The organism is Thermalbibacter longus, assembly GCF_023806485.1.
In the GTDB taxonomy this organism is placed as follows: Bacteria; Chloroflexota; Chloroflexia; order Thermomicrobiales; family Thermomicrobiaceae; genus Thermalbibacter; species Thermalbibacter longus.
Window position 1 is genome coordinate 1 of sequence record NZ_JAMSLR010000006.1, and the last position, 57671, is coordinate 57671.

40 protein-coding genes (1 of these 40 running past the window's edge) are annotated in these 57671 nt (G+C 69.4%); 18 read left to right on the forward strand and 22 right to left on the reverse strand.

The window, feature by feature from the left end; all coding sequences use genetic code 11:
- Positions 1-477 precede the first annotated feature (477 nt).
- From serS to uvrA, 3 genes are all read right to left on the reverse strand, one after another.
- Entirely contained in the window at positions 478-1785 is a 1308-nt protein-coding gene (gene serS / locus NET02_RS09580) for a serine--tRNA ligase (protein WP_284057183.1), read from the reverse strand.
- 63 nt (positions 1786-1848) lie between these two features.
- Positions 1849-2481, reverse strand: a complete 633-nt coding sequence (locus NET02_RS09585; protein WP_284057184.1) for an HNH endonuclease — start codon at positions 2479-2481, stop codon at positions 1849-1851.
- Positions 2482-2740: 259 nt separating this feature from the next.
- Complete coding sequence (gene uvrA / locus NET02_RS09590; RefSeq protein ID WP_284057185.1) at positions 2741-5635, reverse strand: excinuclease ABC subunit UvrA; 2895 nt, start codon at positions 5633-5635, stop codon at positions 2741-2743.
- Between the two features lie 208 nt (positions 5636-5843).
- Between uvrA and NET02_RS09595 the strand changes: the two genes are divergently transcribed.
- Positions 5844-7157 carry a glycosyltransferase gene (locus NET02_RS09595; protein ID WP_284057186.1) on the forward strand — a complete coding sequence of 438 codons (1314 nt, stop codon included), beginning with the start codon at positions 5844-5846 and terminating at the stop codon, positions 7155-7157.
- Between the two features lie 232 nt (positions 7158-7389).
- Here the strand turns inward: NET02_RS09595 and NET02_RS09600 are convergent, their stop codons facing one another.
- Together NET02_RS09600 and NET02_RS09605 are read right to left on the reverse strand one after the other, a co-directional pair.
- Positions 7390-9981, reverse strand: coding sequence for a heavy metal translocating P-type ATPase (locus NET02_RS09600; protein ID WP_284057187.1), 2592 nt, complete (start codon positions 9979-9981; stop codon positions 7390-7392).
- A gap of 42 nt (positions 9982-10023) precedes the next feature.
- Positions 10024-10338 carry a metal-sensitive transcriptional regulator gene (locus NET02_RS09605; RefSeq protein ID WP_347711029.1) on the reverse strand — a complete coding sequence of 105 codons (315 nt, stop codon included), beginning with the start codon at positions 10336-10338 and terminating at the stop codon, positions 10024-10026.
- A 494-nt stretch (positions 10339-10832) separates the two neighbouring features.
- Between NET02_RS09605 and NET02_RS09610 the strand changes: the two genes are divergently transcribed.
- The 4 genes from NET02_RS09610 (at position 10833) to NET02_RS09625 (ending at position 19113) form a co-directional block, all read left to right on the forward strand.
- Complete coding sequence (locus tag NET02_RS09610) at positions 10833-12701, forward strand: Ig-like domain-containing protein (RefSeq protein WP_284057189.1); 1869 nt, start codon at positions 10833-10835, stop codon at positions 12699-12701.
- Between the two features lie 1544 nt (positions 12702-14245).
- Positions 14246-14383 carry a hypothetical protein gene (locus tag NET02_RS09615; protein WP_284057190.1) on the forward strand — a complete coding sequence of 46 codons (138 nt, stop codon included), beginning with the start codon at positions 14246-14248 and terminating at the stop codon, positions 14381-14383.
- A 15-nt stretch (positions 14384-14398) separates the two neighbouring features.
- Positions 14399-17104: an Ig-like domain-containing protein gene (locus NET02_RS09620; protein WP_284057191.1), complete on the forward strand. Its 2706-nt coding sequence runs from the start codon at positions 14399-14401 to the stop codon at positions 17102-17104.
- A gap of 782 nt (positions 17105-17886) precedes the next feature.
- Positions 17887-19113: an NAD(P)/FAD-dependent oxidoreductase gene (locus NET02_RS09625; RefSeq protein WP_284057192.1), complete on the forward strand. Its 1227-nt coding sequence runs from the start codon at positions 17887-17889 to the stop codon at positions 19111-19113.
- Positions 19114-19122: 9 nt separating this feature from the next.
- Here the strand turns inward: NET02_RS09625 and NET02_RS09630 are convergent, their stop codons facing one another.
- The gene (locus NET02_RS09630) at positions 19123-19977 is read right to left on the reverse strand and encodes an MBL fold metallo-hydrolase (RefSeq protein WP_284057193.1); all 855 of its coding nucleotides are present in this window, start codon (positions 19975-19977) and stop codon (positions 19123-19125) included.
- Positions 19978-20251: 274 nt separating this feature from the next.
- Positions 20252-22195, reverse strand: coding sequence for an ABC transporter ATP-binding protein (locus tag NET02_RS09635; RefSeq protein ID WP_284057194.1), 1944 nt, complete (start codon positions 22193-22195; stop codon positions 20252-20254).
- 452 nt (positions 22196-22647) lie between these two features.
- On the opposite strand from NET02_RS09635, the gene NET02_RS09640 reads away from it, so the two are divergent.
- Positions 22648-26532 carry a GAF domain-containing protein gene (locus NET02_RS09640; RefSeq protein ID WP_284057195.1) on the forward strand — a complete coding sequence of 1295 codons (3885 nt, stop codon included), beginning with the start codon at positions 22648-22650 and terminating at the stop codon, positions 26530-26532.
- Positions 26533-26682: 150 nt separating this feature from the next.
- Here NET02_RS09640 and NET02_RS09645 read toward each other — a convergent pair whose 3' ends face one another.
- The 4 genes from NET02_RS09645 to NET02_RS09660 all read right to left on the reverse strand — a co-directional run bounded on the left by NET02_RS09645 (position 26683) and on the right by NET02_RS09660 (position 30330).
- Complete coding sequence (locus tag NET02_RS09645) at positions 26683-27498, reverse strand: heparan-alpha-glucosaminide N-acetyltransferase (RefSeq protein WP_284057196.1); 816 nt, start codon at positions 27496-27498, stop codon at positions 26683-26685.
- A gap of 68 nt (positions 27499-27566) precedes the next feature.
- Entirely contained in the window at positions 27567-28481 is a 915-nt protein-coding gene (locus NET02_RS09650; protein WP_284057197.1) for an LLM class flavin-dependent oxidoreductase, read from the reverse strand.
- 70 nt (positions 28482-28551) lie between these two features.
- The gene (locus NET02_RS09655) at positions 28552-29817 is read right to left on the reverse strand and encodes an MFS transporter (RefSeq protein ID WP_284057198.1); all 1266 of its coding nucleotides are present in this window, start codon (positions 29815-29817) and stop codon (positions 28552-28554) included.
- Between the two features lie 225 nt (positions 29818-30042).
- Complete coding sequence (locus NET02_RS09660) at positions 30043-30330, reverse strand: eukaryotic translation initiation factor eIF-2-beta/eIF-5 family protein (RefSeq protein ID WP_284057199.1); 288 nt, start codon at positions 30328-30330, stop codon at positions 30043-30045.
- Between the two features lie 398 nt (positions 30331-30728).
- Here NET02_RS09660 and NET02_RS09665 point away from each other — a divergent pair, with 398 nt between their 5' ends.
- The gene (locus NET02_RS09665; protein WP_284057200.1) at positions 30729-32303 is read left to right on the forward strand and encodes an alpha,alpha-trehalose-phosphate synthase (UDP-forming); all 1575 of its coding nucleotides are present in this window, start codon (positions 30729-30731) and stop codon (positions 32301-32303) included.
- A 4-nt stretch (positions 32304-32307) separates the two neighbouring features.
- Here the strand turns inward: NET02_RS09665 and NET02_RS09670 are convergent, their stop codons facing one another.
- On the reverse strand, positions 32308-33426 hold the full coding sequence (locus NET02_RS09670; RefSeq protein WP_284057201.1) for a DmpA family aminopeptidase: 1119 nt from the start codon (positions 33424-33426) through the stop codon (positions 32308-32310).
- A gap of 117 nt (positions 33427-33543) precedes the next feature.
- Between NET02_RS09670 and NET02_RS09675 the strand changes: the two genes are divergently transcribed.
- Complete coding sequence (locus tag NET02_RS09675) at positions 33544-34737, forward strand: M48 family metallopeptidase (protein ID WP_284057202.1); 1194 nt, start codon at positions 33544-33546, stop codon at positions 34735-34737.
- An 88-nt stretch (positions 34738-34825) separates the two neighbouring features.
- Here the strand turns inward: NET02_RS09675 and NET02_RS09680 are convergent, their stop codons facing one another.
- The gene (locus NET02_RS09680) at positions 34826-36022 is read right to left on the reverse strand and encodes a dipeptidase (RefSeq protein WP_284057203.1); all 1197 of its coding nucleotides are present in this window, start codon (positions 36020-36022) and stop codon (positions 34826-34828) included.
- Between the two features lie 254 nt (positions 36023-36276).
- Here NET02_RS09680 and NET02_RS09685 point away from each other — a divergent pair, with 254 nt between their 5' ends.
- From NET02_RS09685 to NET02_RS09700, 4 genes are all read left to right on the forward strand, one after another.
- Complete coding sequence (locus tag NET02_RS09685; RefSeq protein WP_284057204.1) at positions 36277-37548, forward strand: MFS transporter; 1272 nt, start codon at positions 36277-36279, stop codon at positions 37546-37548.
- Between the two features lie 239 nt (positions 37549-37787).
- Complete coding sequence (locus NET02_RS09690) at positions 37788-39749, forward strand: sialidase family protein (protein ID WP_284057205.1); 1962 nt, start codon at positions 37788-37790, stop codon at positions 39747-39749.
- A 49-nt stretch (positions 39750-39798) separates the two neighbouring features.
- Positions 39799-40299 (forward strand): CinA family protein, encoded by a 501-nt coding sequence (locus NET02_RS09695; RefSeq protein WP_284057206.1) that lies wholly within the window; start codon positions 39799-39801, stop codon positions 40297-40299.
- Positions 40300-40371: 72 nt separating this feature from the next.
- Positions 40372-41640, forward strand: a complete 1269-nt coding sequence (locus NET02_RS09700) for a M16 family metallopeptidase (RefSeq protein ID WP_284057207.1) — start codon at positions 40372-40374, stop codon at positions 41638-41640.
- Between the two features lie 33 nt (positions 41641-41673).
- On the opposite strand, the gene NET02_RS09705 is transcribed toward NET02_RS09700, so the two are convergent.
- From NET02_RS09705 to NET02_RS09740, 8 genes are all read right to left on the reverse strand, one after another.
- Positions 41674-43611 carry an LGFP repeat-containing protein gene (locus NET02_RS09705; RefSeq protein ID WP_284057208.1) on the reverse strand — a complete coding sequence of 646 codons (1938 nt, stop codon included), beginning with the start codon at positions 43609-43611 and terminating at the stop codon, positions 41674-41676.
- A gap of 222 nt (positions 43612-43833) precedes the next feature.
- On the reverse strand, positions 43834-44478 hold the full coding sequence (locus NET02_RS09710; RefSeq protein ID WP_284057209.1) for an MBL fold metallo-hydrolase: 645 nt from the start codon (positions 44476-44478) through the stop codon (positions 43834-43836).
- Between the two features lie 21 nt (positions 44479-44499).
- Complete coding sequence (locus tag NET02_RS09715; RefSeq protein WP_284057210.1) at positions 44500-45357, reverse strand: ABC transporter permease subunit; 858 nt, start codon at positions 45355-45357, stop codon at positions 44500-44502.
- On the reverse strand, positions 45354-46328 hold the full coding sequence (locus NET02_RS09720) for an ABC transporter ATP-binding protein (protein ID WP_284057211.1): 975 nt from the start codon (positions 46326-46328) through the stop codon (positions 45354-45356). Before NET02_RS09720 ends, NET02_RS09715 begins: the two co-directional genes overlap by 4 nt.
- Before the next feature lie 196 nt (positions 46329-46524).
- Entirely contained in the window at positions 46525-47700 is a 1176-nt protein-coding gene (locus tag NET02_RS09725; protein WP_284057212.1) for an anti-sigma factor, read from the reverse strand.
- Positions 47701-47704: 4 nt separating this feature from the next.
- Positions 47705-48319, reverse strand: a complete 615-nt coding sequence (locus tag NET02_RS09730) for an RNA polymerase sigma factor (RefSeq protein WP_284057213.1) — start codon at positions 48317-48319, stop codon at positions 47705-47707.
- Between the two features lie 180 nt (positions 48320-48499).
- Positions 48500-49174 carry a hypothetical protein gene (locus NET02_RS09735; RefSeq protein ID WP_284057214.1) on the reverse strand — a complete coding sequence of 225 codons (675 nt, stop codon included), beginning with the start codon at positions 49172-49174 and terminating at the stop codon, positions 48500-48502.
- Between the two features lie 112 nt (positions 49175-49286).
- A complete protein-coding gene (locus NET02_RS09740) occupies positions 49287-51095 on the reverse strand; it encodes a hypothetical protein (protein WP_284057215.1) in 1809 nt (602 codons plus the stop codon).
- 275 nt (positions 51096-51370) lie between these two features.
- On the opposite strand from NET02_RS09740, the gene NET02_RS09745 reads away from it, so the two are divergent.
- The 4 genes from NET02_RS09745 (at position 51371) to NET02_RS09760 (ending at position 54456) form a co-directional block, all read left to right on the forward strand.
- Positions 51371-52090 (forward strand): TetR/AcrR family transcriptional regulator, encoded by a 720-nt coding sequence (locus NET02_RS09745; RefSeq protein ID WP_284057216.1) that lies wholly within the window; start codon positions 51371-51373, stop codon positions 52088-52090.
- Positions 52065-52988 (forward strand): ABC transporter ATP-binding protein, encoded by a 924-nt coding sequence (locus tag NET02_RS09750; RefSeq protein ID WP_284057217.1) that lies wholly within the window; start codon positions 52065-52067, stop codon positions 52986-52988. The genes NET02_RS09745 and NET02_RS09750 overlap by 26 nt, the downstream gene beginning before the upstream one ends.
- Positions 52985-53797, forward strand: a complete 813-nt coding sequence (locus NET02_RS09755) for a DUF2705 family protein (RefSeq protein ID WP_284057218.1) — start codon at positions 52985-52987, stop codon at positions 53795-53797. The genes NET02_RS09750 and NET02_RS09755 overlap by 4 nt, the downstream gene beginning before the upstream one ends.
- A gap of 119 nt (positions 53798-53916) precedes the next feature.
- Positions 53917-54456 (forward strand): type 1 glutamine amidotransferase domain-containing protein, encoded by a 540-nt coding sequence (locus NET02_RS09760; RefSeq protein ID WP_284057219.1) that lies wholly within the window; start codon positions 53917-53919, stop codon positions 54454-54456.
- A gap of 208 nt (positions 54457-54664) precedes the next feature.
- Here NET02_RS09760 and pyrF read toward each other — a convergent pair whose 3' ends face one another.
- Positions 54665-55495: an orotidine-5'-phosphate decarboxylase gene (gene pyrF / locus NET02_RS09765; RefSeq protein WP_284057220.1), complete on the reverse strand. Its 831-nt coding sequence runs from the start codon at positions 55493-55495 to the stop codon at positions 54665-54667.
- Between the two features lie 362 nt (positions 55496-55857).
- Here pyrF and NET02_RS09770 point away from each other — a divergent pair, with 362 nt between their 5' ends.
- Both NET02_RS09770 and NET02_RS09775 read left to right on the forward strand, forming a co-directional pair.
- Positions 55858-56859, forward strand: coding sequence for a threonine ammonia-lyase (locus NET02_RS09770; RefSeq protein ID WP_284057221.1), 1002 nt, complete (start codon positions 55858-55860; stop codon positions 56857-56859).
- Positions 56860-56878: 19 nt separating this feature from the next.
- A protein-coding gene (locus NET02_RS09775; protein ID WP_284057222.1) for a tetratricopeptide repeat protein crosses the window boundary here: on the forward strand, positions 56879-57671 show its 5' end (the start). 1316 nt of this gene lie beyond the right edge of the window; only the first 793 of its 2109 coding nucleotides appear in the window; the start codon lies at positions 56879-56881; the stop codon falls past the right edge of the window.

The window sequence follows — 57671 nt, forward strand, 5'->3', positions numbered from 1 at the left end:
CCCCCCGGGGTTTGTGCACGATTTGAGGTCGACGCAGCGCAGCGCGCCCGCCTCTCTGCCCGCCGTGGCCGCGACCTCTTGCCCAGCACGCCCGCGCGTCGACCTTCCCCATGCGCTCAGCGCCACGTCCGCGCGGCAGCCAGCCCGGCGACGAGGCGGCACGGGCCACGGACTCTGGCTCCGCGCGGGTTCGCGCTGGATAGGGTACGCCTGGCCGCGCGTCGAGCGCGCCGGGAGCTCCTCTAAGCGAGATCGATGGCCACGCTCCCGCCCGGCCAGGCTCGGGTACGGGGAAAGGCGGACTCGTCGCGCACAACGGGAGCCCGAACCCGACGCGTCCTCCCGCGGTGGAGCCGCGAGCCGAAGGACACCGCGCGGGCACCCGGACTGGCGGACGCGGGCGGCAGCCGGCCCGTATCGGGCCCGGCCACAGGGTAGCGTGCCTCGCGAGTCGAGCTGGGCGACGGGCGTGATCGCTCAGGACACCGCGCGCGGGACGAGCCCGTACGCCGGCTGCGGGCCGATCACTTCCTGGCCACCCATGTAGGGGCGCAAGACCTCGGGGACGACGAAGCTGCCGTCCGGCTGCTGGTAGTTCTCCATGATCGCGATCAGCGTGCGCGGCAGGGCGAGCCCCGAGCCGTTCAGCGTGTGCACGTACTGCGGCCGCGCGCCTTCAGCCGGGCGGTAGCGGATGTTGGCGCGGCGCGCCTGGAAGTCGCGGAAGTTGGAGCAGGAGGAGACCTCCAGCCACTCCTGGCTGCCCGGCGCCCAGACCTCGAGGTCGAACTTCTTGGCGGCGGTGAAGGAGAGGTCGCCGGTACAGATCTGGACGACCCGGTACGGCAGCTCGAGGCGTTGGAGCACGTCCTCGGCGTTGCCGAGCAGCGACGTCAGCTCGTCGTCCGAGGTCTCCGGCTCGACGAACTTCACCATCTCCACCTTCTCGAACTGGTGCACGCGCTTGATGCCGCGGACGTCCCGCCCAGCCGAGACGCGCTCCTTGCGGAAGCACGGCGTGTGGGCGACCAGGTAGATCGGCAGCACGCCCGGCGGCAGGATCTCGTCGCGGTAGAGGTTGGTCACCGGCACCTCGGCCGTCGGGATCAGCCAGAGGTCGGTCTCCTCGTCGTGGTAGAGGTTATCGCCGAACTTGGGCAGGTTGCCGGTGCCGACCATCGCCTCGCGCCGCACGAGGTCAGGCGGGTAGACCTCGAAATAGCCGTGCTCGCGGACGTGCAGGTCGATCATCCAGGTGATCAGCGCCCGCTGCAGCCGGGCCAGGTCGCCCCGCAGGACGTAGAAGCGCGAGCCGGAGACCTTGACCCCGCGCGCGAAGTCGATCAGCCGCAGCTCCTCGGCGATCTCCCAGTGGGGTCGCACCGGGAAGTCGAACGTCCGCGGCTCGCCCCAGTGGCGGACGACGACGTTGGCGCTGTCGTCGGGGCCGACCGGCACGTCGGGGTCGGGCAGGTTGGGCACCTCGAGCAAGAGCTCCTCGAGCCGGGCCTCCACCTGGGCCAGCTCGGCGTCGAGCTGCTCGATCCGGTCGCCGAGCGCCCGCATGGCCGCGATGGCCTGCTCGCGCTCCGGGCCAGCCGGCAGGCGACCGATGCGCTTCGACTCGGCGTTGCGCTCGGCCTTGAGCCGTTCCACTTCGGCGATGAGCTGGCGGCGCCGCTCGTCGAGCTCGAGGATAGCGTCAATGGGGGCCTCGGTGTTGAGCTTGACGAGCGCCTCGCGGACGAGGTCGGTCTGCTCGCGAATCAGCCGGAGATCAAGCATGCGCTCCCTCCAGGTTCAGCCACCGGCCGGGACAGCGAGCCGCGCGGCCCGGCCGTCCCTCGTTTATCGACTGCTCAGGTGATGGATGTCAAGCTCGGGCAGGAACTTGAGCCACGACTCGTGCACGCGCGCGTTCAGCGCCCGCTCGATGGTGTAGTAGCGCCCCGGCCGCGGCTCGAAGGGCTGGCGGAGGAGCCGCATGCGGGCCTCGGCCAGCGACTTGCCGCCCTTGCGGTGGTTGCAGGCGCGGCAGGCGCTGACGACGTTCTCCCAGGTGTGGGAACCGCCGCGGGAGCGCGGAACGACGTGGTCGATCGTCAAGTCGGTCGTGCGCGTGCCGCAGTACTGGCAGGTGTAGTGATCGCGCGCGAAGACCTCGCGCCGGCAGAGCTTGACCCGCGGCTGGGGGCGACGAATGAGGTAGATGAGGCGGATGACCGCGGGGGCCGGGAAGCGAGCCTGGGCCGAGGCGAGCTCGTGCTCGTACGCCTCCAAGAGCTCGGCCTTGCCGGTCAGGAGGAGCACGATAGCCCGGCGGACGCTGGAGACGTGGAGCGGCTCGTAGTTCTGGTTCAGCACGAGGACGGGGTAATGCCCGTTCAGGCGGTACCCGTTCTGGTGGCCGTTGTGCTGAGGTTGACCAGGTTCGGTCTCGTTCAACGCCATGCCCTGTCTGCGCGCCAGTCTCTCGTTCACGCGTCGTGCTCCAGAGCAATCATAGCAGCGGGCCGGCGCGCGCGGCTACCCGGCTGCGCCCGCGTGAGGAACCGCGCGCCGGCTGGCGAGCGGCGTCTCGTGGCCCGGCCAGCCTCTCGTACGGTAGGGCGCGCCCGGAGCACCAGCGATGGGAGATCCACTGGGCGGGCTCGCCCGAGGGACATCTGGTGAGTCGGTAGGGAAGCACCCGGCGCTGGCGGGGCAGTGACCTGATGGCGCGCGAGGCCGTGCTCCGGCGTCAGTCGGCGGCCAGGGCCGGCACGCCGAGCACCGCGCGCAGGGCCTGCCCCGTGTAGGAGCGCGGGTTCTCGGCTACCTCCTCCGGCGTGCCGACCGCCACCACCTCGCCGCCGGCGTCGCCCCCCTCGGGGCCGAGGTCGATGATCCAGTCGGCGCACTTGATCACGTCGAGGTTGTGCTCGATCACGATCACCGTGTTACCGGCGTCGGTGAGCCGCTGGAGGACGTTGAGCAGCCGCTCGATGTCGGCGAAGTGCAGGCCGGTGGTCGGCTCGTCGAGGATGTAGAGGGTACGGCCAGTGGCCCGGCGGCTCAGCTCGGTGCTGAGCTTGACCCGCTGGGCCTCGCCGCCGGAGAGGGTGGTCGCGGGCTGGCCCAGGCGGATGTAGCCGAGGCCGACGTCGTAGAGCGTCTGGAGCTTGTTGCGGATGGCCGGGAAGTTCTCGAAGAAGGCGAGCGCCTCCTCGACGGTCATGTCGAGCACGTCGGCGATGTTCTTGCCCTTGTACTCGATCTCCAGCGCCTCCTTGTTGTAGCGCTTGCCGTGACAGACCTCGCAGGGCACGTAGACGTCGGGCAGGAACTGCATCTCGATGGCGATGATCCCCTCGCCCTGGCAGGCCTCGCAGCGCCCGCCCTTGACGTTGAACGAGAAGCGGCCGGGCGTGTAGCCGCGCGCCCGCGCCTCGGGCAGCGAGGCGTACAGCTCGCGGATAGGTGTGAACGCGCCGGTGTAGGTGGCCGGGTTGGAGCGCGGCGTGCGGCCGATCGGGCTCTGGTCGATGTTGATCACCTTGTCTAGGTGCTCCAGCCCGACGATCGTGTCGTGCCGGCCGGGCCGCTCCTTGGCGCGGTGGAAGATCTGGGCCAGCCGCCGGTAGAGCGTGTCGGTCACCAGCGTGCTCTTGCCGGAGCCGGAGACGCCGGTGACGCAGACGAAGCAGCCCAGCGGGAAGCTGACGTCGATCCCCTTCAGGTTGTTCTCGCGCGCGCCCTTGATCGTCAGCCAGTTGCCGTTGCCTGGCCGGCGGCGGGCCGGCACCGCGATCTTCCGCTTGCCGCCGAGGAACTGCCCGGTGACCGACTCCGGCGCGGCGATAATGTCCTCGACCGTGCCCTGGGCGACGATCCGGCCGCCGTGCTCACCGGCGCCGGGGCCGATGTCGACGATCCAGTCGGCCGTGCGGATCGTCTCCTCGTCGTGCTCGACGACGATCAGCGTGTTGCCCAGGTCGCGCAGCCGCAGCAGCGTGCGGATCAGCCGCTGGTTGTCGCGCGGGTGGAGGCCGATGCTCGGCTCGTCGAGCACGTAGAGCACGCCCATCAGCCCGCTGCCGATCTGGGTAGCCAGCCGGATGCGCTGGGCCTCGCCGCCGGAGAGCGTCGCGGTGGGCCGCTCGAGCGTGAGGTAGTCGAGGCCGACGTCGACCAGGAAGCGCAGCCGCGCCCGGATCTCTTTGAGGATCTGGTGGGCGATCAGCCGCTCGCGCTCGCTCAGGAGCGGCTCTGGGCGCCCGGCGTCGGCCAGCTCCTCGAAGAAGCGCAGCGCCTCGCCGACCGACATCCGGGTCACCTCGACGATCGAGCGGCCAGCGACGGTGACGGCCCGGGCCTCGGGCTTGAGCCGGGTGCCCCCGCAGGCCGGGCAGGGCCGGGCCGCCATGTACTGCTCGATCTCGGCCCGGACGTAGTCGGACGACGTGCTGTCGTAGCGGCGGCGCAGGCTGGGGATCACGCCCTCGTAGGTGACGGTGTAGGCGCGCGTCCGGCCGCTGCGGGCCTGGTAGCGCACGGTAACCGGCCGGCCGCCATCGCCGTAGAGGATGAGCTGCACGACGCCCTCGGGGAGCTCGCGCACCGGCACGTCGGTACGGAAGCCGTGCCGCTCGGCCAGCGCGCGCAGGAGCGCCTGGTACCAGGTGGTGCTGTCGCGCCCGACCTTCGACCAGGGGGCGATGGCGCCCTCGTCCAGCGAGCGCTCCTTGTCGGGGATGACCAGGTCGGGGTCGAACTCGAGGCGCATGCCGAGGCCGTCGCACTCCGGGCAGGCACCGTGCGGGCTGTTGAAGGAGAAGCTGCGCGGCTCCAGCTCATTGAAGCTGAGGCCGCAGTGCACGCAGGCGAATGCCTCGGAGAAGCGCAGCTCCTCGCCGTCGACGATCTGGGCCACCGCCGTCCCGCCGCCGAGCTTGAGCGCGGTCTCCAGCGATTCGATCAGCCGGATATGGGTAGCGTGTCGCTCCTCGGGATCCTCGTGCCGGACGATAACGCGGTCGACCACCACCTCGATCGTGTGGCGGCGGTAGCGCTCGAGCGGGATCGGCTCGTCGAGGTCGCGCACCTCGCCGTCGACGCGGACGCGGGTGAAGCCGGCGCGGCGGATCTCGTCGAAGACGGCCTGGTGCTCGCCCTTACGGTCTTTGACCAGGGGGGCCAGGATCATCAGCCGGGTACCGTCAGGCAGCGCCTCGACCTGCTCGGCCATCTGCTGGACGGTCTGGGCGGCGATGGGCCGGCCGCACTTCGGGCAGTGGGGCTGGCCGATCCGCGCGTAGAGCAACCGAAGGTAGTCGTAGATCTCGGTCTGGGTGCCGACGGTGGAGCGCGGGTTGCGGCTGGCGCTCTTCTGGTCGATCGAGATGGCCGGGGAGAGCCCCTCGATCTGGTCGACGTCGGGCTTCTCCATCAGGCCGAGGAACTGGCGGGCGTAGGCGGAGAGCGACTCGACGTAGCGACGCTGGCCCTCGGCGTAGATGGTGTCGAAGGCCAGGCTGGACTTGCCGGAGCCGGAGAGGCCGGTGAAGACGACCAGCTTATCGCGGGGGATCTCCAGGTCGATGTTCTTGAGGTTGTGCTCGCGCGCGCCGCGGATGATGATCTTGTCGCTCGCCATGCGGGCTCCGTTCCCCTACCCTCGCGGTGTCCGGACAGACACACGGCAATTCTAGCAGCGCCGTCCAGCCTCTGCCGAACACCTGTACGAGTTTGACAGAATGGCACGCCCCTTACCTGCCATTGACAGACCGCGCGGCGCTCGGCTAGAGTGCGGTCAGGTGGGCTCGCAACGAAAAGACGGTGGGGTACGCGGCGAGGAGGGACGGATGGGAGCGGAGCGGCCTACGATTGTCTTCTTCCCGGAGGGCGCGCACGGCCCGACGAACAACTGCATCGGCATCGGCCGGATCCTCGCGCAGCGCGGCGCGCGCGTGGTCTTCGTGGTCGAGGAGTCCTTCGCCGGGACGCTAGAGGCGAAGGGCTTCGAGGAGCGGCTGATGCGCCTGCAGCCGCCGCCTGACAAGCCCGAAGAGCCCGGCCAGTTCTGGAAAGACTTCATCGCCAACACCGCACCGCACTTCCGGGAGAGCACCTTCCAGCAGATCCAGACGCTGATCCGCCCCATCTGGCAGTCGCTGATCGACGGGGCCGTCTACGTCGAGCCGCGGCTGCGCGAGATCTTCGCCGAGCTCCGCCCCGACGTCATCGTCGAGGACAACGTGGTCGCGTTCCCCGCCGTCGTGACCGCCGGCTGCCCCTGGGTGCGCATCGTCTCCTGCAACCCGCTGGAGATCCCCGACCCCGACCTACCGCCCGCGCTCTCCGGCCTGCCGACCGCCGACCGCTCGCAGTGGGAGGCCTGGCGCGAGGAGTACTGGCGGCACCACGCGGATCTCCACGCCGGCTTCGACGAGTTCGTGCGATCGAGCGGCGCGCCGCCCCTACCGGAGCGGCAGTTCATCTGGGAGTCGCCCTACCTGAACCTGTACCTGTACCCGGAGGAACTGGACTACCCGCGCAGCCGGCCGCTCGCCCCCACCTGGCACCGGATCGACTCCTCGGTGCGGGACACCGAGCCGCCCTTCGAGCTCCCCGAGCAGCTCCAGGGCGAGGGGAAGCTGGTCTACGTCAGCCTGGGCAGCCTGGGCTCGGCCGAGCCGGAGCTGATGAACCGCCTCGTCCGGCTCTTTGCCGCCACGCCGCATCGGGTCATCATCAGCCTCGGCCCGCAGAAAGGGCAGATGGCGCTGCCGGACAACGTCTGGGGCGACGAGTACTTGCCCCAGCCGTCGATCCTGCCGCTCGTCGACGCCGTGGTCACCCACGGCGGCAACAACACGACGACCGAGTGCATGCACTTCGGCAAGCCGATGCTCGCGCTGCCGCTGTTCTGGGATCAGCACGACAACGCCCAGCGGGTACAGGAGTGCGACTTCGGCTACCGGCTCGACTCGTACGCCTTCAGCGACGAGGAGTTCTACCAGGCCCTGGACGACCTCCTGGCGAACGAGGGGCGCCGGGAGCGCCTCCGCCGGGCCTCGGCCCGTATCCAGGCCGTCGACGGCCGGCGCAAGGCCGCCGAGCTGATCGAGCGGCTGGCCCGCGAGAAGCGGCCCATTACCCGCCCGGCGGCAAGCTGATCGCCTCCGATCGGCACGGCCCCCAGCGCATCTGGCGATGCCGCAGCCGCCCCTCACCCTGCCCTGCGGGCGTCTCTCACCACCCTCACCCCCTTCCCCCTCTCCCGCAGGTGCGGGAGAGGGGGCGTACCCCGCACCCCAGAGCCCCTCTCCCGCTCGGCGGGAGAGGGGTGGCGAAGCCGGGGTGAGGGCCACTAGCGGGAAAAGGGGTAGGGGGTGAGAGCAGCCATCCTCAGCGAGGCTCGGCCGCGCGCTCCGGCCGCCCCCCGGCCGTCGCCGGCTCCGGCGGGCCCAGCACCGGGGGAGCCGCGGGAGTGACAACCTCCACCGGCGGGCGGAAACGGCGCAGGCGCAGCGAGTTGGAGACGACGAAGACCGAGCTGAACGCCATCGCCACGCCAGCCAGCATCGGGTTGAGCAGCCCCAGCGCCGCCACTGGGATCAGCACGGTGTTGTAGGCGAAGGCCCAGAACAGGTTCCACTGGATCGTCCGTAGCGTGCGGCGCGAGAGGGCGAGCGCCGTCACCACGCCCCGGAGGTCGCCGCCGACCAGCACGATCTCCCCCGCCTCGATCGCGATGTCCGAGCCGGTGCCGATGGCGATGCCGAGGTCGGCCTGGGCCAACGCCGGCGCGTCGTTGATCCCGTCGCCGACCATCGCCACCACCTCGCCGGCCGCTTGCAGATCCTGGACGACGCGCGCCTTCTGGTCGGGCAGCACCTCGGCCTCGACCCGCTCGATCCCCACCTGCCGGGCGATGGCCCACGCCGTGCGCCAGTTGTCGCCGGTGAGCAGTACCACCTGGAGCCCGAGGCGCTTCAGCGCGGCCACCGCCTCGGCACTGCCGGGCTTGACCGTATCGGCCAGCGCCAGCACCCCGGCGAGCCGGCCATCGACCGCCACGTAGACCACGGTCTTGCCGGCTGCCTCCAGCCGCTCCGCCTCGGCCGCGAGCGGCTCGACCGGCACGCCCAGCGCCTCCATCAGCCGCCGCGTGCCGACCGCGACCGTCCGGCCAGCCACGACCGCCACCACTCCCTGCCCCGGCCGGGCCTCGAAGCGCTCCACCGGCTCGGCAAGCGCCAGCCCGGCCTCCTGCGCGCGGGCGACGATCGCGGCTCCCAGCGGGTGCTCGCTGCGCAGCTCGGCTAGCGCCGCCAGCCGCAGCAGCTCCAGGCCGGGGTCAGCGCCGCCGTCGAGCCCCGGGGCGGGGACGACGTCGGTCACCTCGGGCTTGCCGCGGGTCACCGTCCCGGTCTTGTCCAGTACCACCGTGGTGAGCTCGCGGATCCGCTCCAGCGCCTGGCCGCCCTTGATCAGCACGCCGTGCTCCGCCCCCACGCCGGTGCCGACCATGATCGCCGTCGGCGTGGCCAGGCCCATGGCGCAGGGGCAGGCGATCACCAGCACGGCGACCGCCGGCAGCAGCGCCCGGCCCACGTCGCCGGTCGCCAGCAGCCAGCCGGCGAAGGTCAGCGCGGCGACGACGATGACAGCCTGGACGAAGACGCCGGCCACCCGGTCGACCAGCGACTGGATCGGCGCCTTCGAGCCCTGGGCCTGCTGCACCAGCCGGACGATCTGGGCCAGCACGGTCTCGCGCCCCACCCGGCTGGCTCGCATGACGAACGCGCCGGTGGTGTTCACCGTGCCGCCGATGACCCGGTCGCCCGGCTCCTTGTCGACCGGGAAGCTCTCGCCGGTCAGCATGCTCTCGTCGACGGCCGAGCGGCCCTCGACGACCACGCCGTCCACCGGGATGCGCTCGCCAGGCCGCACGACCACCAGGTCGCCTGGGCGCACCTCGCCGGCCGGGATCTCCTGCTCCTCCCCGCCGCGGATCACCCGCGCCACCTTCGGCTGCAAGCCGATCAGCTTGCGCACGGCCGAGGAGGTCTGGCCGCGCGCCCGTAGCTCGAAGTAGCGGCCGAGCAGGATCGCGGTGATCACGACGGCGGCGACGTCGTAGTAGAGCGCGTGGCCGCCCGCCGCGGCATGGTCGGCGCTCGCGAAGGTGAAGTAGGCCGAGTAGAGGAAGGCCGCGCTGGTACCGAGGCTGACCAGCGTGTCCATCGTGAACTGCCAGTGGCGGAGGTTCTTCAGCGCCGCCAGGTGGAAACGGGCCCCGAAGTAGGCCCAGACCGGCAGCGCCAGCGCGAAGAGCACCAGTCCTACATGCGGCAGGCCGGGGAAGAACATGCTCAGGACGACGACCGGCACGGTGAAGAGCGCGCTGAGCGCGACGTCGGTGCACAGGTCGGCCAGCGCCCGCTGGCGGCGCCGGGCGTCCTCGTCTCCCTCCTCGGTCAGCTCGGCCGGCTCGGCCAGCACGCGCGCCCCGTAGCCGGCCGCGCGCACCGCCCGCAGCATGGCGTCCAGGCTGGCCCGCTCCGGGTCGTAGGCCACCGTCGCGCGCTCGGTCGCCAGGTTGACGGCCGCCGACTCGACACCCTCGACCTTCGCCAGCGCCCGCTCGACGCGCCGCACGCAGGAGGCGCAAGTCATGCCCTCGATCGCCAGCTCGACGGTCGCGACGCCCTCGGGCCCGGAAGCGAGCGGCGACTCGACCGCCTCCACCGCCGCGCGGTAGCCGGCGCGCTCCACCTGCTCGACCAGCCGCTCCGGCGCGACCTGGCCGGGATCGAAGCTGACGGTGGCGCGCTCGGTCGCCAGGTTGACCTGGGCCTCGGCCACGCCCGGCAAGCGCTCCAGCGCCCGCTCCACCCGGCGCACGCAGGAGGCGCAGGTCATCCCCTCGATCCGCAGGGTGGCAGCCCCCTTCTCCGGCGTGACCGCCTGTGTCGTCTCGCTCGCCCGCTCCATCGTCTCGTCCTTCGAGGCAGCCGTGAGGCCGCCCGCTCGCTCTCAGCTCACGCTGCGGGTGAACCGCTCGATCGCGTCGCTCAGCTCCTGGATGGCGGCCTCCTTGTCCTCGGCCTGGAGGACGCAGCCGCGGATGTGGTCTTCCAGGAGCAGCAGCCCGATGCTCCGGGCCGCCGCGATGATCGAGGAGAGCTGGGTGAGAATATCGACGCAGTAGCGATCCTCCTCGACCATCCGCTGCACGCCGCGCACCTGGCCCTCCATCCGGCGGAGGCGGGCCAGGATCCGCTCCTTGTCGTGGCGGTAGGAGTCGACCCGCCTCACCGCAGGGTCACTGGCCCTGACGAGCTCTTCGATGTCCACCGCGGTACCTCCCGCTCCGCTCGCGACTGCCCGGAAGTATACCCCGTCGGGGTATAACCGCTCGTGGCCCAGTATACCCCCAGCGGGTATCGTCGTCAACGAATGCCCTCACCCCGCCCTTCGGGCACCCCTCTCCCGCGAGTGCGGGAGAGGGGACGGGGGTGAGGGCGGCGCAGGCCGGCGCGCGAGGCCACAGCGGAACCGGTCGACCTGATCGAGAGTCATTCATGATAGGAGCCCACCCGGGGAACCGGCACGCCATCGCCGGCCCCGCCGGTTCCTCACCCGTGCGTGCGCTGGCGGGCCGGGTCGCTCCCGGGCTCTGGCCTGAGGACAAATGATTCGCTATAGTAGAGCTGGAAGCACGTCGCTCAAGAGAGGAGCCGGCTATGTGAGAGCACCTGCCGTGCGGGCCGCCTTCGGGCGAGTTCGGGGGATGGGGAGGAGGCAGTTTTCGACTCGCGATTCCAAGGGAAGAGAGGGAAGGTATGAGAGAACGCTCCGCGCAGGTATCGCGGCCCGCGAAGGGCTGGTCGCTGCGCTTCGCCACCGCCTCGCTGCTCGTCTCGGCGTTGCTGCTGGCCAGCACTGCCCTCTTCGTCGCCCGGCCGGGACTGGCCGGCGCCGTGCTGGGCCCGCAGCAGGGACAAGCCGACCCACCGGCGCCCCAGTTCGCGCAGCCGCCCGCCTGGGCACTGGCGCCCGCGCAGCCGCGGCCTGGTTGCCGCTACTTCCCCGAGACCCAGCACAACCTCTGCTTCGGCTTCCGCGCCTACTGGGAGACCTACGGCGGCCTGCTCGAGTTCGGGTTCCCGCTCACCGAGGAGTATGTCGACCCGGTGCTGGGACTGACCGTGCAGTGGTTCGAGCGCGCCCGCTTCGAGTGGCACCCCGGCGTGATCCCCGAGCGCTTCGACGTGCTCGAAGGCCGCGTCGGCGCCGAGCTGCTCGGCATCGAGGGCCTACCGCCGGCACCTACCCCGACACCGACCCCGACGCCCACGCCGACCCTCACCATCGATCTGACCCCGGCCAGCGACACCAACGCGGTGGGGACGAGCCACACCGTCACGGCAGTGGTTGAGCGGGACGGCGAGCCGGTCTCCGGCGAGCGCGTGCGCTTCCGGGTCACCGGCGGCGGCAGCCCCAGCCCGAGTAGCGGCAGCGACGTGACCGACAGTGACGGGGAGGCCACCTTCACCTTCACCAACAACCTGGCGGCCACCAACACCATCGAGGCCTGGGTCGATCTGGACAACGACGGGACCCGCGACGCCGACGAGCCGATGGACACCGCCACCAAGACCTGGACGGGCGAGCTGACCATCGAGCTGAGCCAGCCACGTGACACCAACCCGGTTGGGATGCAGCACACGGTGACGGCCCTGGTGGAGCGCAACGGCACTCCTGTCTCTGGGGTGCGGGTGCGGTTCCAGGTGAGCACCGAGGGCGATCCCTCGCCCACCACCGGCAGCGACGTCACCGACACTGACGGCGAGGCGACGTTTACCTTCAGCAACGACGAGCCGGCCACCAACACGGTCACCGCCTGGATCGACCTCGACGGCAACACCACCCGCAACTCCAACGAGCCGCGCGCGACCGCGACCAAGGAGTGGGTGGCGCTGAACGTTACCATTGAGCCTTCAAACGCCTTCAACCTGATCAACACCACCCACCGGGTAGTGGCGGTCGTGACGGACGCGAATGACAACCCTGTCTCCGGGCAGGTAGTCCGCTTCCGGGTAACGGGTGGGGGTACCCCCAACCGAACCAGCGGCAGCGACACGACTGACAGCAACGGTCGGACAGAGTTTGAATTCCAGAACGGCACCGTTGGCACAGTGAACACCGTCACTGCCTGGATCGACCTCGACGGCGATAATTCGCCCGACACCGGCGAGCCGCAGGATAGTCAAACGAAGCGGTGGCTGAGCGCATCGCTTCAGCTTAACCAAACAACAATTGGTGAAGGGAGTATTGGCGACACTACAGAGGACGCGACTGCTACAGTGACCGTTCAGAGCGGTGGAGCCCAGGTGCGAGTGTTCGTCCAGATCCAAGACACCGAACCGGCCAACGGGCAGGACAATCCGACAGGCAACGGCCAGGCTGATGCATCGTTTTCGGCTTGTCAGCAGAATGGGCCGGATACGGATGACCAGGATTCTGGCCAGACAACGGGCGCCGCTGTCAATTTTCCGATCTACGTCTGTGGCCACAATGACAGTGATGCCGGTCAGGACGATACGTTCACTGTCCGGGCATACCTTGACTCTGACAACGACGGTGCGCTGAACACCTCGGCGGACGATCTCATCGGTTCCCAGCAGTTGACCATCACCGATAACCAGTGACGCCTGCCAGGTAAGCCAGTCAGGGATGCCGCGTGGAGCAGCCCCGGGGAGATCCCCGGGGCTTCTCGACGCGGCGCTGAAGCACCGCGCTGATGTCCCAAAGCCGGCTGAAGCCGGCTGGCTCGATCTTTGCGAAGCCAGGCTCGGATCGGCGCGGTCGATCCGAGGCCGCTTGGCCGGGCCTCGGTGCCGAGCCTGGGGCCTCGAGCCCTGGGCACCCCGGCCCAGACGGCGCCGGGCCAACGCGGTCTACCGCGGTCTGATGCCGTCGTGAGCGTCCCGGAGCCGGGCTCGCGCACGCCCTCGCTCTCATCCCCGCTCTGCCCCGGCGCCTGGCGGCAGAGAGGTACCCGAACGGGCTGGCATGCACCGCAGCCCCGTTCACGGGGCTTCCCGGCTGAGCCCGGGGCGTCGAACCCCGGGCGCTCCGGGCACGCTCTGACCGCGGGCGTCGCCCGGGCCAGACCCTCGCAACCACGGTTCCCAGGGGCCACGGCGTCGCAGCCACCGGACTCGTGCTAACACCGCCCGCTGCCGTGGCCCAGCCCCGTTCACGGGGCTTTTTGCCTGAGCCCGGGGCTTCAGCCCCGGGGCCGCTCCGGGGTGCTCTCAGCGCGCAGCAGGTGTCGCGGCCCCGAGCGCCTGATACAGTGCCCACGCCATACCGCCCGCCGCGCAGGCGTCACGGGAGGAGAGGCCGTTGCCGTACTGGCGTCTCTTCATCAGGAGAACGTGACCGCGATCGCCCGCTACGTCGAGGAGCAGGCAGCGGATCATGCCGCTCAGCGTCTCTGGCCTGCGCTCGAGCTCGACAGGCCACCGAGCCCGCAGCGAGGTGGCCGGTGATCTTCGCCCGTTACGCTCCCCCCTGCCCCCTCTCCCGCGTCGTGCGGGAGAGGGGGGCAACCCTCCCCCCCTGCCCCCTCTCCCGCTTAGCGGGAGAGGGGTGGCCGAAGGCGGGGGGAGGGAGGAGAGGGGGTGCCGAAGGCGGGGTGAGGGAGGAAACGGTTGCAGCCCTCACCCCCTACCCCCTCTCCCGCGCCGTGCGGGAGAGGGGCCGCGGCCCCACGCGCGTGCTCGGGCGGTACTGCATCGCGCGACCGGTGGCCCCTCTCCCGCTTAGCGGGAGAGGGGTGGCCGAAGGCGGGGTGAGGGAGGAAACGGTTGCAGCCCTCACCCCCTACCCCCTCTCCCGCGCCGTGCGGGAGAGGGGACGCGGCCCCACGCGCGTGCTCGGGCTGTACTGCATCGCGCGACCGGTGGCCCCTCTCCCGCTTAGCGGGAGAGGGGTGGCCGAAGGCCGGGGTGAGGGAGGAGAGGGGTGGCCGAAGGCGGGGTGAGGGAGGAGAGGGGTGGCCGAAGGCCGGGGTGAGGGCCAGGGGCGCGGAACACTTCCGGCGGCTCGCTCGTCTTTACAACAGGAGAGCGCGCTCGTTCCGCGCTCGGGACGAGGTGTACGTTCACGGGCCGTCCGCGCGCTGCTATACTCTCGCGGTAGGCGAGCGAGAGGGGATCGGGTTCCGCATGAGCGAAGGGGGACGTCCATGAGTCCGCAACGGGCTGGGGTGAGGCTGCTGCTGGCGCTGGCGCTCGCGCTGGGCACGCTCGCGAGCCTGCCGCTCGGGGCCGGCGCGGCCACACCCTACCTCGAGGCCGCGCAGGGACGCGTCTACCTGCCCTGAGTCTACAACGGCGAGGTGCTGCCGGGCAACTTCGGCCCTCTCTACAGCGCCGTCACCGTCCAGAACCTGGAGCCGCTGCCGATCGAGATCCGGCTCACCCGGCCCGACGGCCGCCGGCTCGGCTCCGGCATCGCGCTCGGCCCGCGGGCCGCGCGCACCTTCACCGCCAGCGAGCTGCAGGCGCTCGGCCTCTTCGAGGGCGGGGCAACCGGCAGCGGCCTGGTCATCGAGGGCCGCTTCGCCGACGAGAGCCAGGACATCCTCGGCCAGCTCGGCCTCTGCGACACCGACTTCGACGGCTCCGACTGCCTCTACCCGGCCATCGCCGCCGTCGAGAAGCACGCCCGGCCCGCCGCGCTCGGCATGGACGCGCGCACCGGCCCGGCCCAGGAGTCGGTCAGCGGCCAGACGGCCGTCCGCGAGGAGACGCTGGCCCAGGCCGCGGACGGCACCCGCTGGGTCATCCCGGTCATCCAGACGAACAACGAGTGGCGCACGGCCATCAAAGTCACCAACGTCTCGCGGCGCGGCGACCTCAGCGTCACGCTCACCCTGCGCCGCAACCAGGGGCTGTCCGCCGGCCAGGCCGTCTACACGCTGAGTCAGACGCTGGGCAACGGCCAGACCTGGACGATCGACCTCAACAGCGTCGCGCCGCCGGAGTGGGTCGGCTCGGCCTGGATCGACGCCGGTGACGAGGTGGTCGCGGTCGCCGAGCGCTACAAGCCCTCCTGGAAGATGGCGCTCACCACCGAGGCCGCCCCGCGCGACGGCGCGCCCACGACGCTCTACGGCGCGCTGATCTTCCGCGAGTACAACGGCTGGAACACCGGGATCAACCTGGTGAACCTCGACCCGGTCAACGCCAACGCGGTCACGCTAGCCTACTACGCCGCCGACGGCTCGGTGCAGAGCGTGCCGCCGGAGGTCTCCCAGATCACGCTCGACCCTGGCGCCAGCGCCTTCATCTACCGGCCCGACATCAGCGCCGTGCCCAGCCTCGACCGCAGCCGGGTCAACGCGGTGGTGATCACCGGCAGCCGGCCGCTGGCGGTGGCGATCGACGAGGTGAAGTACCGCTCTGGCCCAGGCCAGGGGCAGGCGATGAGCTACCTGGCCCAGGGCCGGCCGCAGCAGGTGGGCAAGGAGGTCTACGACCGCCCGACGACCGAGGCGCGCACCTTCGGCCACGTGAGCGGCCGCTACTGGTACACCCAGACGCTGGCGCTGCCGCTGTTCCAGGTGGGCGATGCCAGCGGGCTGGGCGACGTCAGCGGGATCGAGCTGTTCAACCCCGGCGGGCAGGCCCAGCGGGCCTACGTGCAGTTCCTCCGCGCGAGCGGCGCGCCCGAAGCGCCGACCGCGTCCGGCTCGGCCGAGGCGCCGGCCGCGCTGAGCGTGCTGATCCCGGCCGGCGGCCACGCCATCATCTACCCGTACGACGCCGCCTGGAGCGGCGTGCCGCGCGGCTTCACCGGCACGGCGCTGGTGGGCGTGGACGACGAGGGCGGCGGCAGCGGCGGCTTCCTGGTCGGCATCTCGAACAACGTCAACTACGCGGTCAACGGTGACGGCTCGGCCGTCTACGCGCTGACCAGCAGCGTGCACGGCCCGCTGACGCTGAGCGGCGTCACGCTGGAGCTGACCCCCGCGAGCGACAGCAACGCGGTCAACGCCGACCACACGCTGACCGCCGAGCTGCGGGCCGGCACCACCGCCCTGCGCGGGCGGTCGATCCTGTTCCGGGTCACCCGCGGCAATTCGGTGGTCGACAGCGACACCGTCACCACTGGGACGAACGGCCAAGCGGAGTTCGAGTACACGAACGACGAGGCGGGGACGGACACGATCACGGCCTGCTGGGACGTCGACGGCAGCGGCACCTGCGACCCCGGCGAGCCCTCGGACACGGCCAGCAAGGCCTGGTACAGCGCGACGCTGACGCTGGACGACCTCGGCGAGACGGTGACCGTCCGCACCACCCCAGCGCAGACCGGCTACTTCGTGCCCCAGGAGGCGCTGGCAAGTAGCGATTGGGACGTGCCGGTGATCTGCGACTTGTCGCCTGATCGCAGCGGCGTGCGCGTGCTGCTGCGGTTCACCACGACCGGCGGGGGTACCGTGACCGGTGAGTGGGCTGGCGGCTCTCCAGGGTCGAGCGGCGTCAAGCCCAAGACTACCGACTCCAACGGGAGAGTGACGGACACCCTGACTCTCCTGCAGGGCAGCAATGGAAACACGTTCGTCGTGAGCTGCTACCTGGACAAGGGCACCACCGGCAGCTTCGACGAGGACGAAGATCAGCTCCTGGCCAGCCAGACCATCTACATCGGCACGCTCAGCTTCGCCGTGGCGGACGACACGAGCAACACGGCAGGTGTAGGCGGTAGCGCCGACGGCACGGCCACGGTGACGGCGAAGTTCGGCACGAGCAACGTGCAGGGTGTGCGCGTGGCGCTGCGCATCGAGGGTGATAATGACACCGGGCCAACGAGCGACAACTGGAGTTTCCAGTCAGGCTCGAACGATGATGAGGAGCGCGACCGGACGACGAGCGCCGGCACCTTCCAGCAGTCGCTATACTGGCTAAACGACTGGACCAACAACGGCCTCGACCTGATCTCCGACGCCTTCCGGGGCGGCTGGGATCCGGATCAGAACGGCACGATAGAGGTCGACGCCGCAGGCTCCCCTGAGGACGCGCCTGGCGGCATCAGCTAAGCCCAGTAGGCGTACCGTCGGAGCCGGCCCCGGGGGATCCCCGGGGGCCGGCTCTCTCATGCCCGGCTCCCGCTCTCCCGCTGCCCGGGACGCCCCCCGCCGGCCGCCCCAGGGCCGGGGGCCGACCCTCACCCCGGCTTCGCCACCCCTCTCCCGCACCTGCGGGAGAGGGGCCACGGGCCACCCAGGGGAGTCGTGCCCCGGCACGCGCGTGGGTGCGGGAGTAGGGGCGACCGGCCGGTCGCCCCTACCGCATATGAGGGCCAGTGCTCTTCCACTGCTCCGCGGGTAAGAGCCCCCTCTCCCGCACGCGTGGGAGAGGGGGCAGGGGGTGAGGGGTGCTAGAGGGGCCACGGGCCACCCAGGGGAGTCGTGCCCCGGCACGCGCGTGGGTGCGGTAGGGACGGGTAATCATTCGTCCCGACCACGTCATCGGGGCGGACAATCGTTCGCCTCGACCATGTGATAGCGACCGAGAGTAATCTGCCCCGACGACATCGACTGCTGGCCGTCGCCCAGCCAGTCCGGCCGCCCAGCCGGCGAACGTCGGGGCCGGGGATAGGGACGGCTCGATTGTCCCGCTCTCCCACGGCGCGCCGCGAGCCGGGACCCGCGCGAGGCCGGCGCCAGCACGCCGCGCGGCCGCTGGCTCCCGCCCGCTGGGCGATCGGCCGGCAGGGACTGGGACGAGGACAGGCGGGGCGCATCCCTCTGGACGGGCAGCCGTGCCCCGCGTAGGCTAGGGCCGACCGTGCCACGGTACGCGCGGCGAGGAGGGTGGGATGTCCGGAGAAGCGCAGACCCTGCCTGACCAGGCCGAGGTGGTGGTGATCGGCGCGGGCCTGGTCGGCTGCTCGATCGCCTACCAGCTCGCGAAGCGCGGCAAGCGCGTGCTCGTGCTGGAGGCCCGCGGCATCTGCTCGGGCGCATCCGGCCGGAACGGCGGGATGACCGGGGCTGGCTCGGCGCTGCACTCTGCCGCCGGGCAGGCCGTCTACGCGCTCACCCGCGAGAACCTGCGCATGCTGACCGACGAGCTGCCGCGCGAGCTGGGGGACGACTTCGCTCTCCGCCTCACCGGCACGCTCGACCTCGCGACCACCGAAGAGCAATACGAGCACATCGTCGCCAGCGTGCGGGCCCAGCAGGAGCATGGGCTGGCGGTGCGGCTGCTCGACGCGCACGAGGTGCGCGAGCTGGTGCCGGTCGCCTCCGACCGGATCCTAGGGGCGCGGCTCTCGGAAGAGGCCGGCCACCTGTGGCCGTTCCAGCTCGTGCACGCGCTCGCCAGAGGAGCGCGCTACCACGGCGCGGAGATCGTCACCTGGACGCCGGTCGTCCGGATCCTCAGCGAGAACGGCGCGGTCGCGGGGGTGGAGACCGAGCGCGGGAGAGTCGAGACCGGGACGGTTGTGGTGGCGACCAACGCCTGGGCGCCGCAGCTCCTGCCCGACCTGCCGCGAGGTGCGCTCGTCCCGGCCAGGGGGCAGATCCTGGTGACCGAGCCGGTGGTGCCGATCTTGCCTTACCCGTTCGGGACGAACTTCGACAAGGAGTATGGGCGGCAGACCGCGACCGGGCAGGTACTCTGCGGCGGCTGCCGGCGGTTCGACGAGGACGAGGGGCTGGGCCACTACGCGGAGAAGGTGACGCCGCGCGTGCTGAGCGGAATCGCGGGCACGCTGGCGGCGTTGTTCCCGCCGCTACGCCGGGTGCGGGTGGTGCGCGCCTGGGCCGGGATTATGGGCTTCACCGCCGACGGGCTGCCGCTGCTCGGCCCGTACGGCGGTATCGGCGGGCTCTACGTCGCGGCCGGCTTCAACGGCGGCGGCTTCTCCTGGGGAGCGGCTGTCGGCAAGGCAATCGCCCAGCTCATCTGCCTGGGACAGGCCGCGTTCGACCTGGAGCCGTTCGACCCCAACCGCTTCGCCCGGGGGGACGTCACCTGGGCCAACCCGTTCACGGCCGGCGAGCGGAATAACCCCCGCGCGGGGCAGGTCGCGCGGTGATCCCCGCGCCTAGAGGGCTTCCCAGGCGAACGCTCCGTCGCGGCGCGCGATCCGCCCCAGCCCGTGGGGAAGCAGGTGACAGCCGGCCAGCGGCATCCCCTCCGCCGCGGCCCACTCGACGATCCGTCGCCGGGTCTGGATCGCTGCCGGCGGATCCATGTCGAAGGCGATGCAGATCTCGTTGACCTGCACCTGCGCCGGGTGGTGGAAAACGTCGCCCAGGATCAGGGCCTGCTGGCTCCCCGAGGTGACGTGCAGGCTCATGTGGCCGGTCGTATGCCCTGGCGTCGGGAACGCCCGGACGCCGGGGAGGATCTCGGTCTCCCCCTCGATCAGGTCGAGGACGCCGAGCTGGGCGAGCGGGGTGACGTCGCGCTCGACGCAGCCCGGCACCAGGGACTCCATAAAGGCCTTGACCTCGGGGGTATGGAACACCTCCCAGTCGCTCCGGGAGGCGATGTAGCGCGCGTTGGGGAAGGACGGCTTCCCCTCGGTCAGGTTCCAGCCGACGTGATCGGGGTGGAGGTGCGTCAGGAAGACGAGGTGGATGTCTTCGGGCGCCACGCCGTGCCGCGCCAGCTCCTCCATAAGCTGGCCCCGGCTGTGGCCGAAGAGCGCGACCGGCCCTGGCCCGATGCCGGTATCGACGAGCAGGGTGCGGTCGCCGACCCGGACGAGGACGCAGCCGACCCGGGTGACGACGCCGTCCTCGCCGCTGAAGCACTCGGGGTACTGCGCGCGGAACGGCTCCCAGGTCTCGCGCGGCGTCGCGGGGTACGCCCCGCTGTAGGTGAAGAACGGCCCAGCGGTGTCGGTCAAGGAGACGATCTCGATCTCGCCCACCTGGATGCGTCGTCCGGCCATCGCTGCCCTCCTCCTTGCCCCGGCAGACTTCTCTCTCCGTCCTCTCCAGCGTCGTGAAGGACACCGCCGGCCCCGTCATCTCCTCCTCTTGCTCAGCATCCCCCGGCCAGCGCGCGCCGTCAAGGTCGCCGCGACTCCCGAGACCCGGGGCAGTGCTCGCGGGCGACCCGGCCCGCGGCACTGGCGCAGGGAAGCGTGGGCAGCATCCCCTCGATCGACGAGGACGGTAGTCTCCCCGTGAGACGTCCTCCAGGCCGCGAGCTGCCTGCCTCCGCTATGCCTCGCCAGCGATGACCTGGCCGCTGGCCAGCACCAGGCCGTCCTGGCAGCGCGCCTCGATCAGCCCCTCGCCGAACTGCTGCCGGTAGAGCTGCGCATACAGCCCGCCGCGCTCCAGCAGCTCGCGGTGGGTGCCCCGCTCGACGATGCGCCCGCGGTCGATCACGAAGATGACATCGGCGTTCAGGATGGTCGAGAGGCGGTGGGCGATGGCGATCGTCGTCCGGCCTGCCATCACCGGCTGCAGGGCCCGCTGCACCAGCCGCTCGCTGGCCGTGTCCAGCGACGAGGTCGCCTCGTCCAGGATCAGGATGCGCGGATCTTTCAGGATGACCCGCGCGATCGCCAGCCGCTGCTTCTCCCCGCCCGACATCCGGTAGCCGCGCTCGCCGACGACCGTGTCGTAGCCCTGGTCGAGCTCGAGGATGCGGTCGTGGATCAGCGCCAGCCTGGCGGCCTGCTCGATCTCCTCCTGGGTCGCGTCCGGCCTGGCATAGAGCAGGTTGTCCCGCACCGAGGCGTGGAACAGGTACGGCTCTTGCGTCACCATGCCGATGAGCCGGGTGAGCGAGGCGAGCTGGATGTTGCGCACGTCCACGCCGTCGATCTCGACCGCGCCCGCGGTGACGTCGTAGAGCCGGGGGATCAGGTAGGAGATCGTCGTCTTGCCGGCGCCGCTCGGCCCCACCAGCGCGACGAGCTGGCCCGGCTCGATCTCGAAGTCGACGTCTTCCAGGATCCAGGGCCGCCCCGTCGCCTCGTCGTGGTGGCCGTCCGGCTCGGGCGACCGGCGACCATCTCCCACGGGCGCCACCAGCGACGGCGGCAGACGCGTCTCGCCGTAGGTGAAGTAGACGTGCCGGAAGCGGATCCGGCCACGCACCGACTCTGCCGGCAGCGCGACCGCGTCCGGCGCGTCCACGATCTCGGGCGTCAGGTCGAGGTAATCGAAGATCCGCCGGAACAGCGCCAGCGACGACTGCACCTCCACCGAGACGCGGAGCAACTGCCCGACCGGGAAGAAGAGCCGCGTCTGCAAGGTGGTAAACGCGACCAGCGTGCCGGCGCTGATCGCCGGGCCGCGCCCGCTCGCCAGCAAGTAGCCGGCCACCAGGTAGACCAGGGCCGGCATGATGGAGAAGAAAGCCTGGACGACGGCGAAGAATCCCTGCCCGATCATCTGCTGGCGCACCTGCAGCTCGGCCAGCCGCCGGTTCTCGCGCCGAAACCGCTCGATCTCGTCCTGCTGCCGGCCGAAGACCTTGGCCAGCAGCACGCCGGAGACCGAGAGCGTCTCCTGGGTGATCGCGCTCATCTCCGCTTTCGACTGCTGGGTGACCTCGACCACCTGGCGTCGCGTCTTGCCTACGCGATAGGTGAGCCAGGCGAACAGCGGGGTGAGCAGCAGCGAGAGCACGGTGAGCGGCCAGGAGATCACGAACATCGCGATCAGCGTGCTGGCCACGATGACCACGTTGGCTAGCACGGTCGCGGCGGTGTCGGTGACGACCGACTGCACGCCACCGACGTCGTTGGCCAGGCGCGACTGGATCTCGCCGGTGCGGGTAGCCGTGAAGAAGCGCAGCGACATCCGCTGGAGATGCGCGTAGAGGCGGTCGCGCAGGTCCTGCATCACCCGCTGGCCGACCCGGTTGGCCAGATAGGTCTGCCCCACACCGATGGCACCACCCACGATCGGTACGGCCGCCATCAGCGCGACGAGCCGCGCGAGCAGATCCAGGTCGGGACAGCCCGCGCCACAGAACAGCGCCTCGTCGAAGACCGTCCGGATCAGCAGCGGGTTGACGACCCCCAGCCCGGAGGTGACCAGGATAGCGAGCGCGACGAGCAGAACCTGAACCCGGTAGGGCCGGAAGAGTTCGGCGATGCGGGGCAGGAGCCGAGCCTCCGCCTCTGGACGCACCGGTTGCCCATTCATGCTCTCGTCTCCTCGTGTCGTCTCCCGCCGTCATGCGCGGTGCAGGCCAGGCGACCTCGGCTCGCGACCGGCCAGGCATGATGCTGTGTAATGGAAATTACACCACTAGCCAGTAGCGACGTTCAAGAGCGAGCTTGGGCGGCGCGATTCATCTACTGCGCCCACACGTTGGTCAAATGAGACTCCGGTGGCGTACGGCGCTAGGAGAGATGCCCTGCGCCCACGATGACGATCAGCCCATAGGACTGGTACTTTTCTCCCCCTAAAGGAGCCGGTGTGCACATGCGAATATTAGGGTAAGAGTCTCTGCGCTGGCCAAGCGATGTGCTATCGTTCCGCAAATCATTCGGCTGACGGCATGGAGAGCTGCTTGCCCTGCTCACCGGAGATGTGCCGGCAAGCGACCGAGACGTTGCCGGTGACACGTACCTGTACGAGAAGAAGGTGACCCCATGCCGGACCGCTCCAAGCGACGCCGGCCTCCGCACGCCGGTCGCGCGAGTGCCCCCACGCCACCGCCTGAGCCTGCGCAGGCCGAGCTGTATGGATCCGTCCCGACATTGGATGCGCTCGGTCTGCCACCGATGGACTACGCACCGGCGACAGCCGCCGAGAACGACGAGAGGCCGACCGATGCATCGCACCGGAGCTTCTCGCCGGGCAGTGAGTCTGGTGAAGAGCCAGAGCCCGCTTTCGCTCCGCGTGATGCGAAGGCGCTCCTGCAGACGTTGATCGATCAGCTTACCCGCTCGGTTCGAGCGGATCTGGGCACCTTCTTCGTCTACGACGAGCAGCAGCGAACCGTCGAGTTCGCTGCCCACACTCGCCAGGCGGAGGATATGCTCGCCGCGCAGGGCCAGATCCTGCGGCTGGCGCCCGAGGAGATCCCCGCCGAGGCCGAAGTCATCCGCACCGGGAAGCCGCTGCACCTGACCTCGGTCGACGACTTCCGTCGCTTTCCCCCGGCGAACCCGGTGTTGCGCGAGCAGGGCCAGGCCGGGCGCCTCGTTGGCCTGGTAGTCCCGTTGCTCTGGGAACGCCAGGCCATCGGCGTGGCCTATCTCTGGCGTAGCCGACACCCGGTACCGTTCGAGACCTTCGAGATCCGCCTGGCCGAAGAGCTGTGCGCCCTGGCGACCATCGCCATCCACGCGCACCGGCGCTACCTCGCGGAGCAGCAGCAGCGCCAGCTTCTCGAGACCCTGCTCGACGTGAGCCAGGCCGTCGCGAGCCTGCCGGATCTGGACCAGATCCTGGCAGTCGTCGTCCATACCGTCAGCCGCACGCTGCAGACCGATGCGACGACGATCTATGTCTACACCGAGTCAGGCGAAGGCACGGCGGCGTTCTTCCATCACGGGCTGAGCGCCCACGAGCTGAACGTGGCACAGACTGCCGCGGCGTACTCGAGCTCCGATATCCCCGTCGAACGCCGGGTGCGCGAGACGCTGAAGCCAGTGCTGGTGCCCGCGGCGGACTTCCCGACGGAGTTCGTCCCGCTCGGCCACGGCGGCTACTTGCCGACAGACCGCGAAGTTACGGAAGCCCTCGCCCTCCCGCTCGTCGACCGCGGGCGAATGGTCGGCGTCTGTTACACCTGGAGTCATGACCCGAACCACCGGTTCGACCCCCAGGCCATCGACACCGCCGCCGCCCTGCTCAACGCGGCGGCCGGGGCGATCACGCGGGCGCGGCTGCAGGAGCAGACCGAGCGTCACCTGGAGGAGCTCCAGGCGCTCTGGCAGGTCGCGCGCACCGTCGGTCCCAGCCGGACACTGGACGAGGCGCTGGACCAGATCGCGAGCGCGCTCAGCCGGCTCATCGCGTTCGACACCGCGATCATCGCCGAGCCCGACGGGTACCAGCCAGGACGCCTCGTCATCCGCTGGGCCTGGGGCGACGAGGCCGCGCGCCGCGTTGGCCTGGCAGTACCGATCGATGGGAGCCTGGCCGGCCACGTCTTCAAGACCGGGAAGAGCGTGAACGTCGCCGACACGGCAAGCGACCCCCGCACGTACCGTCCCGAAAACGGTCGCTTCGCGATCCGCTCGGTCTTGATCGAGCCGCTGGTGCATGAGGAGCGGCCGATCGGCGTCTTCGGGCTCGGGCGGCTCGCCGGACCAGGGTTCACTCAGGAGGAAGAGCGCCTCTTCGCCGTGCTGGCCCAGGAGGCCAGCACCGCCGTCGCGCTGATTCAGGCACGGGAGGCGCTCGAGCGCCGGGAGCGCGAGCAGGCGCTGCTGGCTGAGCTCGGCGACGCGCTGCTGAGCGCGCGTGATCCGGCCGAGATGATCGATATCGTGGCGAGGCATGGGCTGGGGGTGCTCGGCGAGGCCGTGGGGGTGACGTTCCACTGGTTCTCGCCGGACCAGGTCGAGGCGTATACGGCCTATCACGTCGACCCGGTGCGCAGCGAGCGGAGCCGCTCGCTGCTGCAGCACGGCCGTAGCCCTGCGCTGGTGACCTGGCTCGCCCAGGGAGAAGGGCCGCGCATCGTACGCCGTCCGGAGCTGGAGGGGATCTCCACAGAGACGGAAGCACGGCTCCGGGCACTGATGGACGTCGCTGCTATCCAGGCCATCGTGGCCCACGCCTGGCGAGTAGAGGAACGGGTCGCTGGTCTACTCATCGGCGGTTTGGAGAGAGACGACCCAGCGCGCGTGACGGCAACGATCGCGCTCATGCGGGCCATCGGCGAACGGCTCGCGGCCGCGGTCGAGCGCTGGCAGGCCGCGCAGGCCCGCGAGTCGCTGCTCCGCGTCACTCGCGAGTTCGCCCAGCAGCTCGAGCTGTCCGCCCTGCTCCGAGTCATCGTCAGGGAGCTCGCGATCGTGCTGCCGCACGACCGGTTCATCCTGTTCGAAGCCGACGAGACAGCGCGGCTGCTGCGCCCGCTGCTTCAGTCCGAGGCTTATCGGAATGTTCTTGGCGAGAGCTGGACGCTCCCGTACGGCCAGGGGCTGAGCGGAGCCGTCGCGGTCTCGCGCCAGGCAGAGCTGGTGCTCGATGCCCGGTCAGACGCCCGCGTGCTCTACGGGGATCATGAGGAACTGGGGAAGACCCACAGCCTGATGGCTGCACCGCTGATCGCGCAGAACCGGCTGCTCGGCGTGCTGCTGGTCGGGCGGGTCGGGGCCGACCGGTTCACCGCGCACGAGTTCCAGACCTTCCAGCTCTTCGCCAGCCAGGCAGCCGTCGCGCTCTGGCAGGCCCAACAGCGGGAACGCGAGCGGTCGCTCTACCGCGCCTCGGTCGAGGTATTGGCCGCGACGGTAGACGCGAAGGATCCGTATACACACCACCACTCGCGCAATGTGGCGCGCTACGCCCGGCTGCTCGCCGAGGCGATGGGCTGCTCGCCGGAGGAGATCGAGCAGATCGAGCTCGCGGGGCTCCTCCACGACATCGGGAAGATCGGCGTCCCCGACCACATCCTGCGCAAGCCCGGGCCGCTCACGCCGGAGGAGTGGGAGCGCATGAAGACCCACGCCGCGTTGGGAGCCGATATCCTGGCGAGCCATCCGGCGCTCCAGCCGATCGTCCCGCTCGTCCGCCACCACCACGAGCGCTGGGATGGCCAGGGCTATCCCGACGGGCTTCACGGGCCCGAGATCCCGCTCGGGGCCGCGATCATCGGCCTGGCCGACGCCTTCGACACGATGACCTCCGACCGCCCGTACCGGCGGGCGATGCCGGTCGCGGCGGCCGTCGAGGAGCTGAGCCGCTGCAGTGGCACCCAGTTCCACCCAGACGTCGTCGCGGCCTTCCAACGGCTGCTCGAGAGTTCCCCGGAGCTGGCCGAACTGGTGGCCGCCTCGACGCTGCAACGCTTCCCGCCGACGGAGCTGACCGAGTTCGCCGTCCTGCACGAGCTGGGCGAGCGCCTCGGGCAAATCACGAGCTTCGAGACGCTGGCCGAGACGATCGACCTGGCGCTCACCGGCTCGCTCGGCGCGAGCGACCTCTCCGTCCTGCTGCTCGACGAGACGACCGGTGAGCTCGTCCTGCGCTACTCTCGCTGGTATCCGGAGGCGGTCGGCACGTTTCGCCTGTCGCCGGGCCAGGGGGCAAGCTGGGAAGCGATAGCCAGCGGAAGGCCGCTGAACATCCCCGACGTCAACGAGCACCCTGCTGTCGCGCGGATCGGGCCGCGCCCGATCAAGCCGATGCTCGTCGCCCCGCTGATGATCGACGAAAAGGCCATCGGCTCGATCACGGTCTCGAAGACCAGCCCGGAACCCTTCAGCGACCGGGACGCGCGCATTCTGGCAGCCATCGCTCGCCAGATCGGGCCGCTGGTCCGCCTGCTGGCCCAGGTTACCCTCTCGTCAGACTAGCAGCTTCGAGAGCCCCGCGTGCCGGCGCGCCCGAACGACGAATGCCCCACGGAAAGTCCTGTTTATTATGCAGGGTCGCAAGATTATGCGATCCTGCATTTTGGCAGGCTAACAGTGACTGTTACTGGTCTCATGCCGCCGCCCGCGCCGCTATGCCAGCCCGAGCGCCTCGAGCGGGACGATTCCCAGCAGAACCAGGAGCGCGATCATGACCGGCTGGTGGAGCAGATAGAGCACCAGCGCATGGCGACCGATCCAGACGAGCAGCCGCACCGGCAGGAGCGCTGACCAGTCGGGCAGCGGCACCGCTGGCCGGCCGCCAGGGTAGAGCAGGTTGCCGAGAGCAATGCCCCAGAGAGCCACGCCGAACCAGGGGAGCAACGGGCGGTAGTCGAAGGAGCGAAACCCAGCCGGCGGCAGGCCGAGCCAAAGCAGCCAGGGGAAGCCGGCTGGCAGCACCACGCCGTCGATCACGACGCCGAGGGCGACCAGGACGGCTCCGAGCAGCAGGTTCGAGACCAGGCCGCTCAGAAACGGCCCGGACAGGAGGATCGAGACGCCGATCAGGTGCAGGATGCCGAACAGGACGACTTGTCGGGGATCGACCAGCCAGGTGGCAACGGTGACCAGGAACCCGTAGCCCAGGATCCGGAACCCGCGTCGTACCAGGTGTGGCCAATACGGGCCGGATCGGTGCGCCTGCCAGCGCGCGCGGCTCAGCGTGAGCGACACGCCGACCAGCAACACGAAAAGGCTCGCGGTCGCGTCGGCGAAGGAGCGCCAGAACCCACGGTCGACGGCGATCGGCCAGCCGGCGAAGGAGCGCAGGTCGAACAGGAGGTGGTAGAGCGCCATCATGCAGAAGGCCACTCCACGCAGCGCATCGACCTCCCAGAAGCGACCCGAACCGGCCCGCGCGGCGGGCCGGGCCAGCGGGGATCGAACGGGGATAGCCGGGCGAGCCATGGTGCGCTCCCTCTTCGTCTTCGGCCTGAGCGCTGGGTACAGCGTAGCAGACTGGGCCACCGCCTGCCTCAGCCGCTCGCCAGCGCCGCCCGCGCTGCCGGAACCACCTCGGCGGCAAAGACTGCTGCCTGGTCGAGCGGCCGGCGACCGAGCGGCCAGAAGATCATCGTATCGATCCGTCGCTCGCGGTAGAGGCGGACGAGCTCGGCTGCCCACTCCTCGGCGCTCAGCACCGGCGCGCCGGGGCGGATCTCGGCGGTCACCGGATCCGGCCCAGCCAACTTCACCACGCCCATCAGGTTATAGCCGCGCCGGATCGCCCCCGGCGGCCGCCCGGCCTCGGCCGCTCCCGCATCGACCGCCGCGTGTACCTGCTCGAGCTGGTGCTCAGGCACGTAGGTGTTCGAGACGAGCAGGCCGTCCGCCAGGCGACCGACCAGCCGCAGCATGCGTGGCCGGGTCGCCCCCACCCAGATCCGTGGCCGGTGCTCCGGCCGCGGCCCGAAGCGCAGCCCCCGCACCTGGACGTAGCGGCCTGCCCAGGTCACAGGCCGGTCGCTCTCCCACAGCGCGCGGATCAGCGTGATCGCCTCCTCGAACATACGCACGCGCTCCGCGGGCTCCTCCGGTGTCCATCCTCCCATCGCCAGGATGCCCTGCAGGAACGCGCCGGCTCCGATGCCGAGCTCGATCCGCCCGCCGCTCATCAGGTCGAGCGAAGCGGCCAGCTTTGCCAGCATGGCCGGAGGTCGTAGCGGCACCGGGGAGACGTTGGTGCCGAGCCGCACCCGCGTCGTGCGCGCGGCTAGGAAGGCGAGGAGCGCCCAGGTGTCGAAGAAGTCAGCAATGTAGGGGTGATCCTGGATCGTCAGCAGGTCGATCTCGTGCGTCTCGGCGAGCTGAGCGAGCTTGAGCGCCGCGTCGAGATCGGCGACACCGGGGTGGACGTTGAGCCCGAAGCGCACCGGCGATCCGGCGGTCATCGCATGCTCCTTCCCAGCTCGAGCAGAAGAGCGGCGTCCTTCGCGAGGCCAACGGGCAGGGAGACGCGCGTCAGTCGGCCATCGTCGTCGCGACCGGCCGGGCGGCGGAAGTCGAGGCGGGCCGGAAACGCGGTGTCACCCGGATGGGGAGCACGACGAGCGCCGCGAGCAGGCCAGCGACCAGGTTGAGGAGCAGCGAAGGCTGGTAGGCCCCCATGAAATCGTAGAGCAGGCCGCTGAGCGACGCGCCGGCCGCCGATCCGACCGGCATGATCGCGAAGAGCAGGCCGAAGATCGTGCCCAGGTTCCGGCGCCCATAGAGGGCGACGCACAGCGAGGACGTCAGGGGCGTCGTCGCGCTCCAGGAGAGGCCGATCACCGCAACGGCCAGCAGGATCGCCGGCATCCACGATCCGGCCAGGAGCAAGAGCCCGAAGCCGATCCCGCGCAGCGCGTAGACGACCGAGAGGGGCAGCGTCGTGCCGGCCCGATCCTGCCACCAGCCCGTGGCGAGCGCGCCGGCCAGGCTCATCCAGCCCATTAGCGAGAGGCCGGTCGCCGCCAGGCCACGCCCCAGGCCGTGCTGCAGCGCGTAGTCGACGAAGAAGGTCATGACCCAGGCCATGGTGAAACCGCAGACGAAGAAGCCGAACGCGAGTTGCCACCAGGCCCGGCTCGCCACCGCCTGGCGCACGCCGCAGCCGGTGAACCCCTCCGCCGTGGTGGCGATGCGCCGCTGCTCGCGGAGCAAGACGAAGATCAGCGGCGCGCCGACTGCCGCAACCAGCAGCCCGAGGAGGAAGTAGCCGTCCTGCCAACCAGTCGCCGCCACGAGCAGTGCCAGCGCCGGCACGACCAGCGATTGGCCCATCGGATTCGCGGCGCTGATGATCGAGAGCGCGGTCGTCCGCCGGCGCTCGAACCAGGCAGCCACGACCGGCGTCATCACCGTCGGCGTCAGGGTGGCCAGCCCCAGCCCGGTCAGCACGCCGTAGCCGAGCACTAACCCCAGCCCGCTCCCTGCCTGGCTGACGACGATTAGCCCGGTGCCGAGCAGGAGTAGCCCCCCAGCCGCGACGACGCGCGCCGAGAAGCGATCCACCAGCCAGCCGACCAGTGGCTGCCCCAACCCGACCATCAGGACGCTGATCGAGACGACCGATCCGAGCCCGCCGTGCGTCATGTGGAAGTGTTGCTGCATCTCGTCGAAGACGAGGCCGACCAGGAAGCGACCACCGGCAGCGATGGCCAGGATCGTCGTCGCGACGGCGAGGATGGCCCATTGTACCCATGCGGCACTCGAGGAGTGTTGCTCGGGTTGCTCCATGGTGGCCATGGCGATGTCTCCTCACTCCCCTGCTCAGCGGGCCAGGGGTACATCCTAGCCTACGCCCCGACGGAGAACGCGTCAACGGATGCCCGAGCTGAGGATCGACCGCGCCTGTCTCCTCGCCCGCGGCCAGCTCGCTGGGCAACTCCTTGTCCAGGCGGGGATCGAACCCGGTGCGCGAGCGCCGGGCGGCGCCGGGGGGCAGAGAGGGGGTTATCGCGCCACGCTGGATTACGGCATCTGTAGCCGTACGTAGACCAGGTACTCGTTCGGCCCGGCGCGCAGGAGCTGCCGGATCACGTAGCGGCGACCGGCAATCGTTACGGTCTGCCCGGGTGCCAGCCCCTGGGCACGAACTTCGCGGGGCGAGCGACTGAGAATCTCATAGGTGACGCACCCGCACTGCTGGCAGCGAAGATACTGGTCTCGCTCGTCAGTCGGACCGATGAACCCGCGCCGGACGAGAGTCGTCTCGATACTGCCACAGATCGGGCACTGGCGCTGCTCGCTCGCCGCCACCCCCTGCACTCCTGGATCCTGCTACTGCTGGCGCTGGCATCTGCTCTTAGCGAAGCATAGGGCTTCGCATTGCTCGGGTCAATACATCGCTGCAGGAAAGGCAGACGAATCCCCTGGCTTGCGATAGGCGGGCGTTGATAGAGGAGGCGGACCCGAGCTGAGACCTGTGGTACGATGTCCCTGAGCCCAGGGTCGGCGGCGCCCCTTCTGCCAGAACAGGACAGGGTTCGACAGCCGCAGTCCTGACGCGAGCTCGGATCGAGCGAGCATTGGACCAGCTCAGGGGCTGATATCCTCGCGCATCACGCTGCAAGCGCCGAGTACGAGCACGATGAGTGCCCGGAAGCCGCTGCCTTGCGAGACGGCGCGGGCAAATTGACCGACGATTGGAGGACGAGGTGCAGAATCAGAGTCCATTGTCGGGAAAGCCCGCCCAGTCCTACGATCACGACTTGCCTGAACATGCCCGAGAGCTGCTCGACCGCGCGACGCTGATCATCGCGTCGAACCGCGGTCCCGTCGAGTTCCACCTGGCATCTGACGGAACGTTCATCACCAAGCGAGGCACCGGCGGAGTCGTCACCGCGATGAGCGCAGCCAGCCGGTACACCGAAGCGATCTGGGTCGCCTGCGCGATGACGGAGGGTGATCGCCTACGTGCCGAGATGGCGCGGGAAGCCGGAGAGGCCGTCATCACGCCACCCGACGGCGACTTCCGTCTCCGCTTCGTGCTCCCCGACCCGGACGCCTACTTCGGCTACTACAACCGCATCGCGAACCCGCTACTCTGGTTTCTCCAGCACTACCTCTGGGACACGCCGCGAGCACCGGATGTCGACCACCTGACGTGGGACGCCTGGCATCACGGCTACGTGACCGTTAACCGCATGTTTGCCGAGGAGATCCTCGCCGCCGTATCCGCGGCGCACCGCGAGCCGCTCGTCATGCTGCAGGACTACCACCTGTACCTGGCCCCCGGCTTCCTCCGAGAGCGAAGGCCGGAGATCGTGCTGCAGCAGTTCATCCACATCCCCTGGCCCGACCAGGACTACTGGCGACTGGTACCGCGCGCCATGCGCCAGGCGATCTGTCGCAGCCTCCTGGCCAACGACATCGTCGGGTTCCAGACCCCGCAGCACGCCCGGAGCTTTCTCAACACCGTCGAGGCGAACCTGGACGACGTGGAGATCGACCGTCGCCAGCGCGAGATCGTCTCTCGGGGACACACCACGCGCGTTCGGGTCTACCCGATCTCGATCGACCCGGCGCACGTGCTCGAAGTCGCCGAGAGCGAGGATGCGAAGCGGCACGAGGAGCACCTGCGCAGCTTCCTCAACGAGTACACCATCATCCGGGTCGACCGGGCCGAGCCGAGCAAGAACGTGGTGCGCGGCTTCCTGGCCTATGACCGCCTGCTGGAGGCGCACCCCGAGCTGCTCGGCCGGGTCAACTTCCTGGCGTTCCTGGTGCCCTCTCGCCTCGAGGTCGCCGAGTACATCGACTATCTGGACGACATCAACGCCGTTGTGGGCCGGATCAATGCCAAGTACGCCAACGTCGCCGAGCACCAGGGGATCAACTGGCAACCAGTGCACCTCTTCATCGGCGACGATTACCCGCGGGCGCTGGCCGCCATGAAGCACTACGACGTGCTGCTGGTGAACGCCATCTTCGATGGCATGAACCTCGTGGCCAAAGAGGGGGCGCTGCTCAACCAGCGCAACGGCGTGATCGTCCTCTCGGAGGGCGCTGGCGCCTATCAGGAACTGGGCCGGTGGGCACTGACCGTCTCCCCGACTGATATCGAGGGCACGGCCCAGGCGCTCTACGAGGGACTGACGATGCCCGAGAGCGAGCGGGCGCTACGCGCCCGGCAACTCCGCGAGCTGGTCATCGAGCACGACCTGCGTCGCTGGATCGCTGATCAGCTCAGCGATCTGGCCCAACTGCGGGCCGAGCGCCACGCGCGCTGAGCTGCTACAGCCGGCCGGCCCGGCGTAGCAGCCCCAGCGTCTCCTCCAGCGGCAACGCGTGCGCAGTGTGGCCGTCGCGCCCCACTATCGTCCCGGCCCGGAACAGCGCGTTCACCACGGCCTCCTCGGTCGCCTCGACCGCGGCCTGGAAGAGCAGGTCGATCAGCCGGCCGCTCTCGACCAGGTACGGGAGCTGGAGCACCGGCTCGGGCGGCTCGTGCGGGATCCGGATTGCGTTCGAGAACGCCAGCACGAAGTCGCCGCTGCCGTGACCGGCGATCGAGCCCGTACGGGCCAGACCGAGCGCGCCCCGGCGGGCGAGCCGGCGCAGCGCGCGGTCGAGCAGTGGGGCATCGGTCGCCAGCACGACGATCACCGAGCCTCGTTCCTCTCCCGAGCCGGTGGGCCGCCAGTCGCGCAGCAGCCGGCCGACCGGTACCCCGGCGATGGTGAGCTGTTCGCGCCGGCCGAAGTTGCCGAGCACCAGGGCACCGACGGTGTACCCACCCAGCTCCGACGGCAGCCGGCGCGAGGCTGTTCCGATCCCTCCCTTGAAACCGAAGAGCAGCATGCCGGTGCCGGCGCCGACGTTTCCCTCCTCGACCGCGCCGGAGCTCGCCTGCCGGATCGCCTCCAGCGCGTGCTCAGCCCGCGCGTGCCGGCCCTGCATGTCGTTCAGCCACGCATCCGAGCACTCGAACACCAGCGGGTTGACGGTACTGGTAGTGATGCCGATGTCCGGGTTGGTCTGGATGGCGTGCTCGAGCAGCCCATCGGCCACCCGCGGCACAGAGAGCGTACTGGTGAGCGCGATCGGCGTCTCGATGACGCCGAGCTCGTCGAGCTGGGCGACCCCGGTCGGTTTGCCGAAACCGTTGAGCACGAAGAGCGCGCCGGGCACCTTCTGGCGAAACAGGTTGTCGCCGTGCGGCAGGATCACCGTGACGCCAGTCCGGATCGGCCCGCGACCGGGCACCAGTCGCCCCTCTCCCCCCACGAGCGTGACGTGCCCCACCCGCACGTCCGGAACGTCGGTAATCGCGTTCCGCGGCCCTGGAGGCAGCTCGCCGAGCACCAGCCCGATCTCGCGCGCTCGCGGACGTCGAACCGCCTCACTGTCCATGCCTCTCCCCCGTTCCTCGGTCACCGCCAGGTTCCTGCCCAGCATAGCAGGCAGCCGGCGGTGAATAATCCAGGCGCGAGCGAGCGCCACGCCACTGGCGGGAGGGAGCGAGGGCACATGACCGGGCAAGCTCGACTGCCTGGAGAGGATATTGACGCAGCGGCCTCGCCGCTCGACGACCCGGAATGGCTGGCGCGAGCGCGGAGCTACCGCCGCGACCGGCTACGCTGGCTGCTGGCCGACCTCGCGTTCGACGTGGCCGCTGGCGGGCTGGCGCTCGCGCTGCGCCTGCCGGTAATCGTCCAGGAGCGCCTCGCCCGGCGGCTACCGGCCGGACTGCCGGCGGAAGCATGCACCATCGCGTCGTACGGGGCGGGCGCCTGGCTGCTCGGGCTGCCGTCGCGCGCCTGGCGCGACCTGGTTCTGGAGCACCGCTATGACCTGAGCACCCAGCGCGGGCGAGACTGGATCGTCGACCAGCTCAAGGCCCTCGCGCTCGGCCTACCGGTCGAGACGCTCATCGGGCAGGGGGTGCTGGCAGCTCTCCGGCGCTGGCCCCGCCGCTGGTGGCTGGCGCTCAGCCTGGCGGCCGCCCCGCTGGCGGCGCTCTTCAGCTTCCTTTTCCCAGTCGTCATCGCGCCACGGTTCAACCGCTACCGCCCGCTGGAAGACGAGGCGCTGGCCGCCCGCCTGCGCGACCAGGCTGCGGCTGCCGGCATCCAGGTGAGCGAGATCCTGGTGACCGATCTCAGCCGCCGGACGCGCAAGGCGAACGCCTTCTTCGCCGGACTGGGACGCACGCGCCGCATCGTGCTCGGCGACACGCTGCTCGATGAGTTCGCGCCGGACGAGATCGCGGTCATCCTGGCTCACGAGCTGGGCCATCAAGCCCATCGCGACCTCTGGCGCCTGATCCTGGCCTCGACCGCACAGGTGACGCTGACCACCTGGCTGGCGCAGCGCCTGGCCGAGCGCGCGACGCGCCGGTACGGGCGCCAGCTCGGGCTCGGGAGGCTCGACCAGCCGGCCGCGCTGCCACTGATCGCCTGGCTCGCTGCCCTAGCCGGCCTGATCCTGGCGCCAGCCGTCAGCGCGTTCTCCCGCCGGATCGAGCGGCAGGCCGACCGCTTCGCGCTGGAGCTGACCGGTGACGCCTCTGCGTTCATCCGCGCGATGCAGCGCCTGGCGGTGCAGAACCTGAGCGATCCCGACCCGCCCCGGCTAGAGCGCTGGCTCTTCGGCAGTCACCCCTCCATCGCCGAGCGGGTAGCAGCCGCACGGCAGTTCGCCCGGCAGCGCCACACGCCTTGACGCCGAACGCCAGTGCCACCGACCCGCGCTCTCCAGGCTGGCAGGTCACACCAGGCGACGCTCTCCAGGCCCGGCACCGGGCTCGACCCTAGCCCACGACCTCGCGGAAGACGCGCAGGAAGTTGAGGCCCAGCAGCTTGCGCAGCTCCTCCTCGGTGAACCCCGCCTGCGCCAGCGCCACCGTCAGGTTCGGCCAGTCGGCAAACGTCTCGTACCCCGCGATCCGGTAGTCCGGCGTCAGCCGGTGCTCCTCCAGCCGGAACCCCGCCCAGTCGAACGCCCCCGGCGGGTTGACCGGCATCGCGGGCGGATACTCGATCAGCGAGCCCGTCCGGGAGCTGGGCGGCCCCATCTTGTCGGTCCCGATCCCCACGTGGTCGATCCCGCACACGTCCACCAGGTGCTCCACGTGCCGCACGAAGTCCTCCAGCGTGGCCTCCGGCCGCTCGCTGATGAACCCCGGCACCACCACCACCCCGAAGTAGCCGCCCCGCTCCGCCACCGCCCGCGCCAGCTCGTCCGACTTCCCCCGGTCGTGCCGCGCCACCGCCTTGCTGGCCGAGTGCGACACCACCACCGGCGCCGTCGACACCTCCAGCGCATCCCAGCCTACCTGCTCGCTGCAGTGGCTGATGTCGACCAGGATTCCCAGCTCGTTCAGCCGCCGCACCACCTCCCGCCCGAAGTAGGTGAGCCCACCTTGGTAGCGCTCGGTGCAGCCGTCCCCCACCAGGTTCTGCAGGTTGTAGGTGAGCTGCACCATCCGCAGCCCCAGGTGGTAGAAGCACTCGATCCGCTCCAGGTCGTCGCCGAAGGCGATGGTGTCCTGGAAGTCGATGACGATCCCGTGTTTGCCCTCGGCGTGCGCCCGCTCGATGTCGGCCGCCCGGCGCACCAGCACCAGCTTGTCGCGGAGGGCGTCGACGATCGCTTGCGCCTGGGCGATCCGGCGCACGGCCCGCTCGAAGGCCTCCCCCAACCGCCCCGCTCCCGAGTAGGTGCCGCAGGCGACCGTCACTCCCGAGCGCTCCCACATGGCGAGGTAGGCCTGCCGCGCCTCGGGCGAGGTCTGGATCTCCCGGGCCGCCATCGCCTCCAGCACCGGCGCCACCTCGGCGCGCGAGCGCCCCTGGCGGGCGTACTCCTCGACCACCCGTCGCATCCGCTCGGTGAAGAGCATGCCGGTGGTGATCGGCGGCTGCTGGGTGTCGATCACCAGCGCCTCGTAATGCAGCGCCCGGGCCTCCTCCGGCGTCAGTGACGGTCTCCGCCTCCGCTCTGCCACCATCGCTCACCCTCCGAACCGCGATCCTGCGCCGATCTGACCGACCGCAGGCTACGGCGGCTGCGTCGCGAGTGTCAATGGGCAGGCGCAAGTCCACCACCCCTCTGGTCGCCGTCGACTCGACATCTCGTTATCCCTACCCTGGGGCACCGGCGATGGGTATACTGTGCAAAGAGTTGATCGGCCATCGCCAGTGGGGAAGAGGACACACTCCGGGACAAACCTGGAGCGCAACGTGGGGGATCGGGGGACGGATGAGGCTCCAGGGCAAGCCGTTTGCCCTGCTCATCGGCAATCGCAACTTCGCAGCGCTCTGGTCATCGGACCTTATTGTTACCCTGGGTGACCGGATTCACCGGGTTGCGCTCGCCGCGTTGATCTGGCACCTGACCGGCTCGCTGATGGACGCGGGCGTAGCGTTCATCGCCTCGTCGTTGCCCGATCTCGCGCTCGGGCCGCTAGCCGGCGTGGCCGTCGACCGCTGGGATCGCCGCAAGATCATGATCGCCTCGGACTTGGCCCGCATCGTTCCGGTGCTCCTCATCCCGATCCTGGCTCCGATCTCGCTCTGGTCGGTCTATGTCCTGCTCTTCCTGCTCAACACCGCGTCGATCCTGCACCGGCCGGCAAAGGTCGCGTCCATCCCCTCGGTCGTGCCCTCGTCCCAGCTCACTGCCGCCAACTCGTTCTCTTCGATGGTCGAGAGTGTCGGCGACCTCGCCGGCTACCCCCTCGCCGGCGTTGGTGTCGGGCTCCTGAGTGGCTGGCTGGGGACGGAGACCGGCCTCACCGCCGCCTTCGGCGGCACTGCGCTCTGCTACGCGCTCTCGGCGCTGATCTTGCTCGCTCTGCGCCTGCCACTGGTCGAGCGAGCGGAGGAGAGCTCGCTCCGGCAGGTCTGGGAGGAACTGGTAACAGGTCTGCGCTTCCTGGCCCAGCATCCGATCGTCCGAGCTAACACGGCGGTACTGCTCCTCGGGCCGTTCGCGGCCGGGATCGCGATGCCGCTGCTGATCGGCTATGCCTATGAGGTGATTGGGGACGACGAGCTGGCCTATGCGATGCTGAACTTCGGCATCGGCCTCGGAAGCGTGGTCGGCGCGGCTGGGCTGGCCCTCTTCGGAGCTCGCCGGCTCGGCACGCTGGTGATCGCCGGGCTCGCTCTCATGGGCGCGGCCATTCTGGGTCTGGCCAGCACGACCATGCTCTGGACCGCTGTGCTGCTCATGGCCGTGACCGGCGTCGGCAACATGATGGTGCTGATCCCCAGCGTGACGATCGTGCATCGCTGCACGCCGACGCACTTGCTCGGGCGTGTCTTCAGCTTCCGTTCGACACTCATCTTCACGGCATTGATCGTGGCGAACGGGATCGGCGGGTGGGCCGGCGATGTCTTCGGCGTGCTGCCGGTACTGGCCGTCACCGGCGCTGGCCTGCTCGCCGGTGCCGTTCTGGCGGCGATGGTGCCGGCCAGCCGGCAGGCCGACGCGCTGGAAATAGCGGCCAACCCCATTCCCGGCGACTGACCGGTAGCCACTAGAAAATCTCTTCGATAGTTGACAGAATCCTCTCACCAAGCTAGTTTGAGGGCGAACCCCAGCAGTGAGGGAACGCGCGTTCCGGCTTCACGCGTGGTCGAGACTGAGCAATCGCCGGACGAGAGGGGAGGTGCGACGAGGGAGAGTTCCGGCCTCCTGGTTCTACCCCATCTGCTTCATGAGAGGACGTTCACCCAACGGCGCCACGGGATGGGAGGGAATGAGGGATGACACGGAGACCTGGCCTACCGGCTCGGTTGTTCATCGCCCTCAGTCTGGTCCTCGCCCTGCTCAGCGTCTCTACCTGGTCGTCGGCCGCGGTCAGCCGCTTCCAGCGCGGCTTCAATCCTGGAGAACGCTTGCTCCCCTTCAAGCTCCTGCCCTCGCCGCTCGAGCTGGACACCGACGTACAGCCAGGCATGACCGGCCCTGACGGCCAGTTCAGCAAGGAGCAGATCGAACGGTTCCGCTGCGAGAGTTCCGGCGACCCGAGCACAGCAGTTGACATCAGTTGCAACGTCAATGACTTTGGCCAGGACTTCGCGCCGGATAACGAGATCGCGATCGCCGTGAACCCTGACGATCCGAATCACCTCGTTGCCGGCTCGAACGACTACTACTACCGCTTCAACAACGCCACCGGCGCCCGCCAGGCGATCGTGCCAACCGGTTTCTTCACCTCGTTCGACGGCGGCCAGACCTGGGTCGACGGCCAGATCCCGCTCAAGAGCGGCAACGGTGGCGGCGACCCGGTGCCGGCGTTCGACCGCAAGCACGGTGTCGTGCTGATGGCCCAGCTCGAGAACGTGAGCGGACGCGGCGGCCCGTTCGTCGCCCAGGGAGACGTAGCGGTCAGCCGCTCGACGGACGGTGGCCTTACCTGGAGCGAGCCGATCACGGTGATGAAGGGGCGGGGCACCGGCATCGGCCCGGCAAATCGAGCGACCTTCTTCGACAAGGAATGGCTGACGGTCGACAATGACCCGCACTCGCCCTTCTACGGCCGGGCCTACCTCACGGCCACGCTCTTCGTCAACGGGCGGCAGGGAGCTTACACGCGCTCGCCGATCGTCCTCAGCTACTCAGACGATGGCGGGCTGACCTGGACCCCGCCGGTCGAGATCTCGGGATTCCACCAGAGCTGCTCGTTCCAGACCACCGGCCCTGAGGGCGAGTGCGACGAGGACCAGTTCTCGATCCCGGTGGTCGCTCCCGGCGGCACGGTCTACGTCCACTTCCACAACTACCAGAACGAGAACTCCTGGGAAGTGCCGTTCGACTTCGATGCCCAGATCATGGTCGTCAAGTCCACCGACGGTGGGGCCACCTGGAGCGAGCCGGTGCCGGCGGTGCAGCTCGAGGACGGGCTGAGCGACATGCCCTGGTCGGTGATCTCGCGCCAGACGGTCTGGGGCCACCAGATCCGCTGGAACGCCTCCGGCAACATCGTGGTCAACCCGGCCAATGCCAGCGAGATCACGATCGTCTTCGCCGACCGCGGCACGCCGAACCCGGCGGCGACCCCATTCTGCTTCGTCACCCCGGAGGGTGGGCTCAACATCGGCGGGCCGCCAAACTACGACCCCTGCGACGCCAAGACCGAATTCGATACCGACGTCTTCAAGGTCGTCTCGACTGGCGGCGGTGAGACCTGGTCAGACCGCACGCTCATCGATCGCGGCAACGGTGCTCCGCAGTGGTTCCCCTGGGCCGGCTACCTTTCGGACGGCAGGCTAGTGGTTGCCTGGGACGAGGACACCGAGCCGGCTCCGGCTGACAGCTTCGTTCACGTGCTGTGGATCGAGGGCGCGGGCAAGGAGGTGCTGGGGCCCGTGGAGTTCCCGGACGTCTCAGTCACGCACTGGACCGGCCAGTACGTGCCACAGGATCGCTGGCCGGCGGCCTGTGGTCCGGCCGGCTACACCGACCCGCCGGTCGAGAACGCCGTGGGGAAGGACTGCAACGTCTTCCACGGCGACTACACCGGGCTGGCAGTCGGCCCAGACGACAGCATCAACGTCGTCTGGACGGGTCTGAACGCGCTGGCGACCTCGCCGCAGCTCGATCCCTACACTGGCGCTGAGCACGATGGCTATCGCCAGGACGCGATGTTCGCCCGCCGGACGGCAAACGAGGTCACGTCGAACTCGAACGGGGGACCAGCACAGAAGGGCAAGCGGCAACACTGATATACTTCTGCACCGGTGTCGGAGAGAAGGCGGCGCGGGAGCGTACGGGATGCCGGACCTGCCGCCTCTAGAGCGGCAGCTCTATGACCTGCTGACCGGTCGCCGGCTCACGCTGGCGACGGCCGAGTCGTGCACCGGCGGGCTCGTCGGCCACCTGATCACGACCGTCTCGGGGAGCTCGGCCTACTATCTGGGCGGGGTCATCGCCTACAGCAATGAGCTCAAGCAGGCCTTGCTGGGCGTGCCGGCGAGCATCCTCGAGACACACGGCGCGGTCAGCCGGGAGTGCGCCGAGGCGATGGCGCGAGGCATCCGCGAGCGGACCGGGGCCGATATCGGTATCTCGACGACCGGGATCGCCGGCCCGACCGGTGCCACGCCGACCAAGCCGGTCGGGCTGGTCTATGTTGCCTGCGCGACCCCTCATGGCGTCACCTGCGAGGAGCACCGCTTCCAGGGCGACCGGCTGACCAATATCCGGCTCGCGGCCGAGGCCGCGCTGCGGCTGGTCCTCCACGAGGCCGCGGCGCTCCCGGAGCCGGGATCGTAGAAGAGCGCGAACAGTCGCGTCATATGAGTGGTGAGGGCAAAACACCGTTCGCCCCACAGTTGCGAGGAGTCGATGGAGTACTCGAAGACCACGCTGCCGAACGGTATTCGCGTCGTGACCAGCCGGATGGACCACGTCCGCTCGGCCAGCTTGATCCTCTACTTCGGCGTGGGCTCGCGGCACGAGCCCGACGCCAAGGCCGGCATTTCGCACTTCCTCGAGCACATGCTCTTCAAGGGCACCGAGCATCGCCCTGACCCGGTGCAGATCACCGAGGCGATCGAGGGCGTCGGCGGGCTCATCAACGCCGCGACGAACCGCGAGAGCACCAACTACTGGGTGAAGGTGCCCAGCGAGCACCTCCCGCTCGCCTTCGAGGTGCTGGCCGACATGGTGCGCCACTCGCTGTTCGCCCCCGAGGAGCTGGAGAAGGAGCGGCGGGTCATCATCGAGGAGATCCACGGCATCTACGACACGCCGGACGACTACATCCACGACGTGATCGACCAAGCCGTCTGGAACGGCCAGCCGCTCGGCCGCCCGATCATCGGCAGCGTGGAGACGGTACAGGCGATCACTCGCGATGACCTCGTCGCCTACGTGCGCCAGCACTACCAGGCCAACCGGCTCGTCATCGCGGCTGCTGGCGACCTCTGGCACGAGCAGGTGGTGGAGCTGGCCGATCGCTACTTCGGTGAGCTGCCGGCCGGGCCAGAACCACAATTGGAGCCAGCCCGGATCCGCGATGGGTTGCCCGATGTCCTCGTGGTCAGCCGGTCCACCGAGCAGGCGCACCTCTGCGTCGGCCTGCCGGCGCTGCCCTACACCGACGAGCGGCGGTTCACCCAAGGGATGATCGACGCCGTGCTCAGCTCCGGCATGAGCTCGCGCCTGTTCAAAGAGATCCGCGAGCGCCAGGGGCTGGCCTACGAGGTCTACGGCTACTTCCGCGAGTATATGGACGTCGGCGAGGCAGTCGTCTACGCCGGCACCGACGTCGAGCAGGTGGGCCGCGCTATCCAGGCCATCCTGCGCGAGCTGGACAAGCTGCGCCGGGAGCCGGTGCCGCCCGACGAGCTGGAGCGCACTAAGGAGCTGCGCAAGGGGCGGATCGTGATGGGGTTGGAGGACAGCCGGGCAGTCGCGAGCTGGATCGGCGGGCAAGAGCTGGTCTACGGCGAGATCCTGACGCCGGACGAGGTGATCGCACGCATCCAGGCGGTCACCAGCGACGATATCCAGGCGCTGGCCGGGGAGCTGTTCCAGGTGCAGCGCTACGCCCTGGCCCTGCTCGGTCCCTTCGACGACCCCGAGCCATTCCGCCGGCTGCTCCAGGCGTAGCAGCCGGCTCGTCCCCTAGCGGGGGGTGACGGCTCACCCGGTGAGCGTCACCTCCCGCTCGAGGAGCAGGTCGTCCCCGTCCGGGAAGAGCCAGCCGCTCGCGTCGCTGTCGAGCCAGACGCGCACGCGCAACCGATCGCCCGGCCCGCCGTGCAGCACGAAGATGTCCAGGGGCACGCCGCTGAACCAGCGCACCACCTGCTCGCCGCCGGCCACCCGGGCCGAGGCCGTGTCGTCGACCAGCTCGATGAACAGGCGCGGAGCAACCGCGGCCGGATCCAGGGCCGGCTCCAGGGTTGCGGTGGCCTGGAACGCTGGGCTGGCATTCCCTGGCTGCCAACCAGTGGCGGCGTCGCCGTCCACGGCCGGCCCGGCGAGGCTGAGCTGCGCGCCGGTGACCCAGTGGTGCGCCAGCGGACCGGCGATCGGCTCGTTCGCGTCGCAGGCATCGTTCCGGTTGAGGTCGACGCAGGCCGTGATCAGGTCTGTCCCTCCACGCTCGCCGCGGTAGCGCAGCTCGACGGTTCCGAAGGAATCCGTGACGGCTGTCCGAGCCTGCGCGTTGGCGCCGGTCACGACCAGGCGCACGGGCAACCCGGCGACTCCGGATACCGAGAAGGACGCTGCATACTCGCCTCCGACCACATCAGCGGTGCCGGAAGGGAGCCAGGTGCCGATCTGCACCTCCGAGACCCACAAGAGCTGCCGAGGTTCTAGAGCGAGATCGCATTCGACATCCCGATTCCAGTCGAGGCAGAGCACGATCACGCGCGAGGAGCCGATCGGCGGATGTGCCGGGCTCGGCGCACGCAAGGTTACGTGCCCGCTCGTGTCGGTCGTGACCACAGTGGGAGGAGTAGGTTCTGGATCGAGGCCATTCACGAGCAATTGGACGCCAGCGAAGGGTTTGCCTCCAAGGACGAGCCGCACCGTTACCGTCGCATCCTGACCCAGCAGCAACGTCCAGCCGGGCTGAGCCGCCCATTCCACCTCTAGCCCAAGCCAGACCTCGGCGCTGGCACGCGGCTCGCCGGCGTCACAGCGCCCGTTGCGATCCACGTCGACGCACGCTTCGACCCGATCGAGGCCGGCTCGCGCTCCGGTGTACTGGAGCCACAAGCCACCCCAGTCATCAGTGCGGCCGGCCAGCCGCCAGGCGAGATGCTGGTTCGGCCCCTCGACGATGCGGAAGAGCACGTCCGCCTGCGGGATCGGGAAGGGACCGCGCCGCACAACGACCTGCAGTCCCGCAGTAAGCGTGGACGTCCAGAAGGGCGAGGTCTCAAAGCTGATCGCTGGCTCTGCCGTCCGTGCCTCGAGCAGTGTGTGCCCCAGCCGGCCCAGCAGGACGTCGTACCGCTCCGGCCACGCCCCTGGGTGCCACTCGAAGCGGGCGCGCTCGAAGTACTGGACTACGTACTCCTGCCCGTCGTCCAAGTTCACCTCGCGGAACTCCTCGCTGATGGGGTAGCCGAACACCGCCAGCCCCCCGAACCGCTCCCAGTAGGCCCGAAAGCCCCCGCACAGGTTATGGCCCGTCTCGGCGAAGTGCAGGCAGCCGGGATCGGGCCCGACAGGTATAAAGGGCCCGCTCGGGAAGCTGGGATCGGTGCTCTCCCACGCTGCGACCAGTTCGCGGCCGAGCAGCCCGAGGAGGACATCGTGCCGCTCAGGATAGCCTCCCGGATGCCACTCGAAGCGGGCACGCTCGAACCACTGGGTAACGATCCTTGTCTCGGGATCGACGAACTCGTCGGTCAGCGGGTAGCCGAATAGAGCGAGCCCACCGAACTGCTCCCAATAGGCGCGGAAGCCGTGGCACACCCGATGACCTGTCTCGGGGAAGTGAATACACGGCTCCTGTGCGGCCGCACGGCGTGCGGTATATCCCGACGGGGCGATGAGGGATACGCCCGAGAGGACAAACCCGAGAGCCAACGCGAGCGCGAGGCGCCCGAGGACGAGGAACACTCCTACCCCTCCTCTGTCAGGCAGCGAACAAGAACGAGTACCTTCGGCGGGGAGCGCTCGGCTGGTGACCTGATCAGGCAGGTCTCTCGACCGAGCCGGAACCCTACTGTAGAATAGCTATTTGACCAGAGGTGTGTCAAGGAGCGTACGATGCTGTGGACACGAACCAGAACTCTGCTGCGTCGCGATTCCCCGCCCTGCACAGCGCCGGCGGCTCGGGTCTTAGGCTGGCGACGATGACGCGATCTGCACCATCCAGGGGCGCTCCCGGCCGATGGTCGTCGCCTGGCCGTGGCCAGGGTAGACCACCACTTCGTCCGGCAGCTCGAGCAGTCGCCGCATGGTTGCGACCGTTTGCTCCACGCTGGCTCCGGGAAGGTCGACACGCCCGTAGCCACCGGCAAACAGCGTATCGCCACCGAAGAGGACGCCGGCCTCCGGCTCGTAGAGAGAGATCTGCTCGCTCGCGTGCCCGGGCGTGTGGATCACCCGGAAGCGCCAGCGTCCCAGCTCGACCTCGTCACCGTCTCCGAGCAGGCGGTCCGGCGAGACCGGCTCGATCGCGAGCGACGGATCGCTGAACGGCGGCCGAGGGTTCTCCAGCCGGGACACGGCGAGCGGATGCGCAGCCAGCGGCGCGCCCGTCTCTCGTCGCAGCCGCGCCGCATCGAGGACATGATCCCAGTGGGTGTGCGTGATCACGATGAGGGCGATCTGCGCTCCTCGATCCCGAGCACCTTCCTGCAGCGCATCGGCTGACTCGGGCGGCGCGTCGACGACCAGTGCCTGCCGGGTCTCGGGATCGATGACCAGGTACGCGTTCGTCGCGATCGGCCCGCTGGGAAACGTCTGAATCTCCAGGTCCACGCTCGTTGACCTTTCGCTCAGCTAGAGATCTCGCTTCCGGAAGACGAGCATCGCGGCCAGCAGGAGGACGAAGGCGTAGGCCACTGCATACTGTACCGCGAAGGCGCTCGGCGGCGTGGTGGTGCCGAAGGGGTTCGGCCCCAGGAAGTTGACCGCCAGCCTCGGCTGGAAGAGGTAGCTAGCGAGTCGCCACATGCTATCGCTCGGCACGACGATCGAGCTGATAACCCCGATGCGGATCAGCAGGTCGTTATCCAGCGCGGTGCCGACCTGCTCCACCAGCCCACCGGTGATGGCCATGCCGTAGAGCATGAAGACCACGACACCGTTGGTGACCGTGCTCAGAAACGTGCTCCCGAAGACAGTCAGGCTGAGCAGGATCAGGCTCACCAGGAGGATGAGCAACGTGCCCTGCACAACGTTCGGCGGCGTGTAGTCTCCGACAACACGCGCGGTCAGGATCACCGACGCGACCATAGCGACGATGTAGAGCGCCAGCATGCCCGCGAAGCCCAGATACTTGCCGAGCACGATCTCCCATCGACGGATCGGCTTGGGGACAATCGCCTGGAGCGTCCCCGCGTCGATCTCGCTGGCGATCGTGCCGACCGAGGCGAAGATCGTCATCACCCCGCTGAGGAAGTTCACCGTCCAGAGCCCAAGCAAGACCATCGCGCTGGCGAAGATCTCGTACGTCCCGGCTGGCGGCACCCCGCGCTCGGCCCGGCGCGCCTCCATCTGGCGCCAGTCCTCGACGAAGAGGTGAAACCCCCAGACATAGAGGACGACGAAGAGCACGCTGAGCAGCAGCACGCCCCAGACCAGCTTCTTGCGCAGGCCCTCCCGAAAGGTGAGCTGGGCGATGACCAGGGACTTCATCGCGGCTCCGCGCCCTCGCGGCTGACGATGTCCACGAACACCTCTTCCAGCGTGCGGCGCTCCGGTACCACACCGTAGACCGGCGCGCCGGCTCGCACCAGGTAGTCGACCGCCCGGGCGATCGCGGTCTCATCGGCAGCGCGAGCGACGACGACTGGCCGAGGGCCGTCGGCGACCGTCTCGACCTGGACATAGGCGGCCAGCCCGCCGACGACGCCGTCCGGCAACGCGCCCAGACGGAACTCGACGGTCAGCTCCCGGCTGAGAAGCTCGCTCATCGGCCCGGTGGCGACCACCCGGCCGTGGTTGACGATCGCCACCCGGTCGCAGACGCTCTCGACCTCGCTGAGCAGGTGCGAGTTGAGGAAGATCGTCACGCCCTCCGACTTCAGCCGCAGGATCAGCTCGCGCACGTCCCGGCGGCCCAGTGGGTCGAGCGCGGAGGTCGGCTCGTCGAGGAAGACGACGCGCGGGTTGTTCAGCAGCGCCTGCGCGATGCCGATGCGCTGCTGCATCCCCTTGGAGTAGGTGCGCACGCGCAGGTGACCCACGCCGGCCAGCCCAACCAGTTCCAGCACCTCGGGGATGCGGCGGCGACGCTCTTCACGGCTCATCCCGTAGAGCTTGCCGTGCAGGTCGAGCAGCTCTTCGCCGCGCAGCCAGTCATGGAAACGGAACAGCTCGGGGAGGAAGCCGATCCGGCGGCGAGCCTCGAGGTCGCCCAGCGGCCGGCCGAGGATGCGCGCCGTGCCGGCCGTCGGCTGGATCAACCCCACCAGCATCTTGACCGACGTCGTCTTGCCTGCGCCATTCGGGCCGAGGAAGCCGAAGACCTCGCCCTCGTACACCTCGAGGCTCAAGTCCTCGACCGCGACCCGGTCACCGTAGACCTTGCGCAGGCCGAAGGATTCGATGACAGGCACGACAGAGACCGGGCGGGCCTGGCTCGGTGCGGAACCGGTGGCGGTCATCGCGGATTCTCCAGGGCGATCCCAGCGAGCCGTAATCCGGGTCGATCATAGCACGAGGGCTGCTGCCGGCCGGCATAGCAGGAGACGCAGTGGCCGGAGCTGGCTCCGGCCACTGCGGGATCTGGAGTTGGGGAGGAAATGGGCGGATGCGAGAGTTGTTGTCCCATCATCGCTGCGGCGAGCCCGGCGAGCGCCATCAACGCACGGACTCAGCCACCGAGAGGACAGTCTCACCGTCCATCGTGCCGCCCACCGCGTGCAGCACGCCATCCTTCTGCCAGAGAACGGCCGAGCCCTCCGGAGCCTCGATCAGCAGCCCGGACGCACCGTGAAGGGTGACCTGCCGGGTCGACGCGTCGGCCGGGACCGGAATGATCAGCGTCTCCCGCCAATCGCGCACCGCGCGGATCTGCGCGACCAGCTCCGGTGGCAAGCCAGGCAGCGAGAGGAGGTCTTCTCGCAGCAGCTCGGGGTCGATCGTCTCGGGCAGGATCAGCTCGGGACTGCCCATCTCGGCCACGACCAGCATCTGATCGCCGCTCTCGTAGACCTGCGCTGCCGAGGCGGGCACGTTGAGCGTGACCGTCACCGTCGGCGCTACCGCCGGATCGGGCAGCGAGGCGAACTGGACGCCCAGGCGAGCCAGCATCTCGCGGGCGCGGGCCACGTCGATCGTCACCGAGGCCGTGCCCGCCTCGCCGACGAAGTAGCGCGGCGAGGCCCCGCTCACGGCTGCCGGAAGCTCGCCCGGCGCGGCCGGCTCCCGGCCGAGCAGGGTAGCCGCTTCATCGAGCGAGCCGACCTCGCGCATGCTCTCTTCCTCGAAGGTGGTGGTGAACTGAGCGATCTGCTCCAGCTCCTGGTGCATCGCCTCGCGCTGCTCGGGCGGCAGCATCTCGGTCTGTGCCGTCATGGCCGCCACGGCCTCCATCGGAACCGTGATGGCGGCGAACTGCTGCACCCGGAAGCGGTTGACGAACTCGTCGGCCAGTGCGCCGAACGGCGTGAGCGTGACCACGAGAGCCAGCACCGCAACGGCGGCTATGCCAGCCGCGGCGAACCGCACCGGGGCCGATCTTCGATATCCCATCGGGATTCCTCCTTCTCGCCTGGCATCGCTTCTCGCGCGCCGTCCCCGCGCATGCTGCTGCCAGCGACGGTACGCTAAGGCCGGATCGGGGAGCGTTCCCGGCGTGGCGGCGTCGACCACCCGGCGAGCGATCTCGGCCGACTCCGAGAGCTCGCGGACGAGCCGCTGGCAAGCCGGGCAGTGGCGGACATGCTCGCGCTGGGCGGGCGGGAGCGCGCCGTCGCCGCGGTCGAGCAGTATCCGCAGCTCGCCAGCACCAGGACACGACCGTCGTCGAAGCATCGGCTCAGTGCTCCTCTGTACCGGCCGGGTAGAGTGCCCGGTACCGATCTCGTACTCGTCGCTCGGCCCTGGCCAGCAGCGTCCCGACGGAGCTGGGCTGCACGCCCAGAGCCGAAGCGATCTCCTCATAGCTGAGCCCGCTGTGACGCATCACCAGGATTGCCCGATCACGCTCCGGCAACGCCGCAAGAAGCTCGCGCGCCAGCTCGGACGCCTCGCGCTGCTCGAGCTCCCGTGCCGCCGCACCCCGGTTCAGCGGCCACTCCAAGCGAAACCAGCGGAGCAGCCGGTCGTGATGGCGGCGGCGACCACGGATGGCGTTCAGCCCGAGGTTCGCGGTGACACGATAGAGCCATGGCTGCACGCTCTCCCCGTCCGCGAGCGCCGGTGGGCGCTGGTACAGGCGGATAAACACCTCCTGCGCCAGATCTTCCGCCTCCTCGGCGGAGCCGGCCAGCTTGAACGCGAGCCGGTAGACCGGGCCGTAGTACCGCCGGAAGAGCTCGGCGAACGCCGTCTCGTCGCCTGCTCGCGCTGCCTGCACCAGTGCCTGGTCATCGAGGAGGCTCGCCTGGGCAATGGCCATCGCGCCCGTCCACCCGCCCTGCATCCACTCCATACAACACCGCCGGCGCTCCAAGTGTGACACGCAGGCTACCCCTCTCTCCAGCCGAGAACGCTGGAGATGCGCTCAGGGCCCCTGCGTCCCGCGCATCAGGTGGCCCTGAGGGAGAGCCTGCGCCGGCCATCGATCCTCGCACGTGCTCCCAGCGATCGAGCAGCACGCGAGGCGCGCTGGCTAAGACACTGCGATGAAGAAGGAATACTCGGCTGTCGGCTTACGCCCGGGGACTGGGTTCCTCGACGGTTCGGGCCACTCGACCCGGAGACGGACGAAGTAGTTCCCGGCGGGGACGTCGGTAACCCAGGAGTAACGCCCATCCGATCCGCTGAGCTCAGCCGAGGCAGCCGGTTCCGTCCTGGGGATGAACGCCACGATCGCTCCCGCCTGCGGCCCGATCCGATCCTTGTTCCCCTCTTCCGGGAAGACGTCGAGCGCGACCTTCTCCGGGGCCGGGCCGCCGCGCAGCTCGATCTGCACCGTCTCGCCCGCCTGCACCGCCAGCGGCTCGGGCTGGATCTCGAAGCCGCGCGAGGTCACCTCGGCGGCGTAGCCGGTCTCGTGGACCCAGTAGAAAGCCCCGAAGGATGCCTTCTGCTCCCCGCTCTGCGTCACCAGGTACGCATCCGGCGGCTGGACGAGGATGCTGCCCGGCGGGGGGGTGCTCGATGGGTTTGGGGTCTGCTCCACCGGTGACGCCGGTGCTGTGGCCGCGACCGTCGGTGTCGCTACCGGCCTGGTCGGCGTGACACCGGCCGTAGGTCTGGGAGTTCCACTCTCGCCGCCGAGCCGGCAACCGGCCCCGAGCAGAAGGACCACTGCCAGCAAGACGATCCAACGCTTCAACTCCATGCGCGTCGTTCACCCTCTCTCATGACTGTGCCGTGCGCCGATCCCCTCCTGCCCCGGCGCTGGAGCAGGAGGGGACACTGAAGGGTATACGAGAGCTGAGCTGCGCGCTCGCTCACTCGGCGTGGGTGGGAATATCGGTGGAATGCTGCTGCCCGTCCCAGCTATAGCCCCAGAAGTGCCAGCGGAACGCCTCCACCAGGCTGCGCAGCGTCGCCGAGATGTTCTGCGGGATCGGCCGGCCGTCGGCCGAGAACCAGGGATCGATCGGCTGCGGGCCGGTGACGACCGTGGCATGAGTCGGCAGCTCGGGATGAGGCCGGCCGTCCCAGGACTGGCCGTAGAAGTGCCAGCGGAAGGCTTCGACGAGCGCCTTGAGCGAGCGAGAGACGGTGTCTGCCTTCATTCGCCCATCGGCGGTGAACCAGTGACCCTCGGCGGCCAGCGGCGAGACGACGAAGCCCCAGGTCACCGTCAGCGCCTCGCCGCGCGCGTTCTGCACCCGCGCGCTCACGGCGTAGCTCCCAGCGGCCAGCGTGCGCTCGGTGAAGGCGGTCTGGTCGGTATCGCTCGGCCCGCCGACCTCGGTGTCGAGCGGCTGGCCGTTCAGCCAGAGCTGGAAGCTCGTGATCGGAGCGCCGGAGGTCACGTGCGCTGCGATCCGCACTGGGCCCGGCGAGAGCGTCGCGTAGCGGGAAGGAGCGAGGGCGTCGAAGCGGATCGAGCCAGCCGAGACCTGGGCATGGGTCGGCATCTCGCCGTGGTAGAAGCCATCCCACGACTCACCGTACAGGTGCCAGCGGAACGCCTCCACCAGGCTGCGCAGCGTCGCCTCGACTTCGGCTCGTCGGGGAGTACCGTCGGCCAGGAACCACCAGCTATCGTTCGGGTTGTTGGAGACGACGAACTGCCACATGGTCCGGAAGGTTTGGCCGGACCGATCCTCGGCGGTCGCCAGCACCTGGTACAGCCCTGGCTGGAGCCGGATCCCAGTAAAGGCGCTGAGCTGGAAGGCGTTGGGGCCGGCGATCTCCGGCGCCAGCTCCTGGCCATTGAGCGTCATCGTGACCCGCGTGATCGGGCTGCTGCTGCGGACGTTGACCGCAACCGTCACCTCGCCCGGCGCCACCGTGCTCCAGGGAGCGGGGGTAAGGTTCGTAAAGGTAAGCGGCCCGCCAGGAATCCCTCTTCGGCTGGTCACTACCCCGGTCGACTCGAAATCCCAGGCGATCGTCGTCGTGCTGTAGGCAATGCTGAGCGCGTCGACGGCACCCTGCCAGGACGACCAGGAGACGCCGCTGAGACAGCCCGCTGCCACGACCAGCGCGCCGGTGTCGTCGTTGGCCAGCGTCGCGTTGGGATAGGCGTCCAGGTAGACGCTCAGCGGCTGCGGGTTCGCCTGCGTCATGCCGGCGCGCCCGTTCAGCGACCACCAGACGCCCTCGAGCGCGTCCCAGGTCTGCCACTCGATCGGGACGACGGTGTCGTTGAGGTGCGGCAGGTACACGAGCTGGTCATCCGGTAGGCCGTCGTCGTTCAGGTCGACCTGGAGCATGAGGTACGGAGCCGCCTGCGTACCACCGGTGACGACGAAGGTGGAGTAGGTCAGGTTGTGCAGGCTGGCGAGCGGAACGCCGTCGAGCCCGCCCTGGTGGAGTTGCAGCCAGGCGAGCCCATCGCTCGCCGTGCTGAAGACAAAGCTCCCACTTCCGTTCAGGGGCACGCCGGGGCCGTTCTCGAAACCGCCTGTCCCGTATCCACCGCCGGCCGGGCACGCCAGGAGCGTGAACTCCCACCCGTCGCTCGACACCTGGGCCAACGCGCTCCGCGGTGCCCAAGCGGCGCCCATCGCCAACCCCAGCACAAGCGCTACAACGCAGGCCAAGCCGGCGCGGCCTGCGTTCCCCCGAGCCCCGATCCCCATGGCCGCCTCCCTTCCCTGACCAGCCCGGTACCAAGAGAAAAGCAGGTTATCTACACGGTACACTGCCAGGCGCTGCTGTACGTACCCACCATAGCAGCCAGGTGCCTGAGAGGCAAGGCCAGGAGCAGTTATGGTCACTCACCGGACGACACCCCGCACTCCCCGGCGCCATGTTCCAGAGCACGCCGTCCGCTTCGCGGAGGAAGAGGTTTGCGTTCTCGGCGCGCTCGTGGTACTCTATGACCAGATGAGTAGATTTAGTCATGGAGTCACAAATGCCCCCTGTCGATCGCGAGCAACGCGCCCAACGGATCCTCGACGCCGCCGCCCGGCTGTTCGCGCACTACGGGTACGACAAGACCACGGTCGACGAGATCGCCCGCGAGGCCGGCGTCTCCAAAGGCGCCATCTACCTCCACTGGCCCGGCAAAGAGGCACTGGCCGAAGCCCTGCTCTACCGTGAAGTCCGGTGCGTGATCGAGGATTTTCTCCAGCGTCTCGAAGCCGATCCGGAGGGCGGTACGATTGGCTCGATCTACCGGCATGGCCTCCAGGCTACCTTCGCCAACCCGCTCGTGCGCGCTGTCCTCTCCTCCGACAACCGGGTACTCGGCGACTACCTGCATCGCCTGGGCCCGGACTTCTACCGCATGCGTTTCGAGGCCGCACGAGCGCTCATCGAGCGCATGCAGGCGGCTGACCTCATTCGCCGCGACCTCAGCCCGGAGGTCGTCACCTACCTGCTCACGATGCTCGGCCTCGGCCTCTCGACCGCGAGCGGCCTGCTCCCAGCGGAGGTCAGGCCTCCGCCCGGCGAGGTCGCGGAGGCTCTGGCCGACGTCGTGCAGCGCGCGCTGGCTCCGGAGGGGGGTGGAGATCGAGAAGCCGGCAAGCGCCTGGTACGCGCGTATGTGGCGGAGGTCACCCAGCGATACGAAGAACTCCGTGGACTGCGGAGGGACGTGGACGATGGACAGCCTTCCGATTCAGGTTAACGGGCTCACCCGGTTCTACGGGAAGACCCGCGGTGTCGATGACCTAGCCTTCACCGTGGAGCGCGGCGAGATCTTCGGCTTCCTGGGGCCGAACGGCGCCGGCAAGACGACCACGATCCGCCTGCTGATGGGCCTGATCCAACCCACGCGTGGCAGTGCGAGGATCTTCGGCCTCGACTGCTGGCGCGACGCGACCGCCGTCAAGTCGCACGTCGGCTACGTGCCCGGCGACGCGCGGCTTTACGAGGCGATGACCGGCGCCCAGTTCCTCGATTTCCTGGCCGGCTTCCGGCCTGGGATCGATCCGGCCCGGCGCCGGATGCTGGTGGAGCGGTTCGACGTGGATCTCAGCCGCACGATCAAGCATCTCTCCAAGGGCAACCGGCAGAAGCTCGCGCTGGTTCAGGCGTTCATGCACGACCCGCCACTCCTGATCCTGGACGAGCCGTCGAGCGGGCTCGACCCGTTGATGCAGCGCGAGCTCTTGACATTCCTGAGGGAGGAGCAGGCGCGCGGCAAGACCATCTTCCTGTCCTCGCACCTGCTGTACGAGGTGGAGCAGGTTGCCGATCGGGTCGGGATCATCCGCGATGGCCGGCTGGTCGCGGTCGCGACGATCGAGGAGCTGAAGCGCCAGCGCACCCGGCGCATGGAGGTCGCGTTCTCCATGCCGATCGATTTGGCACAACTCGCCAGCGTCGACGGTGTCCAGGTGCTCCAGGTCCGCGAGGGAGGCCGCTGGGTCGAGCTCGGCGTCTCGGACGGGCTCCCGGTGCTGCTGCGCCGGCTGAGCGAGCTCCCGGTGGTCGACCTGGTCTATGCCCCACCCGACCTGGACAGCGTGTTCATGGGCTACTACCAGCGGCAGGAGGCAATAACAGGGGAGCGCGCGCGATGAGCTGGACGATGACGCGCAAGGCGCTGTGGGATCTCCGCTGGACGACCTTCTGGTACGCGCTGGGGCTCGCCCTCTATACCCTGCTGATCGCCTTCGTCTATCCCACTTTCCGCGAGCAGAGCGCGCAGTTCGAGGAGATCGTCCGCAACTACCCAGAGGCACTGCTGCGTGCCTTCGGGATCGAGCCAGGGCAGGGACTGTCGAGCAGCTTCGGCGCGTTCATGCACGCCGAGGCCTACGGCTTCGTCTGGCCACTGGTAGCGGCAATCTTCGTCATCATGTCCGGTGCCGCGGCCGTCGCCCAGGAAGTCGAGCGGGGCACCGCCGAGCTGTGGCTCTCGGTGCCGGAGAGCCGTCCCCGGCTGCTGGCCGGCAAGCTGGTCGCCCTCCTGGTAGGCATGCTCGCCGTCGTCGGGGTGTCCGTGCTTAGTCTCCTCGTCGCCGCGCCGCTGGTCGATGCCGAACTCCCGGCGGATGCCGCCGCGCAGCTCGGGGTCGTGCTCCTCGACTTCCTCATCGCGGTCGCGGGGATTTCGGTGCTGTTCTCCTCGATCTTCAGCGAGCGGGGGAAGGCGGCCGCCCTGGCGGCCGCGGTCGTGCTGGCGATGTACCTGGCCTGGGTGATCGCCGGGCTCAGCGAGCGGTTCGAGTGGCTGCGCTACCTGAGCATCTTCACCGCCTACCGGCCCCGCGAGGCGCTGGAGGGCAGCAGCGTGAGCTGGGCCGGCCTGCTGGCACTCCTGGCGATCGGGCTCGGCAGCATGCTGGCCTCGCTCGCGATCTTCCGGCGGCGCGACATCCTGGTCTGACCCTGCCCCGCCCGGAGGCTGGAGCAGGTCGATCGAGTTGCCGCGCGTCGACTAGCAGTGGCATCCTGAGAGCGCGCCGAACGCTCCGAACGACTACGCTCGACGGGAGGGTGACACAGATGGCTGAGTTGAGCGGCAAGCGAGTGGCGATGCTCCTCGCGAACAACTTCGAGGACGTCGAGGCGACCGACCCCAAGCGCTACCTGGAGGAGCGGGGTGCCGAGGTGGTCGTGATCGGCCTCAACCGCGAGCCGATCACCGGCAAGAAAGGGACGACGATCCAGCCGGACAAGACCGTCGACGAGGTCACGGTCGATGAATTCGATATGCTGGTGATCCCCGGTGGCGGCTCACCGGAGAACCTGCGGATCGACGACCGGGCGGTGGAGTTCACCCGCCGCTTCGTCGAGAGCGGCAAGCCGGTAGCGGCGATCTGCCACGGCCCGCAGCTCCTGATCTCGGCGAACGTGCTGCGCGGCCGCACGGTGACCTGCGTCAACAAGATCCGCGATGACGTCAAGAACGCTGGCGCCAACTACGTCGACGAGCCGTTGGTGATCGACGGCAACCTGATCACGTCGCGGGTGCCGGCCGATCTCCCGCAGTTCGACGAGGCGATCGCTAAGGCGCTGGCGGGCGTGCCAGTCCACGGCGACTAGCTCCTGCCCTTACGACGTCCTTGCCCCGTCCGTATGCCAGCCGTCTCCCCTCACCCCGCCCTGCGGGCACCCCTCTCCCTCCAGGGAGAGGGGCCAGGGGTGAGGGCAGCAACCTCCACCCTCACCCCGGCTTCGCCACCCCTCTCCCCAGGGAGGGAGAGGGGCCGGGGGGTGAGGGCGGCTGAGAGGGGCCGGGGTGAGGGCGAATTTAGCGCGTGGGCCGCGCCCGGTTGATGGCGTCGCGCAGCGCCAGGGCGGCGGCGCGGGCAGCCGCGGCGAAGTCCGGCCCCTGGCTCGCGTAGATCACCGAGCGCGTCGCATTGACGACGATCGGGGCTGCAGCGCCGGCCAGGCCACTGGGTACCGCGGCCTCCAGGTCGCCGGCTTGAGCGCCGACGCCGGGGACCAGGATCGGCAGGTCAGGGTGTTGGCGACGCACCGCGGCCAGCTCGGCCGGGTATGTCGCGCCGACGACCAGCCCGCAGGAGCCGTAGCGCTCGTTCCAGCGGGCGACGCGCCGGGCGACATGGAGATAGAGTGGCTCCTCGCTTCCATCTGCCCGGACAGGCACGTCCTGGAGCTCGCCGGCCCCAGGGTTCGAGGTCTTGACCAGCACGAAGACACCCCGGCCGGGCGCGCGCAAGAATGGGGCCAGCCCGTCCTCCCCCAGATAGGGGTGAACGGTGACCGCGTCGAAGCCCCAGCGGTCGAAGAAGGCCTGGGCGTAGGCAGCCGACGTGCTGGCGATATCGCCGGCCTTGGCGTCCAGGATGACCGGGATCTGCGGCGGGATCAGCCGGCGCGTCTCGACGAGCGCTCGAAGGCCAGCCTCGCCGTGGACGAGATAGAAAGCCAGGTTGGGCTTGTAGGCACAGACGAGATCGGCAGTCGCCTCGATGATGGCCCGGTTGAACGCGAGGATCGACGAGGGGTCACGCGGCAGATGAGCCGGGAACCGCTCGAGGTCGGGGTCGAGCCCGATGCAGAGCATCGAGTCGTTAGCGCGGATCGCCTGGTTCAGCCGTTCCAAAAATTGCATCGTGCACCTCGTTCACACATCGCCTGGCTAGCTGTAGAATAGCAGGGCAAGAACGTTCCCGCAGCCGATCCAGAATCCGGTGCCGGTCGGTACGCGCGCAACGGGATGGGTCGTGACCGCTGACTTTCTTTGCACGACGCGGACCGTGAGAGCGGCAGGACGGCGCTCCAGGGCGCGAGCGCGCCGGGTGACCGGCGTGAGGTGGCCTGGCGAAGCGCGTATTGTCCGGACAGGTGCGTCTTCGCGCATGCCGATGGGGAATGCTTGGGTATAGCCAGAGGAGTTCATGGACAACCCAGCGCGATCGTCGTACCCTCACCAGTGCCACCGCAGCGGGTTGGGGGCCGCCTGGGAGGCTGGACATGAGACTCGAGCCGCCGACGTTTCAAGATATCTTGCGGGCACGCGCCGTCGTGCACCGCTATCTGCCGCCGACGCCGCTCGTGCAGCCGGCAGCCCTCAGCGAGCGGCTCGGTTTCGAGGTGTACCTGAAGTGCGAGAGCCTCCAGCCGATCGGCGCGTTCAAGGTGCGCGGCGGGGTCTACCTGATGAGCCGTCTCTCGCCGGAAGAGCGCGCCCGCGGCGTGGTCACGGCGTCGACCGGCAATCACGGCCAGTCGATCGCCTACGCGGCGCGGCTGTTCGGCGTGCGAGCAATCATCTACGCTCCCGAGGACGCCAACCCGTTCAAGCTCGCGGCCATGCGGCGACTGGGTGCTGAGGTCGTCCTGACCGGTCGGGACTTCGACGAGGCGCGCCTGGCGTGTGAGGAGCGTGCCGCCCGTGACGGGTTTCGCTATATCCACTCCGCGAACGAGCCAGACCTCATCGCTGGCGTCGGTACCTACGCGCTGGAGCTGATCGAAGCGGTACCGGACCTTGACGCCGTGATCGTCCCGGTCGGGGCCGGGAGCGGCGTCTGCGGGACCGGGATCGTGATGAAGACGGTCAACCCCGGGATCGAGGTGATCGGGGTGCAGGCGGCCGGCATGCCGGTCGTCTACGAGTCCTGGCGGCAGGGCCGGCTGCTGGAGCTGGACGGGGGTTCGACCTTCGCCGAGGGGTTGGCCACGCGAGTGGCGTTCGAGCTACCGCTGCGGATCATCCGCGAGCGGGTGGACGAGCTGGTGCTGGTGAGCGACGAGGAGATGTGCGCGGCGATCGTCGAGCTGATGGAGACGGCACACCTGGTCGCCGAGGGTGCCGGCGCGGCGGCGCTGGCCGCCGCTCACCGGCTACGCGAACGCCTGGCGGGGAAGAAGGTCGCGCTGATCGTCAGCGGTGGCAACATCACGCTCGAGACGCTGCGTTGGGCCCTGGCGACGGCCGGATATCCACCGGCTGTTGCTGGGCCGGCCAGCTAGCGCGACGGTGAGGGGGACAATGTTCGAGCAGTTCGGCCGCTGGCTTCGTCGCCGGCAGGGGATCGAGCGGAACCCGCTGTACCGGATCGCTGCCGAAGTCGCGGCTGGCCGGCTCACGCCGGAGCAGGCATACCTGGCCGCCGAGCAACCTGACTTGCTAGCCCGCATCGCCGATGGCGACCTGTGGGAGCTCCAGGCAGAAGCTTCCCGGATCGCCGTCGACGAGCCTGAACAGGCGCTGCTGCTGACCCGGCTCGCGATCCTGGCAGCCCGGCAGAAGAGCTTCGACCGCGTGTTGATGGAGGCCAACCTGCGCGCGGCCGACCTGCTGGCTGAGATGGGTGAGACCTCCGAGCAGGAGCTCCACCTGCGCGAGGCGCTGCGCGCTGCCCAGCGAATCGCCAACGTGGTCGGGCAACGCCGGGCGCTGGCGAGGCTGGCCCGGCTGGCGTTCGACCGCGGCGAGCGGGAGCGGGCCCGGGAGCTCCTGACCCGGCAGCTCGAGTCTGGACGGGAAGACACCGATACGCTGGAAGACGTGGAGACAGCGCTGATGCTCGGCGACCTGGCCCGCCAGGACGGCGACCTGGCCGCGGCCCGCGAGTTCTACCACCGCGCCGGGCGCAGCGCCCGCCGGGTCACGCACTATGCCGGCCTAGTCGATGCCCTGCTCCGCCAGGTCGCGATCCTACGCGATGAAGACCCGGACACGGCCTACGTGCTGTTGCAGGAGGCGCAGGAGGCGGCCGAGCGAACCATCGACCATCGCTTGCAGGCCGAGATCGCGATCCAGATCGGCGCGCTGCTGGCCC

What these genes read in the sequence shown, in the direction of transcription:
- serS (WP_284057183.1), bottom strand. Translation starts at nt 1,785, where the DNA reads ATGCTTGATCTCCGGCTGATTCGCGAGCAGACCGACCTCGTCCGCGAG.
- uvrA (WP_284057185.1), bottom strand. Translation starts at nt 5,635, where the DNA reads ATGGCGAGCGACAAGATCATCATCCGCGGCGCGCGCGAGCACAACCTC.
- NET02_RS09595 (WP_284057186.1), top strand. Translation starts at nt 5,844, where the DNA reads ATGGGAGCGGAGCGGCCTACGATTGTCTTCTTCCCGGAGGGCGCGCAC.
- NET02_RS09600 (WP_284057187.1), bottom strand. Translation starts at nt 9,981, where the DNA reads ATGGAGCGGGCGAGCGAGACGACACAGGCGGTCACGCCGGAGAAGGGG.
- NET02_RS09610 (WP_284057189.1), top strand. Translation starts at nt 10,833, where the DNA reads ATGAGAGAACGCTCCGCGCAGGTATCGCGGCCCGCGAAGGGCTGGTCG.
- NET02_RS09615 (WP_284057190.1), top strand. Translation starts at nt 14,246, where the DNA reads ATGAGTCCGCAACGGGCTGGGGTGAGGCTGCTGCTGGCGCTGGCGCTC.
- NET02_RS09625 (WP_284057192.1), top strand. Translation starts at nt 17,887, where the DNA reads ATGTCCGGAGAAGCGCAGACCCTGCCTGACCAGGCCGAGGTGGTGGTG.
- NET02_RS09630 (WP_284057193.1), bottom strand. Translation starts at nt 19,977, where the DNA reads ATGGCCGGACGACGCATCCAGGTGGGCGAGATCGAGATCGTCTCCTTG.
- NET02_RS09635 (WP_284057194.1), bottom strand. Translation starts at nt 22,195, where the DNA reads ATGAATGGGCAACCGGTGCGTCCAGAGGCGGAGGCTCGGCTCCTGCCC.
- NET02_RS09640 (WP_284057195.1), top strand. Translation starts at nt 22,648, where the DNA reads ATGCCGGACCGCTCCAAGCGACGCCGGCCTCCGCACGCCGGTCGCGCG.
- NET02_RS09645 (WP_284057196.1), bottom strand. Translation starts at nt 27,498, where the DNA reads ATGGCTCGCCCGGCTATCCCCGTTCGATCCCCGCTGGCCCGGCCCGCC.
- NET02_RS09650 (WP_284057197.1), bottom strand. Translation starts at nt 28,481, where the DNA reads ATGACCGCCGGATCGCCGGTGCGCTTCGGGCTCAACGTCCACCCCGGT.
- NET02_RS09655 (WP_284057198.1), bottom strand. Translation starts at nt 29,817, where the DNA reads ATGGCCACCATGGAGCAACCCGAGCAACACTCCTCGAGTGCCGCATGG.
- NET02_RS09670 (WP_284057201.1), bottom strand. Translation starts at nt 33,426, where the DNA reads ATGGACAGTGAGGCGGTTCGACGTCCGCGAGCGCGCGAGATCGGGCTG.
- NET02_RS09675 (WP_284057202.1), top strand. Translation starts at nt 33,544, where the DNA reads ATGACCGGGCAAGCTCGACTGCCTGGAGAGGATATTGACGCAGCGGCC.
- NET02_RS09685 (WP_284057204.1), top strand. Translation starts at nt 36,277, where the DNA reads ATGAGGCTCCAGGGCAAGCCGTTTGCCCTGCTCATCGGCAATCGCAAC.
- NET02_RS09690 (WP_284057205.1), top strand. Translation starts at nt 37,788, where the DNA reads ATGACACGGAGACCTGGCCTACCGGCTCGGTTGTTCATCGCCCTCAGT.
- NET02_RS09695 (WP_284057206.1), top strand. Translation starts at nt 39,799, where the DNA reads ATGCCGGACCTGCCGCCTCTAGAGCGGCAGCTCTATGACCTGCTGACC.
- NET02_RS09700 (WP_284057207.1), top strand. Translation starts at nt 40,372, where the DNA reads ATGGAGTACTCGAAGACCACGCTGCCGAACGGTATTCGCGTCGTGACC.
- NET02_RS09715 (WP_284057210.1), bottom strand. Translation starts at nt 45,357, where the DNA reads ATGAAGTCCCTGGTCATCGCCCAGCTCACCTTTCGGGAGGGCCTGCGC.
- NET02_RS09720 (WP_284057211.1), bottom strand. Translation starts at nt 46,328, where the DNA reads ATGACCGCCACCGGTTCCGCACCGAGCCAGGCCCGCCCGGTCTCTGTC.
- NET02_RS09725 (WP_284057212.1), bottom strand. Translation starts at nt 47,700, where the DNA reads ATGCTTCGACGACGGTCGTGTCCTGGTGCTGGCGAGCTGCGGATACTG.
- NET02_RS09730 (WP_284057213.1), bottom strand. Translation starts at nt 48,319, where the DNA reads ATGGAGTGGATGCAGGGCGGGTGGACGGGCGCGATGGCCATTGCCCAG.
- NET02_RS09735 (WP_284057214.1), bottom strand. Translation starts at nt 49,174, where the DNA reads ATGGAGTTGAAGCGTTGGATCGTCTTGCTGGCAGTGGTCCTTCTGCTC.
- NET02_RS09740 (WP_284057215.1), bottom strand. Translation starts at nt 51,095, where the DNA reads ATGGGGATCGGGGCTCGGGGGAACGCAGGCCGCGCCGGCTTGGCCTGC.
- NET02_RS09745 (WP_284057216.1), top strand. Translation starts at nt 51,371, where the DNA reads ATGCCCCCTGTCGATCGCGAGCAACGCGCCCAACGGATCCTCGACGCC.
- NET02_RS09750 (WP_284057217.1), top strand. Translation starts at nt 52,065, where the DNA reads ATGGACAGCCTTCCGATTCAGGTTAACGGGCTCACCCGGTTCTACGGG.
- NET02_RS09755 (WP_284057218.1), top strand. Translation starts at nt 52,985, where the DNA reads ATGAGCTGGACGATGACGCGCAAGGCGCTGTGGGATCTCCGCTGGACG.
- NET02_RS09760 (WP_284057219.1), top strand. Translation starts at nt 53,917, where the DNA reads ATGGCTGAGTTGAGCGGCAAGCGAGTGGCGATGCTCCTCGCGAACAAC.
- pyrF (WP_284057220.1), bottom strand. Translation starts at nt 55,495, where the DNA reads ATGCAATTTTTGGAACGGCTGAACCAGGCGATCCGCGCTAACGACTCG.
- NET02_RS09770 (WP_284057221.1), top strand. Translation starts at nt 55,858, where the DNA reads ATGAGACTCGAGCCGCCGACGTTTCAAGATATCTTGCGGGCACGCGCC.